Source organism: Anoxynatronum buryatiense (genome assembly GCF_900182905.1).
GTDB lineage: Bacteria > Bacillota > Clostridia > Peptostreptococcales > Tindalliaceae > Anoxynatronum > Anoxynatronum buryatiense.
Map to the genome: position 1 here is coordinate 1 of NZ_FXUF01000008.1, position 57,671 is coordinate 57,671.

The following is a 57,671-nucleotide window of genomic DNA, read 5'->3' on the forward strand; positions in this document are numbered from 1 at the left end:
CAGGAATTGATGATCAGAGGGTACTTGCTCCCCCAGATGGCTTCAAATTCATTGAGTGCTTCCAGTCCCGCATCTTCGCTGGCCGCCTGGTAAATTGGCTTTAAATCGGCGGTCACTTTACGCAGATCTTTGTAGTTTACATACCGTACACTGTTTCGTATCTGGTGAACGATACACTTCTGGATTTCCGCTTGGGGATAGCAGGCGGCGATGGCTTCGTTGAAGCCTTTCAGATTGTCTACGCTTACAATAAGAATATCCTCCACACCCCGGTTTTTCAGCTCATTAAGAACCACCAGCCAGAACTTGGAGGTTTCATTCTCGCCAATCCACATACCCAGGACGTCCTTTTGTCCATCCATATCAATGCCAATGACCATGTAGGCTGCTTTGTTGACAATCATTCCGTCCTGCTTGACTTTATAGTGAATGGCATCCAGGAAGACCATGGCGTAGGTTCTTATCAATGGTCGGTTCTGCCATTCTTTGATGGTTGGCATGATTTTGTTGGTAATATTTGAAATGAGGGTAGGGGATACCTCGATTCCATACAACTGCTCCAGATGAGCCTGTATGTCTCTTGTACTGACCCCTTTGGCGTACAGGGCAATGACTTGATCTTCAATGCCGGTCACATTTCTTTGGCCTTTCTTGACGATCACTGGTTCAAAGTCGCTTTCACGGTCACGTGGAATTTCCAAACCCACTTCGCCGTAATCGCTGCGAACGGTTTTAGCACTATGACCGTTCCGACGGTTGGCTGTTTCTTTCTTGGCATCTTCGTGTTTCTGGTAGCCGAGATGGGTGTCCATTTCCCCTTCCAGCATTCCTTGAAGCGTTTCTGCGAACATGCCTTTGAGGACATTCTGAATATCCTCCACGGATTGAATCTCATTGTCTTTGATAAACTGCTTGATCTGCTCCTGGGTCATGATTCTTGGTTTTTTGCTCTTAGCCATTTCCATCCTCTCCCTACTGTTATTATAGTTGGATTAGCTAAAAGCACAATTTATTTTACACTCCCGATTTCCGCTTGGGGATAGCAGGCGGCGATGGCTTCGTTGAAGCCTTTCAGATTGTCTACGCTTACAATAAGAATATCCTCCACACCCCGGTTTTTCAGCTCATTAAGAACCACCAGCCAGAACTTGGAGGTTTCATTCTCGCCAATCCACATACCCAGGACGTCCTTTTGTCCATCCATATCAATGCCAATGACCATGTAGGCTGCTTTGTTGACAATCATTCCGTCCTGCTTGACTTTATAGTGAATGGCATCCAGGAAGACCATGGCGTAGGTTCCTATCAACGGTCGGTTCTGCCATTCTTTGATGGTTGGCATGATTTTGTTGGTGATATTTGAAATGAGGGTAGGGGATACCTCGATTCCATATAACTGCTCCAGATGAGCCTGTATGTCTCTTGTACTGACCCCTTTAGCGTACAGGGCAATGACTTGATCTTCAATGCCGGTCACGTTTATTTGGCCTTTCTTGACGATCACTGGTTCAAAATCGCTTTCACGGTCACGTGGGATTTCCAAACCCACTTCGCCGTAATCGCTGCGAACGGTTTTAGCACTATGGCCGTTTCGACGGTTGGCAGTTTCTTTCTTGGCATCTTCGTGTTTCTGGTAGCCGAGATGGGTGTCCATTTCCCCTTCCAGCATTCCTTGAAGCGTTTCTGCGAATATGCCTTTAAGGACATTCTGAATATCCTCCACGGATTGAATCTCATTGTCTTTGATAAACTGCTTGACCTGCTCCTGGGTCATGATTCTTGGTTTTCTGCTCTTAGCCATTTCCATCCTCTCCCTATTGTTATTATAGTTGGATTAGCTAAAAGCACAATTTATTTTACACTCCCGAATATAACATAAAAATATCTGTGGTTTACGTCAGATAACCATGCATTGCCGGCTCCGCTGCGCTCCGACCCAAACCTTTTCGCTGGGAGACAAGCTCCCCCAAGCGGTATTCCTTTGGGGTCCAGCTCAAAGGCTTCGGCAATGCAAAACGTTGGCTGAAAGATTACACCGCAAGAAAAAGAGTGTGCGCATGAAAAAAGCAGGGAGGAATGAAATGGGGACCATGAAAGCAATAATATGCCCGAAGTACGGACCGGCGGATGTACTGCAAATCAGACAAATCAATAAGCCGATTCATAGACAGGATGAAGTTCTGATAAAAATTTATGCAACTTCTGTTACCAATAGCGACCTCTTTATCAGAAGTTCTAACATACCTTCTAAAATGATGCGTATACCATTTCGCTTAATGATGGGGTTGAGAGGTCCACGCAATCCAATTATAGGAGAAGTTTTTTCCGGTAGAATTGAAGCTGTTGGCTTCGACATTAAACGATTTAAACCGGGTGATAAAGTTTATGGCTTAACAGGATTTTCTCTCGGAGGATATGCTGATTACAAGTGCATGAAAGAAGTGGATTCCAAACAAGGGTGTTTGGCAATTATGCCAGACAATATAAGTTATGAGGAAGCAACCTCTGCAGCATATGGCGGACTATTGGCGATTCAATACATGGAAAAGGGAAATATCAAGAAAGATAATAAAGTACTCATCTATGGAGCATCCGGAACAACTGGTACATTTGCGGTGCAATATGCAAAACATCTTGGCGCTACGGTAACTGCTGTATGCGGAACTAAAAACCTGGAATTTATTAAATCTTTAGGGGCGGATAATGTTGTTGACTATACAAGACAAGACGCTATTTCGCAATTAGTGAAATATGACTTTGTTCTGGATGCCGTTGGAAAATCTAAAACTTCCGCTCTGAAAAAGGCATGTGTAAAAGCCCTGTCAAAAAATGGAAAATATGGATCTATAGATGAATCTCCATTGCTGCTAAAATCAGATAGGCTTAACCAAATAACAAAAATGGTCGAAGCCGGTGCTGTTAACCCAGTCAATGATAGAGTTTATTCCTTTGAACAAATTATCGAAGCTCACAAATACGTGGAGACTGGGCATAAAAGGGGAAATGTTGCTGTTACCGTTAACTTTGACCAATAGATAAGCTGGAACATCGACAACAAATGAAGTGAATAGGAAAGAAGGGGCGTACAAAATGAAATGAGGAGAATTACATCGGCTAACAGCAACTATGCAGTTCGGGCAACTTCGCATAGCTGCAAAACGTTAAGTAGATTTACTCCCAAAAACAGTTGCAAGTTAAAAGGAGAATTTAAATGACGGAATTAGAGTTACTAATCGATTTCCACGTGGATGCTGAAAGACAAGGCCCGGGAAGTGGTGAAGATACTTTAAAGGCATTAAGTATGATTGATATTAACCCTGAAGCATCTTTGAAAATTGCAGATGTTGGCTGTGGTTTAGGCGCTCAAACACTGACGCTCGCTCAGAACTTAAATGGCTGCATTACTGCGGTAGATTTATTTGCTGATTTCTTAACGAAACTGAATGACCGAGCCAAAAAGTTGAATTTGGAAAACAAAATTACGACTCTGGAAAAGTCCATGGATGCACTTCCATTTGATAATGAAGAGTATGATATATTGTGGTCAGAAGGTGCCATATATAATATCGGATTTGAGTCAGGATTGAAGAATTGGAAGCGATTTTTAAAGACAAATGGTTATATTGCTGTAAGTGAAATGACATGGAAAACAAAAAACAGACCGAAAGAAATTGAAGAACACTGGAATAACGAATATCCAGAAATTGATACTGCATCAGGGAAAATAAAAATACTCGAAGAAAATGGTTTTTCGCTGGTAGGATTCTTTTTCTTGTCTGAAAAAAGTTGGCTTGACAATTACTATAGTCCCATGGAAAAGCGGTTTGATGCTTTTCTCCAAAAGCATGAAAATTCTGATGCAGCAAAAGCTATTGTAGAAGGAGAAAGACAGGAAATTGCCTTATATAGGAAGTACAAAGATTATCTAAGCTATGGGTTTTATATTGCTAAGAAATTACCTTCTTAGCGATTCGGGCTATTGATCATGCGAAATTCTGCGGCGGCGTTCTAAGATCTCTTTAAGATTTTTGTCAAAAGACACGCACCAGGTGAATGCAACTTATTAAACGTAAGGGGATTGTGATGGATATCAAAATCATTAAAGAAAACAAAAAAAGGTTTTTGGATCTATTACTTTTGGCAGATGAACAAGAGAGCATGATTGATAAATATATAGAGCGAGGCGAACTGTTTGCTCTTTATGATGGGGATTTAAAATGTATCTGCGTGATCACAAGGGAAGATAAAGATACATGTGAATTGAAAAACATAGCAACATATGAAAAGTATCAGGGGAAAGGGTATGGAAGTCGCCTGATTAAGTATATATGTGAGCATTACGAAGACAAGTGTAAAAGCATCATAGTTGGGACAGGGGACAGCCCGTGGATCATTTCGTTTTATGAACGGTGTGGGTTTGTGCTTTCGCATCGGGTGAAGGACTTTTTTATTGATAACTATGAGCACCCAATGTTTGATAATGGGATTCAGTTGGTGGATATGGTCTATTTAAAGAAAGATTTCGAAGCACATGATGGGTAAAATGTACCTGAAGAGATGGTGTCACTTTCGGGAAGGATGTATGACTCGTGAGAATCGAGCATGTGGCTATGTGGACCCAAAACATAGAAATAATGAAGACGTTTTATATAGATTACTTTGGTGGAATTGCTGGCGACAAATACAATAATCCCAGGAAATCCTTTGAATCATACTTTATTACGTTTGATTCAGGCGCAAGGCTGGAGCTTATGCAGATGCCGGCAGTGTTGTTGGCATCAGGCGATACCAATCACCAGTATATCGGACTAGCCCATATCGCCATTTCTGTGGGAAGTATTGAAAAGGTTAAAGGCCTTACGGATGAATTAATGAAAGCGGGCTACACAGTCATCAGTGAGCCACGGTACACAGGAGATGGCTACTATGAAAGCTGCGTATTAGACCCTGATGGAAACAGGCTGGAGTTAACGGTATAAATACGCAGATACATGAAGGGGAGGATGCCTGTGAACTGGGAGCCGTGGACGGGTTGCTACAAAGCAAGCGATGGCTGCGCAAATTGCTATTTTTATGGGCCGCATGCGAAGCGCTATGGTCAAAGCACCATACAAAAAACAGACAAATTCGATTGGCCCATCAAAACAAATGCAAAAGGCGAATACAACATCAAAGGAAACAAGATTCTTGCCACCTGTTTTGCAACCGACTTTTTTCTTCCGGAAGCGGATGAATGGCGCAAAGAGGTGTGGTCGATCATCAAAGAAAGAACCGATATCGATTTTTTAATTTTGACCAAGCGAATTGATCGTTTCCTGGTATCTCTCCCATCAGATTGGGGAACAGGATATGACAACGTAAACATGGGATGTACCGTCGAAAATCAGCAAGCAGCCGATGACAGGCTGCCATTGTTTTTATCCTATCCCATCAAGCGGCGGTTTATCGCCTGCGCCCCACTTTTAGAAGCGATCGATTTAACGCCGTATCTTCATGGCGTAGACCATGTGACAGTCGGCGGCGAAACAGGGCGAGAAGCCCGTGAATGTGATTATGATTGGGTGCTTAATATCCGTGAACAATGCGTAAAAGCAAATATAACTTTTTGGTTTAAAAATACCGGCTCGCTTTTCAAACGTGACAGCGTCGTGGAAAGAATAAACCCATTTAAGCAGACCGGGATGGCGAAAGAGCTTGGTATCAATATTTCAGATGGAAAAAGACTGTTCTGACAGAAGGATTCATTTAGTTTCCCTCATTAGCAAGTTGAATCGACCAGTTTGGCATTAAAAATACTGAAGAATTTTGAAGATAAAGTCGGTGAAGGCCATGGAATGGACGAAAGCATTAAAAGAATCAATTGAATACATAGAGCAGAACATACTTTCGGATGTATCTTTAGAAAGTCTTTCAAAGCATGTTCATATTTCCCCGTTTTATTTTCAAAAGGCATTTAATATCATGACTGGCTATACCATAGGGGAATACATTAGAAACAGACGATTGTATTTGGCGGCACTTGATCTCATTGAAAAAGATGATAAAGTCATAGAGGTGGCTTACCGGTATGGTTATGAAACACCAGAAAGCTTCTCAAAGGCCTTTAGTCGTTTTCATGGTTTGTCACCCATGAAATTAAGAAAGCAACCCTACAAAATAAAACCGTTTCATCCGATGGATATCAGTGTCTCTGTAAGAGGTGGAACTCAGTTGGATTATATCGTTGAGGCGATGGCATCCTTTAAAGTCATTGGAATCGGCAAGCGATTTTCTTATGAAAAGGCTTTTGATGAAATCCCTGAATTTTGGAGGGAATGGAAAGTAACATGTCCGGCCACCATTAGTGGACGAACAGCGTCTGACTTCAATATTGGAAAGTATGGCATTAGCATTGACACGATGAAAAAAAGTCATGAGTTTGATTATTATATTGCAGGTGATTTTGATAAGGCTCAAGTCAATAAAGACTATGAAGTTCTCGAAATTCCAGCACTGAACTGGGCTAAATTCCACTGCACGGGGCCACTGCCCACATCATTACAAGCGGTGAATACCAGAATCTTCAATGAGTGGTTACCAGAGAATAAAGCATACGAGATAAGCGTGGGTTACAATATTGAGGTATACCATCTGGGTGATATGAATGATCAAAATTACAAGTGTGAGATTTGGATACCAGTTAAAAAGATAAACTAAAAGCGACAAATAAAAGCAAAGAATGACAGGATAAGATGTGGTTTTCTCTGTAGAATGGGCTTAGAAAAGGAGGCGTATTCGATGGAAACGAAAAACATATCTTATTTTACATTAGAGGGAAGTTATGAGGAAATTGGTCGAAAAATGGCATTAATGCCGAACTTAACATCAGGTGTTTTAAAAGCTCCCAATACGTTCACAGACAATGAATTGAATGAGGCGATCAATCTATACAGGAAATATTGCCCGGGATTAGTGCGTGAACTGGAAGGCTATGCAGCGGCCAGCAATGTTTCAGTAAGTGACATTGCTTTTACGTGGATGACTTACCTGATTCCAAGATGCTCAGGTCTTATTGTAGAAGGCAGCTTGATGAATGATGGGGATACCCGGCTCGCAAGAAACTATGAATTTGATTTAGAACATGAAGACCTGGTCTTGTTTAAAACCAAACCAGAAGGAAAGTATGCGCATATTGGAGGCAGTGTTGTTCTTTTTGGTAGAAGCGAAGGCATCAATGAATGTGGACTTGCCGTTTCAATGTCATCTTGTGGCTTGCCGGTGAGTAATATGAGTGGGATGCGGCCGCCGAAAATCAAGGGTTTGCAGTTTTGGGCAGTGATAAGAAGTATTTTGGAAAACTGTAAAGATGTGGATGAAGCCCTGGCACTGGTGAAAGAAATGCCGATAGCGTATAACATCAATCTATTTTTAGCAGATGAGAACGGCAATGGCTGTCTTGTGGAGACGATGGATGGTGAACTCTCATTTGAAAGGATTTCACCCACAAGCAAGAAAAAGTATGTGTGTGGCACCAACCATATCGTGATTCCATCCTTTCAAAAATGGGAGCCCTATGCGATGAAAAACTCTGTCATACGATTACAAACGATAGAGAATTTCATGGAAGATAAAAAATCGCTGGCCGAAAATGACATAACCAGTCTTTTTCAAAAAACATATCCTGAGGGTTTGTCGTCACGTTATTATGACGACTTCTTCGGAACCATCAAAACAGTTGTGATGGTTCCAAAGAACCGAACGTTTAAAATTCACTGGCTTCTGGAAGAAGAAAACGGATGGGAAATCTATCAAATAGCAGATCAAAAAGAGGATCATGTCCTTGAAAAATATTACATGAAAGAAAAGGCCGACCCATCATTCTTTGAAGTTGTGAGGTTATAGCCTGATAAACCTCGACGACCCAATAGCCGTTTTGATCCGCCGGTGCCGGGTATCTCTTTAAATGGGGGTAGCATCCTGTTTCAGTCTTTCCAGCCCAATGAGTTTAACAGGTTTCAGGTACAGGCTTCTAAGGTGAGAATCAACACTTTATTCGCCAAGCTGGGTAAAATGGAGGCATAGCCATCCGGCCAACTATCCAACTATCCCAATACAGGGGAAGCGAGAAGGGCCTGATGATAGATGCTGGCGATCAACGTAATGACTTTTAGGACGGAGGGATCAGTCGAGGTGAAACCATATGCAAAGGATAAAGAACAGGTGATTAAAGGTATGAAAAAGAATCAAGACACCCACCAGATGCTGGGTGACCAACCCATTTTACTGCGGTTGGAGCTTCTGAACGAATGGTGCAGTGAGGAAGATATTGAAGTGCTGATGAAATACGCCCAGACCACTGAACGGGGTACAATTGTGAGAGATATTATTATTCCATCAGATATGCACCTGCACCATCTCCACTACGTAATTCAGCGGCTCTTTGGCTGGCAAAATTCTCATTTGCGTTCTTTCGAACTGGATGAAAAAGACAACCTTCGATTGACTGGCAATCGTGTAAGGGAATGGTCAGAACTTGCAGGTATTTTGTATCGTGGTGTACCCATTGATGAACATGACAAATTTTGGGATGATGAAGACTATACCGGTGGCAATTTTAAAATTTGGCTGAAGAAAAAATATACGGGACCCTATGAATATGGCGGTTATACGGAAGATTATGATGTGGCAAGGGAAGGCATTGAGATATTGATGAAAAACTGTCCGATGGTGGAAGTCAGAGAGTCTTTTTATGATTTTTATGAGAGAACAAAGAACTTGCCTCAGAGCAAAAAAGGCTCTGTTAAAACGCTTCGCAAAGCGCCAATTATGGATTTGACTTTGAAGGAACTCACAGACTCCATCAGTTTTGATTCAGATCTCTTTGAATTAATGGAAAAACTGGAAGTAAGACAAATTCTTGGCACATCGGGCAGCTCACTTGCAGCATATAAGGATCTTGTCAACGGTGAAGTGAACATACATTCTGGTGTGCTTCCAAATCCGGTTACCAACAAACTGGTTTATAAGTATGATTTCGGCGACAACTGGGTTGTTGAAATAACAAGACTCAGTGATATGAATACATTTGTTCGGCAAGGCGTGGTGGATCAAGAGTGGATGGACGAAGCTGTCGGCATCGTTGAGGAGAAGTATAAGCCGGTCTGCGTCCATAAAATGGGCGGGTATGTCATGGATGATGTGGGTGGAATGAGGGGCTATACTGATTTTTTGCGGGGAGTTTACCTTCACGGCGACAAAGAAGAAAAGGAAGCACTGAGAGAATGGGCCGGAAGCATGGGATGGAGCAGTAAAAAAGTGGCTTTGAAGAATATGCTTTAGGTTGCTGCTGCCCGCCTTGTGCCGGGCAGCAGTCTCTGATTTCCTTTTTCTTCATCTTTGCGCTCATGGAAAGTCGCCCTTAGATGTTAGAGCGCTCCTTTTGCCTGTAATCTGCCAATGACGGTATCATCGACGCCTTAAGCATAGCGTTTTAAAGCGAAGACCAGTCTTTGCGCAATTAATCACATGGATGACTCGGTGAAAAATGTAGCGGTAGAATCCGTGTTGCAGCTCGCCGGAAAAGATAAAAGCATCTACGCTTGGTGAGGGACGGTTTTGTTCTAAGCTGGAAAGGGTATCTAATGGAAATGATGATTGCTGCCGGCGTGCACCAGATGGAGGGATTTTTTGAAAAAGAACAATGCATCCATAATCATTTTGTTTATTCTTTTGGCGTTGCCGATTCCACCTTCGCTTCTTTCATGGATTGGAACAGTGATATCGGTTGCGAATATCGGGATGACGGATTGGTCGGCACCTGGCCAGCTGATGCTGGGGTTTGTTGCTTTGGCAACGATGTTGCTTGCAGGAACGTACTTGGTGTCATACGTGATTTCGTTGAGGGCAACACTGAAGAACAAAAGAATTTCGAAAATCAGTTTTTTGCCGATGGGGCACCTGTTGGTATTGGGTGCTTTTTTTCTTATATGGATGTGGCTTGAGTCATTCTGATCTGCTTCAGATGGATGACCTGAATTGATCTTCCTGTCTATCAAAAGTTTGCTCGAAGGTGAATCAGTTGGTCTGCAGATGATACTCCAGGAGTGTTTTTCAATTTCGGTTGTTGATGCCGGTGATGACCACAAAATGGGATTTTTCCGCCGACGAAATTCAGCAATAGTGTCAGTTTGTGACGAATTGAAAAAAATCAATACAATGTCAAAAAAGCGTTGCAATGTCAAAAAAAGAAGCGTATAATAAGTAGAAAAACTAACGGTAGGTTGAGAGAGGTGTCAAAAGTGAGAGAACATGAATCTGCAGAACGCATTAAAAGAGTTTCCATGAAGCTTTTTAACGACAAGGGTTATGAAGCAACCACCATCCGGGACATCTGCAACGAGATTGGGATCACAGCTCCTTCGTTTTACTACTATTTCGACTCAAAAGAACTGCTTTACCTTCAAATGATCAAAGAATGCGAAGCATTGCATCAGGCTGTCATTACAGAGGCTATTGACAATTGTCCCAGCCAGATCGCCGAGGACCGTCTCAAGTACATTTTTGAAGCGTTGCTGAAGTTTTACCGGGACCATCCAGATCCGTACACTTTCCTGTTGCGCAACACCCTCTTCCCAGTGGCTTCCATGAAGGAGAAGATCAGGGAAATGTCCAACATCTGGAAAGTCCAGTTTTCAGAGCAAATTGCAGGATTTGTGGAATCCAGTCAAAAACGCCGCATGCCGAAGCTGGAAGCGGCCGGTCTCATCAAGTCCTATCATCGATTCATTGTGGGATATGTACTTCAATTGGTGAATGGACTGCTGGAACCAACAGACGATGCTGCAGAGGAAGCTTGGAATCTTTATTGGAACGGCATCAAATAAGTATCAATCAATCGACAAATAACCATCCGAATGCGAATCCCCCGGCAGATGCCGGGGGATTTTTGTCATTCGAATACATACAATAAAGCACTTACTGCCAGGGGATCGGTAAATTAAAAATCCATCCTATGCCAAACGGAGTGGTTCAAATGTGTCGGATGACTGGTTCGTTTAGATCGTCATAAACAAGATCTCAACAGAACCACAAAAATTCAGAACACGCATAAAAACAGAACAATTAAAGAAAAAAGCAAATAGTTTTTCTGGAATAGACGCACATTAATGCCGTATCGATCAAAAAGATTCTCTATTCTCTTTACTTTTTGATGTCTGTTTTGTTACACTTAAACCACGGACAAAACACAGATCAGCCATGAATGATGACGAAATGATATCAAAGAGTGGCAGCGGCACATGCCATAGGTGCATGAACACCTGCCGGTAAGTAAAGCAAGCAATAGAAAGAGCAAAGCCAAAAGAATCGATTGAAGAATGAGGAGGCGTTGGGTGTTGAATCAGGCAGAGATTGGTGTTGTCGGGGGTGGACAGCTGGGCAAAATGCTGCTCTTGGAAGGGCACCGGGCAGGGCTCACCTTTGCAGTGCTTGACCCGGCGGTTGACTGCCCTGCTGGAGTGATGAGCCACCAAACCATTCAGGCGGCTTTTACCGATGAAGCAGCACTGGAAGCCCTGGCAGCTGCCAGCCGCCGGTTGACCTATGAATTTGAACATATTGATGCCAGGACATTGATGCGCCTGGAATCTTCAGGATGCCAGGTAATGCCTTCGCCGGAAACACTGTACATGGTACAGGACAAGTTTCGGCAGAAGTCGTTTCTGGCATCTTGCTGTCTACCCGTACCCGATTTTATGCAGGTGAAGAATGAAGCCGACGCCCAAAAAGCTGGAGAAGCCTATGGCTATCCCTTTATGCTGAAAAGCTGCACAGGCGGTTACGACGGTAAGGGAAATGCCCTGGTGGAAACGCCGGCAGACTTAAACCAGGCCATGACCCGGTTGGGGGGAGGGGAAACCTCCCTCATGGCAGAAAAGTGCATTGATTTTCTCATGGAAATCTCCGTACTGGCTGCCCGGGACGAAGCAGGCAATCTGGCCATCTTTCCCGTGGGTCAGAACCAGCACCGGGACAGTATTCTCCACCGGACGCTGGTGCCGGCTCCTCTGCCGGTAAAAGTGCTGGAAGAAGCGGATCAGCTGGCCCGAAATACCCTGAAACAATTGAAGGGGGCGGGGATTTTTTGCATTGAAATGTTTGTGGACCGGGAACACCGGCTCACCATCAATGAAATTGCTCCCAGAACCCACAACTCCGGGCATCATACCATTGAAAGCTGTAATATTTCCCAGTTTGGCCAGCAGCTGCGGGCCCTTATGGGATGGCCCCTGCTGCCGCCCAGGCTGCTGCGGCCGGCGGTGATGATCAATTTACTGGGAGATCCCCGCCATGTCGGCAAACCCCGGTTGGCAGGTATAGAAGAAGCCTTGGCGCTGGGAGAAGTGCACCTGCACCTCTATGGAAAGACCGAAAGCCGCCCCGGCCGGAAGATGGGCCATGTGACGGTACTGGCCGACACCTTGGAAGAGGCCCTGATACTGGCCGACCGAGTGGAAGCCCTCTTACGCATTGAAGTGGTGGCGACTGCTTCGGCCACTGAAATCAAAAGGAGGAACAAGGATGACATCAATCACGCCAACCACCGCAGAGACAAAGCCTCAACAGCCCCTGGTGGGCATCATCATGGGCAGCGATTCTGATCTGCCGGTGATGCAGGAAGCTGCCGGGATTTTAAAGATATTGGAAGTGCCTTATGAAGTAACTATTGTGTCAGCTCACCGCACACCGGAGCGAATGGTGGCTTATGGTAGGGAAGCCCGTGAACGGGGCCTGAAGGTGATTATTGCCGGTGCCGGCGGTGCCGCCCACCTGCCGGGAATGGTGGCGTCGTTGACGCCCCTGCCGGTGATAGGGGTGCCGGTGAAAAGCCGGCAAATGAACGGGCTGGATTCCCTGCTGTCCATTGTGCAAATGCCCGGGGGCATTCCTGTGGCTACAGTGGCCATCAACGGAGCCCGAAATGCCGGGTTGCTGGCCGCCCGCATACTGGCCCTGGGAGATGAAGCCCTCATGGACCGGCTGGATCGTTGGATTCACCAGCAGACAGACCAGGTGCTTAAAAAAGCACAAGCATTGGAAACCATGGGCGTTGAAGCCTTTTTGGAAGGGAGACAGGAACAATGAGTGAAGTGAAACAAGAGAAGGGGACCAGCCTGAAAGATCTTGGCCTGAAAGAGCTTGACCTGCAAGACATTGAAATGGGTGACATGCTGTACGAGGGAAAAGCCAAAAAAATGTTCCGCACCAAGGATGAAAAACAGCTGGTGGTGGTGTATAAAGACGATGCCACTGCCTTCAACGGCGAAAAGAAAGGCACCATTATGGGGAAAGGACAAGTGAACTGTGAAATGTCGGCCCTGCTCTTCCGGTATCTGGAAGCTTCAGGCATTCCCACCCACCTGATCGCATCACTGACCCCCGGTCAAATGCTGGTGAAGGCAGTGACCATTCTACCGGTGGAAGTGATTGTGCGCAACATTGCTACCGGCTCTCTCAGTAAACGCCTGGGAGCAGAAGAAGGGAAAGTGCTGCCCCACCCCATACTGGAATTCTGTTATAAAAATGATGCTTTAGGCGACCCGCTGGTGAATGATGACCATATCACCGCTCTGGGGTGGGCCACGAAAGAACAGCTGGCTGTCATTCGCACCATGGCCCTGAGAGTCAATGAATTGCTGCAGCCGGTCATGCTGAAGGCAGGGCTGCGACTGGTGGACTTCAAGCTGGAGTTCGGACTGTACGGCGGGGAAGTGATTCTGGCTGATGAAATTTCGCCGGATACCTGTCGGTTGTGGGATACAACAACCGGCAAAAAACTGGATAAAGACCGTTTTCGTCAGGATTTGGGACAGGTGGAAGAGGCCTACGAAGAAGTGTTGAAGCGGCTTCGTCAGGCAGTTGTGGTGGAAAGGTGAGCGGTATGAAGAAACAAAACCCCTGGCAGGAGATGGATATGATGGATGAGATGGACCGGCTTCATGAGGAGTGTGGTGTGCTGGGGCTCTACCAGCCCACCGATGATCACACCGCCGAACTGTTGTATTACGGCCTCTATGCGTTGCAGCACCGGGGCCAGGAGAGTGCCGGCATTGCCGTTACCGACGGCAGCCGCACCCGCTGGCATAAAGAAATGGGGCTGGTATCTGAAGTTTTTGGAGAAGGAGAACTGAAAAAACTCACCGGCAACCGGGGCATTGGCCATGTGCGGTATTCCACCAGTGGTGAAAGTGATGTGGAAAATGCACAACCCCTGGTGGTGCGCTACCGGGGCGGCAGCATAGCCATGGCCCACAATGGCAACCTGGTGAATGCCGGGCTCTTGCGGGAACGGCTGGAAGACGCCGGGGTGGTGTTTCAGACCTCCATTGACTCAGAGGTGATTGTTAACCTCATTGCCCGTTACAGCAATGAAGGCATTCACCAGGCCATTCGCCGCACCATGGATCTGGTGAAGGGCGCCTATGCCCTAGTGATTATGAATGAAGAATGCCTCATCGGTGTTCGTGACCCCCTGGGGCTTCGCCCCCTGTGCCTGGGGAAAACGGAGACAGGCTACGTGCTGGCATCGGAAAGCTGCGCCTTTGATGTGATGGGAGCCCAGCTGGTGCGGGATATAGAGCCGGGAGAAATGGTCACCATTACAGAAAATGGAGTAACCTCAGAAATGTATGACACCCCGGGAAAACGGGCGTCATGTATCTTCGAGTACATTTACTTTGCCCGCCCCGACAGCGTCATCGACGGTGTGGGGGTTTACCAGGCCCGGCGAAATGCCGGCCGTCTTCTGGCGGCAGAATGGCCGGCAGAGGCAGATATGGTGATGGCGGTGCCGGATTCATCCATCCCGGTGGCGTTGGGGTATGCAGAAGCTTCCGGCATTCCCTACGGGGAAGGCCTCATGAAAAACCGGTATATCGGCCGTACCTTCATTCAGCCCACCCAGGCCATCCGGGAACTGGCGGTGAAGTTGAAGCTGAGCCCCATGGAACAGAACATTCGGGGCAAACGCCTGGTACTCATTGACGACTCCATTGTGCGGGGCACCACCAGCAAACGCATTGTGGAAACCCTGAAACAGGCAGGGGCGAAGGAAGTGCATGTGCGGGTCAGTTCGCCCCCGGTGGCCTACAGCTGCTTCTTTGGCATCGATACGCCAGACCGGAACCAGCTCATCGGCGCAGTGAAAACCATCGATCAGATTCGCCGGGTGATAGGGGCCGATTCATTGGGGTACCTGAGTCCGGAAGGCCTGGTGGATTCCATTGGAAAGCCACGTAACCAGTTTTGTCTGGCCTGTTTTGACGGCCGTTATCCCACCGAAGTGCCGGTGCAGACCGGCGGGCAGGCAGAAAACCGTTTTCAACGGCTGGAGGAGGATCATCATGAGTAAAATCACTTATCAGGATGCGGGGGTCAACGTGGCAGAGGGGCAGCGCACGGTGGAACTAATGAAAGAAGCCGTTGCCCGCACCTTCACCCCGGGGGTGCTCACCGGCATTGGCTCTTTTGGCGCCCTGTTTCAGCCCGATCTCACCGGTATGACAGAACCGGTGCTGGTTTCAGGCACCGACGGTGTGGGCACCAAGTTGAAGCTGGCCTTTCTCATGGACCGCCACGACACCATTGGGCGGGATTGCGTGGCCATGTGCGTTAATGATATTCTCTGCCATGGGGCTCAACCCCTCTTTTTTCTCGATTATCTGGCCACCGGCCGTTTGCAGGGAGAAAAAGCCGCTGCCATTGTGGCAGGAGTAGCCGCTGGCTGTCAGGAGGCAGGCTGCGCTCTGGTGGGGGGTGAAACCGCTGAAATGCCAGGGTTTTACCCTGAAGGGGAGTATGACCTGGCCGGCTTTGCGGTTGGGTTGGCAGACCGGAAAAAACTGGTCACCGGCGAAAACATTCAACCGGGAGATCTTCTCATCGGGCTGGCTTCCTCCGGGATTCACAGCAACGGTTTTTCGCTGGTACGCCGGCTGCTGCTGGAAGAAAAAGCCTATTCCCTGGATGCGGTGCTGCCGGAACTGGCGAAACCCCTGGGAGAAGTGCTCCTCACCCCCACCCGCATATACGTGAAGCCGGTACTTTCAGTCATGAAGCATCACCATCTGAAAGGCATGGCCCATATCACCGGCGGTGGTTTTCATGAGAACATTCCCCGCATGCTGCCGGCGGGCTGTCAGGCAACCATCCACCGGGGAAGCTGGCCGGTGCCCCCGGTCTTCAAACTGCTGGCAGAAGCCGGCAATCTGGAAGAAGAAGACCTCTACACCACCTTCAACATGGGCATTGGGCTGGTGATTGCCGTTGCTGAAAAAGAGGCGGAACAGCTTCGGCGATCTTTGGTGGAACAGGGGGAACAGGCATGGATCATCGGCGAAGTGACAGCCGGCGAAAAGCAGGTGACCTTATGCAACCCCTGAACATCAGCGTGTTGATTTCCGGCGGCGGCACCAATCTGGAAGCCCTGCTTCAGGCCATTGAAGCACAGCAAATTCCTGCCCGTGTGGTGCAGGTGATCGCCAGTCAGCCCGATGCCTATGGCCTTACCCGTGCCGGAAACTGGGACATTCCCACAAAGATTCTTCCGGTGAATGAACCGGAAAAAGCCGACAAACTGTTGTTGGAATGGCTGGAAGAAGCGGACACCCAGCTGGTGGTGCTGGCGGGATATGTGAAGAAAGTGCCCCCGACGGTGGTGGCCGCCTACCCCAACCGAATGATGAACATCCACCCCTCCCTGATTCCTGCTTTTGCCGGCCCTGGCTGGTACGGCATAAAGGTGCATGAAGGCGTCTGGCAGCGGGGGGTGAAGCTCACCGGTGCCACGGTGCATTTTGTCAACGGTGAGATGGATGGCGGCCCCATTATTCTCCAGGAGGCAGTGGCCCTTTCTCACGAAGATGACCCTGCTGCCATTCAGCAAAAGGTACTGGCGGTGGAACACCGGCTGCTTCCCCGCGCAGTCAGTTTATTTGCAGCCCAAAAACTCCAGGTGGCAGGACACCGGGTGATTCTAAAGGATGAGGTGAGTGAACAATGATCAAACGTGCTTTAATCAGTGTTTCCGATAAAACAGGCATTGTGGAACTGGCAGAAGCCCTGCATCGCCACGGTGTGCAGCTGATTTCCACGGGAGGTACCGCCAGATTGCTGGCAGAAGCAGGGCTTCCGGTGAAAGAAGTGGCAGAAGTCACCGGATTTCCCGAATGTCTGGACGGCCGGGTCAAAACCCTGCATCCGGTGATACATGGGGGGCTGCTGGCCAGACGGCCTGACCCTGCCCACATGAACACCCTGGCAGAAATGCACATCGACACCATTGACCTGCTGGTGATCAACCTGTACCCCTTCAAAGAAACCATGCTGCGTCCTGGTGCAACCTTTGAAGAGGTCATCGAACAGATTGACATCGGCGGCCCTGCCATGCTGCGTTCTGCCGCCAAAAACCACGAGTCTGTCACGGTGCTCACCGACCCGGCAGATTATCCCCGGGTGCTGCAGGAGCTGGCTGAAACCGGTGACACCACCCCGGCCACCCGGCGCGATCTGGCGGCCAAGGTGTTTCAGCTCACCAGCCACTATGACAGTCTCATTGCCGGATACCTCACCCGGGCAACGGAACCGGCGGCAGAAGAACTTCACTGGCCGGCAACCATGACCCTCACCTTCGAAAAAGCCCAGGACCTGCGCTACGGGGAAAACCCCCATCAGCAGGCAGCTTTTTACCGGGAGCCGGTGACCCTGCCGGGCACCCTGGCTGCTGCCCGCCAGCTTCAGGGCAAAGAACTTTCCTTTAATAACATCAATGATGCCGCCGGCACCCTGTCGCTGCTCCAGGAATTCACAGCCCCCACTGCGGTAGCGGTGAAGCACACCAATCCCTGTGGCGTGGCTTCGGGAGAAACCATTGAAGAAGCCTGGGAAAAAGCCTACGGGGCAGATCCCCTCTCCATCTTTGGCGGCATTGTGGCCTTTAACCGTCCGGTGACAGAAACCGTGGCCAAAGGCATGCTGCCCATTTTTCTGGAAGTGGTGATGGCGCCCGCCTTCACCCCGGAAGCCCTGCAGGTACTTGCAGCCAAACCCAATATCCGGCTGCTGGAAATTCCGGAAATTGAAAAGGCTCCCCGGGAAATGCTGGACTTAAAGCGAGTGCCCGGCGGCCTGCTGGTACAGCAGGCAGATGACGCCCTTACCCAGGGCCTTGACCTGAAAACCACCGCAGGCCTTGCCCCTGAGCTGGAAGAAGATTTGCGCTTTGCCTGGAAAATCGTGAAACACGTGAAATCCAACGCCATTGTCATTGCCAAAAATCAGCAGACACTGGCAGTGGGACCGGGACAGACCAGCCGCATCTGGGCACTGGAGAACGCCCTTCGGAACACCACCCACGACACCCAGGGTGCTGTGATGGCTTCTGATGCCTTCTTCCCCTTCAGCGACTGTGTGGAAGTGGCGGCCCAGGCGGGCATCACTGCCATCATTCAACCCGGGGGTTCCCAGAAAGACCAGGAATCCATTGACGCCTGCAATCGCCTTGGCATTGCCATGGTGTTCACAGGTATGCGCCATTTCAAGCATTAGTTCTTTAGCATTTAGTTCTTTAGCATTAGTTCGTTAGTATGAAAATGCTCATTGGATAAATAGATGATACGAGGAGTGTTCCGCATGAAAATACTGGTCATCGGCAGCGGGGGCAGAGAACATACCCTGGTCTGGAAACTGAAACAGTGTGCCACCGTCAGCCGTCTTTACTGCGCCCCGGGAAATCCGGGAATAGCAGCGCTGGGTGAATGTGTCCCCATCCAGGTGGATCAGATCAAAGCCCTTCGGGACTTTGCCCTGGAAAAGCAGGTGGACCTCACGGTGGTGGGGCCGGAGGTGCCTTTGACACTGGGCATCGTGGATGAATTTCGTCAGGTGGGGCTGCAAATCATCGGCCCTGATGCAAAGGCCGCCCAGTTGGAAGGCAGCAAGTCCTACGCCAAGGATTTTATGGTGAAATACGGCATTCCCACCGGCCGTTACGAAAAAGCCCATACCATGGAAGAAGCCCTGTACCTGTTGCAGGATTTCTCTCTGCCCGTGGTGATCAAAGCCGACGGACTGGCTGCCGGCAAAGGGGTGCTCATCTGCCAGACGCCGGATGAAGCCCGCCAGGCAGTGGTGGACATTCTGGTGAACCAGGTCTTCGGAGAGGCCGGCAGTCACCTGGTGATTGAAGAGTTTCTGGAAGGCATTGAGACCTCAGTGCTTTGCTTTGTGGATGGCGAAACCATTCTTCCCATGGCCAGTTCTCAGGACCATAAGCGCATTGGCGACGGCGATACGGGCCCCAACACCGGCGGTATGGGAACCTACTCCCCCAACCGGGTGTATACCAATGCCATGGCCCGGCAGGTGAAGGAAAAAATTCTGATTCCCACCCTTCGGGGGATTCAGCAGGAAAAAATGGACTTTCGGGGCATTCTTTTTGTGGGGCTCATGATCACCCATGAGGGGCCCAAGGTGCTGGAATACAACGTTCGCTTTGGCGATCCTGAAACCCAGGTGGTGATGCCCCGGCTGAAGACAGATCTGTGCAAGGTCTTCAGCCAGATGCTGAACCGGAACCTGTCGCGTCTTCAACTGGAATGGAAACCGGAAGTCGCAGTGTGTGCGGTGCTGGCCTCCGGCGGTTACCCGGGTGACTATGCAACAGGAATTCCCATTTCAGGCCTGGAAGAAGTGGCAGAGGACATACTTGTTTTTCATGCCGGAACCGGAATGAAGGAAGAACAGTTGGTCACCGCAGGGGGGCGGGTGCTGAACGTAACCGCCCTGGCCCCCACAGTTGACGAGGCCCGGGAAAAAGTTTACAATGCAGTGGAGCGTATCACCTTTGAAGGAAAAACCTACCGCCGGGATATTGGACTGACTTAACAAAATGCCAGGAACTGGGGCGGTGCCTGTTACCGCCTGAAACCATGGGCATGATCCGGGAGCGACGGTATTTCCTCAAAAGAGAGGAGATCATCCATGCATGCTGTACAACAGAAAAAAAGCGGCCATGTCAGCTGCCGGAAACCGGGGCTGAAACATCGGCTGATCATACTGCTGGGTCTATTGCTGTTGCTGTTTTCGGTATCGGGCTGTAACCAGTCCTCCCAACCGAAGGGAGGCGAAAATGCGTCGGAACCGCCGGCAGTGACAGAGGCTCCGGCCCAGGGGCCTTCAGAGATGAAACCACCGGTGGAAGTGCCTGTTTCACAGCAACAGAGCCAGGAAGGCATCACCGTGAACCTGGAACACCTCCAGCTGCTGAGTCAGGTCGATTTTGGAGACGGTCGCCACAGTGACGCTGTCAAGCTGACAGTGACAGTGGAACAGGAATCAGACATTTCACTGAGGGTTTATCCCGATGGGGGCCGGCTGTTGCTGAACACCGGTGAAGAAATATCCACGGCGAAGGGGGAATTTCACGAAACCTATGCCGATGGCACGCTGAAAAAGGGAGATTTATACTTTCCCCTGACCCTTACCCGTCCCGAAGAAATCAATCACGTCCGGTTTGTGATGGAAGGCCCGGCCAATCAATATTTCACTGTGGTGGGAGAAGATTTTGTTTTTAAAGTGCCGGTGAACCATCCCGATCATCAACCGGTGGAGCGGCAGGAACTCATTGAAAGGGCCTATGCACATGCAGAAAAGCTGACCGCCGCCCCCGGCGTGACAGAATCCAGGCGAATGGCCCTGGTGGAAAACCTGGGGGAAATCACCCTTCATGTGATCGATGTGGTGCTTTATGAAGCTATGGAACACCCCTTTGCGGCATTTTTAAAGGTGGACGAACCGGTGAATTTCATCGCCCTCACCCTGGCCATTGAAAATACCGGTGACAACGAAGTGACCTTTTCAAGTGCCCGCAGCCGGCTGCGGTTAAATGGCGGCGAAGCCCTGGCGGCAGACCATCTCATGAGCCAGTATCTGAGCCCTGACTACGCGCCGGGAGGCATCAAAACCGGTGCTGTGTTTTATCTGATTCCAGAAGCGCTTCCCGCAGAACTGGAGACTCTGGAGCTGTTGACAGAGCTGGTACTGCCGGGGGAAAACCCTGAACCGGTGACGCTGCAGTTACCCATCCGGTAAGAACAGGCTTCTGCCGGTACGGCTAAGAATGACATCAAGAAAGATTTTGGCAGTGATGCTGAAATCTTTTTTTCTTTTTTGGCTCACAACAATGGTTAAGAACAACACGAGAAAAGATACATTGATCTGAATCAATATAATAGTCGGACAATTACAAAAAAACTCAAAAAAAGGAAGATTCTGTGATTGAAGCCAGGAAGATTTTGTGTTAAAATGTGAAAAAGCGTTTTGCAATGCAAAATACATAGAGGCCATCAATAGATCTGAAGACCATTCCACAGAGCGGGGAGAGGGTGATAATCACATTACAGAGAATGTCCGAAAATAAGATCCGAGCCATCGGGAAGATCGGATCAGAGGGGTGATCCATCCAACATGACGCAACGGGACTATGTTGTCAAATCGGTTGTGAAAGCACTGGATATTCTGGAAATGCTGGATCAGGAAAAAGAACTGGGAATCAGTGAACTGGCAGAAAAACTGCAGTTGGATAAAAGCACGGTGCATCGCCTGGTGACCACATTGAAGCTTCAGGGGTATGTGACACAAAACCAGACCAATCAAAAATATGCCAACAGTATCAAGCTTTTTGAGATGGGCAACCGGATGATTGAGGGGATGGGGTTCCGGCGGCAGTGCCAACCCTATCTGGAAGAACTGGCCATGCGCACCCACGAAACTGTGAACCTGGCCATTCAGGATGGTCATGAAATCATCTACATTGATAAAATTGAAAGCCGGGCCACCATTAAGGTGGATCTGGGCATCGGGAAGCGATTGCCCATGTATTGCACCGGTCTGGGAAAAGCCATGCTGGCCTGGCTGCCGGAAGAAGAACTGGACCAACTCTATGGTGAAACTGTTTTCAAACCCTATACACCCAAAACCCTGACAACCCTTCAGGATTTGAAGGAATCGCTGGCGGTCATACGTCAGCAGGGGTACAGCCTGGACGATGAAGAATATGTCGTTGGGTTAATGTGCGTGGCAGCACCCATCTGGAATCATCAGGGGCGGCCCATTGCAGCCATTAGTGTGGCAGTGCCTGAATACCGCTTTCAGGAAGGGCTGGTAACGACAGACTATGGGGAGGTGGTGAAAGAAATCAGCGAAAAAATTTCAAGAGAATTGGGATGTCGGCAGGAAAACAATTAAACGTACAGGTGCAGGGGAAAGGAGCGAGAAACGTGAACTTATCCATCCGAAAAATTGTTATGTCGGGTATTTTAGGTGCTGTCTCCATTTTGTTAGGCGTGACGGGTCTGGGATTCATTCCGGTGCCCACACCGGCAGGTCATGCCACCATCATGCATGTACCGGCGATTCTGGGAGGCGTACTGGAGGGACCCATTGTCGGTATGCTGTCAGGAGCCATCTTCGGGATCTTCAGCTTTTTGAGGGCCACCAGCCCCATGTTTACAGATCCTCTCATTGCCATCTTCCCCCGCCTGTTCATTGGCGTTACTGCCTATTATGCCTATGTGGCAACCAAGCGGATTAACCCCATTCTGGCCTACGTGCTGGCAGGGGCTGTGGGTACTGCCACCAATACCATTCTGGTGCTGGGCATGGCATCCATTCGCGGATTCTTCCCTGCCAGTGTGGCCCTCTCCATCGGGGTGCTTCACGGGGTGCCGGAAGTCATCGTGGCAGCCATTCTGGTGGTTGTTTTGGGCAAAGGCCTTGAACGGGTTCGTGGTGCTCAGGGTGATGTCATTGAAACAGACGACGACTTGTAAAGACTGAATCGAACCAACCGGGGAAAACAACAGTCGGCAGGCCTTACGGATTGCCGGCTGTTGCTTCGGAACAGGAGTGATAACCTTGGATAAGCTGATTGAAGTCAAAGACCTGACTTTTGTCTATGGCCGGGGAACAAAGCAGCCGGTGAAGGCACTAAAAAATGTGAATCTGGATATTATGCGGGGTGAGTTCCTTACGATTCTGGGTCACAACGGCTCAGGCAAATCCACCCTGGCACGCCACTTCAATGGGCTGTTGACACCTTCAAAAGGGGAAGTGCTGGTGGATGGCATTTCTGTCAAGGATAGAAGCAAGCTATGGGAAATTCGCAAACGTGTGGGCATGGTGTTTCAGAATCCGGATAATCAGATTGTCAGCACCGTGGTGGAAGAGGATGTGGCATTTGGACCCGAGAACCTGGGCATACCGGCAGATGAAATTCGGCAGCGGGTGGACTGGGCACTGGAAACACTGAATATGACTGAGTATCGCCGGGAAGAGCCTCACCAGCTGTCAGGCGGTCAGAAACAGCGGGTGGCCATTGCCGGTGTGCTGGCAACGCGCCCCGAATGTATCGTGCTGGATGAACCGACAGCTTTATTGGACCCCATTGGCCGGAATGAAGTGATTGAGGCGGCTAAAAAGTTGAACCGGGATGAAGGGATCACCGTGGTGCTTATTACCCACTTTATGAACGAAGCCATTGAATCAGACCGCATCGTGGTCATGGACAGAGGGGAAATCACGCTTTCGGGGACACCCCGGGACATTTTTGATCAGGTGGAACTGATTCGTGAATTGGGCCTGGATATCCCCATGGCCACTCAAATAGCCCTTGGCCTGCGCCAGCGGGGCATTCAGGTGGCAGACCATATTCTGGCGGCAGAGGAGTTGGTGAACAGCCTATGTCCATCATCGTAGAAAACCTTAACCATCGCTACAAAGCAGGCACACCATTTGAAAAACAGGTGCTGTTCGGTATCAATCTGGCCATCGGCGACGGCGAATTCGTGGGTCTCATCGGCCCCACCCAGTCGGGAAAAACCACGCTGGCACAACATTTCAACGGACTGTTCATTGCCAAAGATGGAAAAGTGCTGGTGGACGGAAAAAATCTGGCAGACAAAGAAACCGATATCGTGGCCGTGCGCCACCAGGTGGGGTATGTGTTTCAAAGCCCGGAACACCAGCTGTTTAAGGAAACTGTGGGGGAAGACATTGCCTTTGGGCCGGTGAACCAGAAATGCAGCAAAGATGAAGTGGATCACCGGGTGCGGGAGTCAATGGCACTGGTGGGGCTGGATTACGACATCTTCTACAAACGGGATATTTTTGCCCTCAGCGGCGGCCAAAAGCGAAGGGCAGCCATTGCCGGTGTATTGGCAGGGCATCCCCGGGTGCTGGTGCTGGACGATCCCACTGCCGGGCTTGATCCCCGGGGGCGGGAAGAAATTCTGGAGGTCATTGGGCGTCTTCATGAAGAACGGGATATGACCATTGTCTTCATTTCCAATACCATGGAAGACGTGGCCCGAATGGCCAAGCGCATCATCGTCATGAATGAGGGCACCATTTTTGCAGAAGGAGCCACCCGGGAAATTTTCTCTGAATGGGAGAAACTCCGGGAAATCGGCCTAGGAGTTCCGGAAACTATTGTGATTATGCAGCAACTGGCGGGAAGAGGCATGAAAGTGCCTGTGGATACCCTGACAGTGGATGAAACCGTTGAAGCCATCGTCAAAGAAATGACTGGTGAAAGGGGGCAAGCCCAGTGGAGCTGACAAAAGATATTACCCTGGGGGTCTATATTCCCCGGAAGACCACCGTACATCAGGCAGACCCCCGCAGCAAGATTTTACTGACCATCCTGCTGATTACACTCTTGTTTTTCATTAAAACCTACACGGCGTATGGGGTCTATGCCCTTTTTGCCCTTTTCCTGGTATGGATATCGCAAATACCCCTGGGGTATGCCGTGAAAGGATTAAAACCCATGATTCCGGTGCTGATCATCATGTGGATCTTTCAGCTGTTCTTACAGAAACCGGACCATGCCCAGGTGATCTTCTCCCTTGGATTTCTGGAAGCCACCGATGTGGGGCTGCGCATGGGAACCCTCATGTCCATTCGTGTATTGCTGCTGTTTCTCATCACCACCATACTCACCATGGCCACCTCCATGGTGGAGCTGACAGATGGCATTGAAGCACTGCTGAAACTCTTCCGCAAAATCGGGGTGCCATCCCATGAACTGGCAATGACCATGGTGATTGCGCTTCGTTTTGTGCCCACCCTGGCAGAAGAGATGGAAAAAATTGTGAAAGCACAGATGGCCCGGGGAGTTGATTTTGACCGGGGGAATTTTATCCAGAAAACCGCCAAGGTGTTTCCCATCTTTTTGCCCCTTTTCCTCAACGCTTTCAAGCGGGCGGAAGATTTAATCATCGCCATGGAAGCCCGTAATTACACTGGTGGCGGCGGGCGCACCAAGATGCGGCAGCTGCGCATGGGGCCGGCAGATACCAAAGCCTTTGCGGCGGTGCTGCTCTTTACCCTGATACTGGTGGCGGTGATTCGTCTGTTCCCACCACCGATTCAGATTTAGGCGGCAGCCCCTCGATAATCGGGGTGACGGCTGCTGAAGCGCAACAATAAGCATGACCGGGTCATTATGTTGAAGCTTTTGTAATGAACGGCAGTGTGTATGCAGTATGTATAATGAATGGCGGTGTGAATAAGCACTATGAATAAGCAGTATGAGTAAGCACTATGAATAAGCAGTATGAGTAAGCAGTGAGAATTAAGTGTAGGGGAGGGACGGGGATGAACGGGACACTGACAGATATCCAGGGCATCAAAGTTGGTCACGCCCAGAATGAAGCGGCGCTTACCGGTTGTACTGTCATCTTATGTGAATCCGGCGGTGTTGCCGGGGTGGATGTCAGGGGGGCGGCTCCGGGAACCAGGGAAACCGATCTGCTTCACCCGGTGAAAATGATGGATCAGGTTCACGGCATTCTGCTCTCCGGCGGCAGTGCCTTTGGGTTGGACGCCGCCGGTGGTGTTATGCGTTACCTGGAAGAAAGAGGTGTCGGTTTTGATGTGGGAGTGGCCCGGGTACCCATAGTGCCGGGAGCGGTTCTCTTTGATCTGATGATTGGTGACCCGGCAGTGCGGCCTGATGCTGCCATGGGTTATGAAGCCTGTCGACAGGCCACAACAGATCCAGTGCCCCAGGGGTGCGTGGGAGCCGGCACCGGAGCCACCGTGGGCAAACTCTTTGGCCCCAAATATGCGACAAAATCAGGGATTGGCAGTGCCTCGATGAAAATAGGCGGGGGTGTGCGGGTGGCGGCGCTGGTGGCAGTCAATGCCTTTGGTGATGTGGTGGACCCGGAGAGCCAGGCCATTTTAGCCGGGGCGCGCACACCGGTCACGGGAGGGTATGCCAACTCAGCCAAGTTGCTGATGGGCGATTTGAACCGCATTATTGCAGGGTTTCACACCAATACCACCATTGGAGTTGTGGCCACCGATGCCGCCCTGACCAAGGCAGAAGCCTCAAAAGTGGCCCAGATGGCCCACAACGGCTACGCCAGGGCCATTCGGCCGGTACACACCCAATATGACGGCGATACCATTTTTGCCCTGTCCCACGGGACGAAAAAAGGGGATGTAAATGCCATCGGGTTTGTCGCATCACTGGTGATGGAGGCGGCTATTCTCAATGCGGTAAAGCATGCCGTTCCTGCGGGGGGATTACCGGCCGGGTCGCGGCAGTGAGCGCCGTTTTCTGAAAATCACCAACCATCATTATGGATCAGGACTACTGAACAGGACCATTGAACAGGAGGCATTGAACATGGCAGCAGTCACCATACCTGCATTACAGAAAATGAAAGCAGAAGGCATCAAAATCAGCATGACCACCGCTTACGACTATCCCACCGCCTGCCTGGTGGAAAAAGCAGGCATTGAAATTATTCTGGTGGGCGATTCCCTGGCCATGACAGTGTTGGGAATGGACTCCACCGTACCGGTGACCATGGATGAAATGATTCATCATATCAAACCTGTGGTGAAGGGCGCTCCCACGCCCCTGATTGTGGGAGACATGCCCTTTGGGTCATATCAGGTCTCTCCGGAGGAAGCCGTGGCCAATGCCATCCGTTTGATGAAAGAGGGAGGCTGTGACACGGTGAAGCTGGAAGGCGGCAGCGACATGGCGCCCATTGTGAAACGAATTGTGAAGGCGGGGGTTCCGGTGATGGGGCATATCGGCCTGACACCTCAGACGGTCTCCATGTTGGGGGGGTTCAAGGTGCAGGGCAAGGGAGAAGCGGCGGCAAAAGTGCTGCTTCAGGATGCCCTGGATCTGCAGGAAGCCGGGGCCTGGGGATTGATTATTGAAGCCGTGCCGGAGAATGTGGCCAGGCTCATCACCGAAAAAGTCACCATTCCCACCATTGGTATTGGCGGTGGTCGATACTGTGATGGTCAGGTGTTGGTGTTTCATGATATGTTCGGCCTGTTCGACAAGTTTCTTCCCAAGTTTGTCAAGCAGTATGCCCAACTGGGAGAACAGATTGTGGCTGGCCTGGAAACCTTTAAGGAAGATGTGCGGGAGACCCGTTTTCCCGAAGAAAAACATGTTTTTGGCGGCGTGACGGAAGAAGAGCTGAAGCGGTTATACTAAGGAGTGACACCATGAAACCTCTGGAAAAAGTGGTTGACTATGTGGATCAGGAAGCACTGGTGGCGCTGACACAGCAGCTGATTCGGGTTAAAAGCGTGTATGACCCGGAGGTGCCCGGGGCCAATGAAGAAGCTGTCGCCGGCCTGGTGGCCGACACGCTGAGAACCATGGGCCTGAAAGTCACCATGGAAGAAGTGGTACCGGGAAGACCCAATGTGGTGGGGATTCTGGAAGGCGGCTCACCCGGCAAGACCCTGCTGATGGAAGGGCACACCGATGTGGTGACTGCCGGAGATCTGGATGAATGGACAGAAGATCCTTTTGGCGGTGACATCAAAGGAGAACGCATTTATGGCCGGGGTGCCTGCGATACCAAGGGAAACCTGGCAGCAGCCATCATGGCGGTAAAAGCCATCCAGGATGCCGGCATTCCCTTCAAAGGGCGCATTCTGTTGTGCATACCCGTGGATGAAGAAGGGCTCATGCTGGGAATCAAAGACTTCATTAAACGGGGATGGGCGGATGCAGTGGACGCCGCCATCATCTGTGAACCGGAAGAAAATCACCTGTGCATTACTCAGAAGGGTGCCCTGCGCATTGCCCTGCGGGTTTTCGGAAAAATGGCCCATGGGGCCATGCCCCTGGCGGGCATTAACCCCAACTGGGGGATGGCAGCGGTGATCACCGGGCTTGAAAAGCTGGAACAGGCTGAAATTCAGCGGCTGGGAAAAGACCCCCTTCTGGGATACCCCAGCATCACCCCCACCATTCTGAAAGCCCCTTACAAAGGAGAGGCCCAGATCAATGTGATCCCCAAGGAATGTTACATGACATTGGACATCCGCACCATTCCGGGACAGGAACACAGCGTGCTCATTGGTCAGATTCAGGACATACTGGACAGGATTTCCGGTGAAAGGCCGGATTTCAAAGCAGAAATGGAAGTGCTGGAAGAACGGCCCTGGACGGCAACAGACAAAGAACACCCGGTGGTGAAGGCCATGGACAGGGCTTACCGGCAGGTGACGGGGAAGGAACCCACCTATAACGGCGTGCCCGGGGCAACAGACGGCACCTTCCTTCACGCCTGGAAAAACATCCCCATCATCACCACGGGAGCCGGTGACCGGCTGATTCCCCATCAGGCAGATGAGTACGTGGATATTCCCCAACTGGTGGAGGCGTGCCGCCTTTTTGCCCTGGCAGCCCTTTACTATCTCAATGAATAAGGTGATCTGCGAAGCATCTGATTGACATTGGTGTTATTGACATTGGTGTTAATGAAATAATTGCTTTAAGCTGGGCGACTGAAAATTTCGGTCGCCTTTTTGCAGTGGTGACCTGAAGGCGAAATTCGTCGGTAAGGGTGGGAAAAACTGGTCAGACCCTCGGTCTAATGGTATAATGAAGCCAATATATCAAGCAACGATTTTGAGGAGGCTGACGCATGAATCAGGAAATGGACCAGTTGGCAGTTAATACCCTGCGGGTACTGTCTGCTGAAGCAGTTGAAAAGGCAAACTCCGGTCATCCCGGGCTCCCCATGGGTTCTGCGCCCATGGCGTATACCCTGTGGTCAAGGCACATGAATCATAACCCCAAGAACCCGGCATGGAAGAACCGGGACCGTTTTATACTTTCTGCAGGGCATGGCTCCATGCTGCTGTATTCCCTGTTACATCTTTTTGGATATGACTTGAATATGGAAGAGCTGAAATCCTTTCGCCAGTGGGACAGCCGCACCCCCGGTCATCCTGAGTTTGGGCACACCTCCGGGGTTGAAACCACCACGGGCCCCCTGGGACAGGGGTTTGCCAATGGAGTGGGCATGGCCATGGCTGAAGCCCGCCTTGCAGCCCAGTTCAACAGAGAAGGTTACCCGGTGGTTGACCATTACACTTACGTACTGGCCGGCGACGGCTGCATGATGGAAGGCATCAGCAGCGAGGCTGCCTCACTGGCCGGCACTCTGGGTCTGGGCAAACTTATCGTGCTGTATGATTCCAACCGCATCTCCATTGAAGGCGATACTGATCTGGCGTTTCGGGAAGATGTGAAAAAGCGCTTTGAAGCCTATGGCTGGCAGGTGCTGCAGGTGAAAGACGGCAATGATCTGGAGGCCATCAATGCGGCACTGGTGGAGGCGAAAAACGACAAAACCCGCCCCGCCATGATTGAAGTGGTGACAGAAATTGGGTACGGCTGCCCGGCAAAACAGGGAAAAGCGTCAGCCCATGGAGAGCCCCTGGGTGCGGAAAACCTGAAGGCCATGAAAGAAAACCTGAATTGGCAGGAAGAACCCTTTAAAGTGCCTGCATCAGTCTCCCGGCAAATGGAATCAGAAATGGAAAAGGGCATGAAGGCAGAAGCGGCCTGGGAGCTGATGCTCAGTGACTACTTCACTGCCTATCCGGAAATGGAGACGGCCTGGGACCAGTGGTTCGGAAATGCCTGGATGCAGGATGTCATGGAAGACGAAAGTCTGTGGCAGTATGACAAGCCCAATGCCACCCGGTCTGCTTCAGGAGACATCATTAACCGTCTGGCAGAGAAGGTGCCCAACCTGATTGGAGGTTCTGCCGATCTGGCGCCTTCCACCAAAACACTCATGAAGGCTCACAGTGACTTTCAGAAAGAAAACCACGCCGGCTCGAACCTGCGATTCGGAGTGCGTGAACATGCCATGGCGGCCATCATCAACGGCATGGCCCTTCACGGCGGGCTCCGGGTATTTGGTGCCACTTTCTTCGTCTTTACCGACTACATGAAAGGGGCTATGCGCCTGTCATCCATTATGGGAGTTCCGGTGACCTATGTGCTTACCCACGACAGCATTGGAGTGGGTGAAGACGGCCCCACCCACCAGCCCATTGAACATCTCATGGCATTGCGCAGTGTTCCCAACATGATTGTGTTCCGCCCCGCCGACGGTAAAGAAACCGCCATGGGTTGGAAGGCGGCTCTCAGCAGCACCAACACACCGGTGTCGCTGGTACTGACCCGGCAAAATCTGCCCCTGTATGCAGAAACCGGGGCTGATGCTCTCAAGGGCGGCTATGTGCTGAAAGATGCCGGCGACGGAGAACCCCAGGTGCTTCTCATGGCCTCCGGCTCTGAAGTGGCCACCATTATGGCGGCGGCAGATGCACTGGCGGCCAAGGGAATTACCAGCCGGGTGGTCAGCATGCCTTCCTGGGAACTGTTTGAAAAACAACCCGAAAGTTACCGTCACCAGGTGCTGCCACCGGCCCTGCGCAAGCGGATTGCCGTGGAAGCCGGCAGCGGTTTGGGCTGGTATAAATACACCGGGCTTGATGGCCGGGTGATTTCCCTTGATCACTTTGGTGCATCGGCACCGGGTGAATTACTCTTTGAAAAATTTGGCCTGACACCCGAAGCGGTGGTGGAAGCGGCAGAAGCGCTGGTGGGCCAGTAAGTCATACCAGTAAGCCATAATAGCACCAATAAGAAATCACCGGGAGAAAGTTCCCGGTGATTTTTGCGTGGCTGGTATTTTCTGCTATAATAAAACAACGGAGATTGACTGTTAAAGATTGACTGTTTAAGTTGAAATATGCTTTCGCACATTCCTGCAAGTCATGCTGCCTAATTGTTGGGGATGCGCAGTACCTGCCCGGCCCTGAGGCTGGAAGCATCGGTGATGTTATTGTAGCTCATGATTTCAGGGTAGCGGCTTCCGTCGCCATAGAAACGAAGACTGATGGCATAGAGGGTGTCCCCTGACTGAACGGTGTAGTTGGTGTGAGGTTCGGTGGATGTCGGCGGCGGGGTGGCCGGCGGGGTGGTTTCGTTACTGGGCGAATCCTCGCCCGGATCTTCGGTTACCGGTGTTTCACCAGGTTCTTCCGGCTCATCTCCGCCGGGAGCTTCCTGGTCAGTGGGATCACTTGCCGGAACTTCAGGGGTTTCCATTCCCGGAGGTGTTTCAGCCACTTCGTCGCCAGGTTCCCGGTTCAACAGGCGGTTGATACCCATGATTCCCAGAAATAAAATCAGGAGGGCGGCCAGTGCCACCAACAGGGTTTGGCGTCGGCGGGCCCGTTTGCTCCGGCGTCCCACCCGGCGTTCCCGGGTGAGTAAAAAGGGTCGTTCTGGTGCGTCTGGATGGTCTGGCATCATTATAATGTCTCCTTCCTCGTTGTTGGATGCAGTCCGGGTTCTTGTACTGCGAGGCTCAATCGGTGACGGCGGTCGGTGATCCTGACTGAGGCGCGTTTTGAAAAAAATGGGGTTGAAATCTTTTTGTACAGCCTGCACGTCCGGGTACTCTCCCAGATAACAGCGCTGAATAATGCCGGCCACTTCCGGGTGAGATCCTTCCTGCACTTCGTCCAGGCGGGCATAGAGAGAATTGCCGTACACACAGAGCAGAAAGTCGCCGATACGCTGCAGGTAACTTGGCCATGAGGCAGTGAGGTCTTCGGGAGAGAAAAAGAGAATATTGTTCAGGCATACAATTTTCCTGTCGACCACCGAGATGTTCCCGAAAGAAGAAAGGACATATCTCACCACCAAGGGCAAAGGTTCCATCACCAGCAGTTTATTCAGGTAGTTGCTGACAATCTGTCCCTTTTCGTAAGGGTTCAAAATGGTATTGGTGACGAAAGAAGGGAATGGTTTGCCGGGACACTGTTTTGAAACCGTGTAGAAAACATCTTCCACCAGAAAAAAGTCATCAAAAAACTGTTTCATTTCCCGATCAAAATGCTGAAAAGCCTCCATCACAGGTTCGCCGGCCTCCAGATCCCGGAAAGCTGTGACGTACACTGGTGTTTTAGATTCGGAAAACAGATCCTGCGCCAGATAAATCCGTTGGAAGGCGTCCTGGTGAAGCACCTCTTCCACTTGATACTGGTTGTTGATGAGAATATCCCGGTTCATGCTGAATCCCTCCCCGTGGCTTCCGGTCAATGACGGACTGCCCCTTCTAAAGTATATTCGATGGAAAGCCTGAAATTCCTCTTTTATTTCATGAATTTTTTTGAAGTGCCATCAAATTCGGTTTCTGGAACCACAGATGGCGTATCTTTGTTCGTTGATTCAATACCCTTCATCGGAGGGTCTTACACCGGCAAATGTCAGGAGAATATCCATGAGGCGAACAGAAGAAAAAAAACAAACAAGCCTGTCGCACATTGCTGCGGCTCTCAAAAAGCGGTGCAACTCCCCCAGGTTCACGCGCTGTCTGCTGGCACTCGTCATACCAATGCTGGTGGTGCCACTGGTGATGGTGCAGAGCGTCCCGGTGGAAGCGGCGCTGGATAACCCCTATCTTCAAAGGCAGCATCTGGTGTTGCGGGTGGCCTTTGATCCCCGGCTGGCACCGCTGCAGTATGAGACGCCGGAGGGTTACCAGGGGTTCAGCATTGATCTTTTGGAAATCATGGGGAGCCGAAATGATTTTCGGGTTCAATGGATGCCCATGACCATGACACAGGCGCAGAAGAGCCTTCAGGAAGGCACGGTTGACGTGATCATGGGGATTGACTACCAGGCCCGGCTGGCGCCGGAGATGGAGTTCACCGAGCCCTTTTTTTCCTCAACAGTGGGGCTCATGGTGCCGGCGGGTGCCACCGAAATCGAATCCATTGCTGATTTGTCTGAAAAACTGGTGGCCATTCAGCGGCATTCCCTGGAGCACGATTTTCTTCAGAATGTGTGGCGTATCAATTTCAATACCACTGAAAATCTGGTGGACGGTCTGGCCCTCATGGAAATGAACCGGGCAGAAGCGCTGGTGGGAGACCGGCTGGTTTTGCAGCATGCCCTGTCGGAACTGCAGCTGGAGGATGCGTATCAGTTTGTCAGCAGCTATGTGATCCCCCTGGAGTATGCCATGGCGGTTAAAAAAGAGAACTTTGGTCTGTTGAACCTGCTGAACCGGGGGTTGCAACAGGCGAAGGGCCAGGGAATCCACCATGAATTACAGGAAAAATGGTTTGGCAGCAATCTTCTTCAGGCCCGGCTTGAACAGACCCTGAAAGCACTGGGGTTTATTCTGGCCCTGATTTTTGGCGTCTTTCTCATCAGCTTGTGGTGGAACCGCATGCTGCAAAAGGAGGTGCAACGAAAAACCGGCGAATTGAAGGCGGCCAACCGGGATCTGGAATACCAGATTCTGGAAACCCGCAATATGAGTGGTTTAATGGAGCAAATCATGCGTAACAGCCCCCGGGGGTTGGTAACGGTGGATCGAAAAGGCCTGGTGACAGCCCTGAACCCCCGGGCCCAGGAACTCACCGGAGAAGCCGAATCTCTGAAAGATAAGCATTATACAGCATCACCCCTGTTGGAAACCCTGCTGGAAACGCGTCTGAAGCATGTACTGGAAGAAGGGGTTCAGTATGTGGGAGGGGAACTGCGCTGGCAGCCGGAAGAGAAGGGCAGCCGGGTGGATATTCGCTACACCCTTTACCCTGCCAGGGATGTGGAAAAACAGATTACCGGCATGATTCTCACGCTGGAAGATATAACAGAGGAGCGAAAGCAGCGGGAGCAGGGCTTTGAGCGGGAAAAAAGCCGGGCACTGCATCAGGTGGTGGCAGGAATTGCTCATGAAATCCGAAATCCTCTCACATCCATCAAAACCTTTGTGGAACTGATCCCGGCAAAGATTCTCAATCCCCAGTTTCAGGAGAACATCGTGCGGCATGTTCCCCGGGAGGTGGAACGGGTGAGTCAGCTCATTGAAAGTCTCATCGACTATGCCCGGCCACGGCCGCCCAACCGGGAAGTATTTGATGCGGCTGAATTATTGAGGTCCTGCACGGCATTGTTTGAACCCGTCTTCAACAGCAAGGGCTTTCAGCTGAAAAGCCGGCTGGAGCCGGACTGTGTGATTCAGGCGGACCGGGATCAAATTAAACAGGTGTTGGTCAACTTTCTGTTGAATGGACTGGAAGCCATGGAAATGCGTGTCAATGGGGAGGAAATGACGATGCCGCCATCCATGACCACCAGCTGCCGTTTAGATGGAGCCCATGTTTGGATTGATTTGAAAGATGAAGGGGTGGGCATGAGCCCGGAAGAGCTGAAGAACATCCTGGAACCATTTTATTCCACCAAAAAAGATGGGACCGGTTTGGGACTGCCCCTGTCCAAACGATATCTGGAGGATAATGGGGCTGTGCTCAGTTTTGAAAGTGAAAAAGGACAGGGTACCATTGTCCACCTGCAATTTGAGAGGATGACAGACCGTGGATAAAATTCTGATTGTGGATGACGAAATTTCCATTTGTTCTTCCCTGACATTTGCCCTGGAAGATCGCTTTGATGTGCAGGCAGTCACTGACGCAGGTCAGGCCATGCAGCTGGCCCGACAGGAAATCTTCCATCTCTGCCTGCTGGACCTGAAGATCGGACAGGTGAACGGCATTGATGTGCTGGAGCAGATGAAAGCCATTCAGCCGGAGATGGTGGTGATTATGATGACTGCCTATGCCTCCATCTCTTCATCGGTGGAAGCCATCAAAAAAGGGGCGTATACCTACCTCACCAAGCCCCTGCACATGGAAGCCATGCTGTCGGTGATTGAACAGGCATTGGCGTACCAGCGACTGAACCGGCAGCTGGAGTATCTCAGCAGCGAACTGGCTGAAAAATACACCGACAAGGGCATTATCGGAAACAGCCCCCCCATGAAAGTGGTGTTCAGCAAAATTGAAAAACTGAAAGACTTGGACACCAGTGTGTTGGTGGTGGGTGAAAGCGGCACCGGCAAAGAACTGGTGGCCCGGGCCCTCCATTTTTCAGGCCAGCGGCGAAAGCATCGTTTTGTGGCATTAAACTGTGCTGCAATACCGGAAAACCTGCTGGAGAGTGAACTGTTCGGGCATCGCAAAGGGGCTTTTTCCGGTGCCAATGCCGATAAACCCGGTAAGTTTGAATATGCCAATCAGGGAACTCTTTTTCTGGATGAAATTGGCGATATGCCGCTGGGGCTGCAGGCCAAGCTTCTAAGAGTGTTGCAGCAGAAAGAAGTGACACCTCTGGGGGCCAACCGTCCCATCCCCCTGGATGTACGGGTGATCGCCGCCACCAACCAGGACTTAAATGAAAGCGTGCGGCAGGGAACCTTTCGCCAGGATTTGTACTATCGACTGAATGTGGTGACGGTGAGTATGCCAGCCCTGCGCACCATGCGTGAAGATCTGCCCCTTTTGTTCCGCCATTTCTTAAAAAGTTTTCAAAAGCCGGGAGAACCGGTGAGAAAGCTGTCTGAGGAAGCAGCTCAGGGGCTGATGCACTATGACTATCCCGGCAACATCCGGGAGTTGGGAAATATTCTGGAGGGTGCCTGCATCATGGCAGAGGGAGAGATGATTCAGTGGCATGATTTGCCGGAAGAGGTGCGTAAGACCACCCGTATTCCTGACAAGACTGATAATAATGGAGAAATGGGGAAGGATGTCTTTTCCAGCCTGGTGGGTATGACCCTGGAAGAGATTGAAAGAAAAGTGATTGAAGCAACCCTGGTCAGCCATGAAGGACACCGGCAAAAGACGGCAGAGGTTTTGGGAATCAGCGAACGGGGGCTCAGAAATAAAATCAACCGGTACGCTTTGGGAACTTCTGACCCTGTCAGCCGGTAGATTTCATCCCGGATCATTTCATCATACCGGCAAAAAATGCCGGAACGGCATAAATTGCCGCAGCATCGAAACGAGCCGTGGGTTTGATAATTTTATATCAATATCAGTGGAATCATCGGGGAATTGCCTGTTGTGAGGCCTGTAAAAAGGGTGTTGGCAAGACTGCCGGTGATTTTGATGTTACGGCAAAAAATGCCGGTGATGGCGGGTGAACCGTAAACTAGCCAGTAGTGTTGACAGAGAAAAAACCGGCGGGCCGCGAAAAAACATCGCCGGGGGAGAAAATTTCTCCCGGCTAATTTGCAGGCATCAAGCGGCCCCCCCCTTACTGCCAGAAAATATGATATAAGTTCAATGCGTTGAAATCAGATAAATAGGAAAGACGAAACGGCAAACGTTTACCAGGTTCACCTTGCCGGCAGTGGGGAAGATGCAGGTGTGGAGAAGTGTTTTTTTGCACAACCGGTGATCACTGGCACGATCTTTGCAATTTAACAGAGCAGTGTGTCAGATCGTTTTGACATCAAAAGAAACCAATAAGCAAAGGGGAGAAAAAAATGAAGAAGATCTTAGCAATCCTGTTACTGATGACCATGGTATTGGCAGCCTGTGGCGGCGGTGCATCAGCACCGGCAGCACCGGCACCGGCAGAATCGGGTGAGGCACCGGCTGAAACACCGGCAGAGGCGCCTGCTGCGAGCCGTGACCTGTTTGTTACGGTAGCCACCGGACCCACCAGTGGTGTTTATTATCCCATCGGCGGTGCTTTTTCCAGCATCATTCAAAATGACCTGGGCTTCCGATCCTCTGCCCAGTCCACCGGTGCTTCTGTTGAAAACATCAACCTGATCCTCAACAGTCAGGCTGAACTGGCCATCACCATGGCAGATGCTGTCACACAGGCTTACCTTGGCTTTGGTGCCTTTGAGGGAGAAGCCCCCAAAGAAGAACTTCGGGGTCTGATGAGCCTTTACCCCAACTACGTGCAGCTGGTCACCATGGAATCCACCGGAATTGAAAGCTTCTACGATCTGGAAGGCAAGCGTGTGGGTGTCGGGGCCCCCAACTCCGGCGTTGAACTGAATGCCCGGCTCATGTTTGAAGCCCATGGCATGACCTATGATGATATTCGCCCTGACTATCTGAACTACGGCGAAGCTGTTGATCAAATGCGCAACGGCATGATAGACGCCGCTTTTGTTACATCCGGTATTCCCAACGCCACCGTGATGGATCTGGGAACCACCAATGCCATTCGCATCATCCCCATCGAAGGGGAAGGCATGGCTTATCTGAATGAACACTACCCCTTCTTCACAGCCAACATTATTCCGGCTGGTACTTATGATAATGAAGAAGATGTTAACACTGCCACCATTATGAATCTGCTGCTGGTACACCATGACTTGCCGGAAGATGCCGTGTATGAGATCACCAAAGGCTTCTTTGATCATCTGGACACCATTCACAGCGCTCACAATGCGGCCAAAGAGAATATCAATCTTGACAGCGTGATGGAGGGAATGGTGGTTCCCCTGCATCCTGGAGCAGAGCGTTACTTCCAGGAAGTGGGAGCCATTGACTAACGGTGAAGACTGAAGCGGGAACCAAGTGGAGGGGGGGAACCTCCTCCTTTCTGCCATTCGCAGGTTTACGAAAGCTGAAATCAAGGCAGCAGGTACTGATACTGGCGGCACTCTGCCTGAGTCTCCTGTGGGGCCTTGTTCGATGGCTGCCGGCAGCGCCTGGCAGCATGCTGGTGATCCGCACTGCCAATGACATGGAAGTGCAGTGGCACACAGCTGTTGAAACAGGTGATGTGCTGGTGTTTCACTGGATACATTCTGTGGAGCACATTCCCTGGCAGGAAACCTTTGAAGTGACGGCAGAAAATACACTTATGCTGACAGAATCCCGGTTCGCCGGATTTGGTGCCGGCATTCCCCATGAAAATCAGGGAGGAGTGCGGGTGGAAGACGGCTGGGTGATTCTGGATAACATCCAACGGGAGATAAAGCAATACGACTGGATTCATTCCCACACAGCTTTACCTGAAATCTGGCTCAACGGAAAGGTCATGCTGCAGGGAGCTGATCTGCCGCATCATCAACCCCTGACCCTGACCATTGAAGAGAGGTGATTCATTTGAACAGTGAACATGAAAAAAACCGGCAGGAACCGGGGGTTCAGCCGGAAGAAACCATCGAAAAAAGTATTAAGGAACTGGAAATGGAAGCTATGGATGAGAAAAAGCAGCAGGAGCTGCTGGAGAAATTTGACAATGAATCCCGGGTGCGCACTTTCACCAACCGGGGCATGGCGCTTTTTGTGAAGGCGTTTGCCATTGCCGTATCCCTCTACCATTTATACACGGCTTATTTCGGAACACTGGTAACCCTGAAGCACCGTTCCCTCCATGTGGCCATGATTCTGGCCCTGGCCTTTGTGCTTTATCCTGCCTTCAAAAAATCCAGCAGAAACCGGCTGGCCTGGTATGATGCAATTTGTTCGGTGCTGGCCCTGTCAGTCACCGCCTATATTTTTTCGGACTATCTGGGAATTGTTCACCGGGCGGGTGTGCCCAATCAACTTGACCTCTTTTTCGGTGTGGTTCTCATTTTTCTGGTGCTTGAGTCAGCCCGGAGGGTTACCGGCTGGGCGCTGCCTCTCATGGGCGTTATTTTTATTTTGTATGCACTCTTTGGGCGCAACATGCCCGGTTTCTTTGGCCACCGGGGCTACAGCTGGACACAGATCGCCAACCATTTGTTTGTTTCCACCGATGGGGTGTACGGTACCGCTGTGGGGGTGGCCTCCACTTATATTTTCCTCTTCATCTTGTTTGGGGCCTTTATGAACAAGTCGGGAATGGGACAGTTTTTCAATGATATCGCACTGGCCTTTGCCGGTCACACCAAAGGCGGGCCGGCAAAAGTGGCGGTCATCGCCAGTGGTTTTCTGGGGAGTATTAACGGGGCGGCTGTTGCCAATGTGGTGACCACCGGCGCCTTTACCATTCCCCTGATGAAACGTACCGGTTACAGTGCAGATTTCTCTGGTGCGGTGGAAGCTTCCGCCTCTGTGGGCGGGCAGCTGCTGCCTCCCATTATGGGTGCGGCAGCGTTTATCATGGCAGAAGTGCTGGGTGTTCAGTATCGGGTCATTGTGATGGCAGCCATTCTGCCGGCCCTGCTGTACTATCTGGGTATTATGGTGCAGGTGCAGATGAGGGCTTCCAAAAACGGACTGGAAGGCTTGCCAAAAGACCAGCTTCCCACCATTGGTGAAGTCATGAGAGAACGGGGACATTTGCTGCTCCCATTGATTTTTCTCATTTACATGCTCTTTTTCAGTGGTCGGACCATCATCTACTCAGCCTTTCTCACCATCGTGGTGACCATTCTTGTGAGCATGCTGCGTCCTGCCACGCGCATGAACTTTCAGGATTTCCTCGACGCCCTTGATGCCGGTGCCCGTTCTTCGGTACCCGTAGCCCTCGCCTGTGCGGCGGTGGGTCCCATTGTGGGGGTTGCCAGCATCACCGGGTTTGGACTGAGCATGGCCTATACCATTGTGTCTCTTGGGGGCACCAGCCTTCTCTTTACCCTGATGTTCACCATGCTGACCTGTATTATTCTGGGAATGGGACTGCCCAGTATTCCGGCGTACCTGATTACCGCCACCATGGCGGCGCCGGCACTGGTGCAACTGGGAATTGAACCCATCGTGGCTCACTTGTTTGTGTTCTATTTCGCCATGTTTGCCAACATCACTCCGCCTGTGGCCCTGGCTTCCTTTGCAGCGGCGGGAATTTCCGGCGGTAATGCCATGCGCACGGGCTTTGAATCCATGAAGCTTTCCATGGCCGGGTTCATTGTCCCCTATATGTTTGTGTACAACAAAGCCCTTCTCTTGCAGGGAACCAGCCTGGCAGAGGGGATTATGGTCACCATCACCGCCATCATCGGCGTGGTGATGCTGGGAAGTGCCGCAGAAGGATACTTCTTTGCCCGCATGCCCCTTCCGCTGCGCGTCGTCCTCTTTGCCGCGGCGCTCATGCTGATCAGTGCCAATATGCTGCAGGATGTGGTGGGGCTGGCGGTGATTGCGGTGGTACTGATGCTGCAATGGACAAAAGCCAAAAAGGAAAAGCAGCAGGAACCGCTGTCGGCGTGAAGAAGACACGTTGCAAAAAAAGTTCCAGCTGTCCTTCGCCAGACCCGCTGTCTTCATCCTATTTTGTCTACCGTCTGAACCGACCTTTTGGTAAGGTCGGTTTTTTTATGCCATCAACAAAAAAGAACTTCCTCTTATTGCTCAAGAAGAAGTTCCTTTGAGATTGCAGATAAAATCGATCACACGCTACTCGGCCACAATCACTTCCAGCTTCTGGGTTTTGCCCAGGGTATTGCCGTTGTTGGCCATCAATTCCTTGTCCACACGAATTTCGTAAGCAGCGCCAGAAGACAGTATCTCTTCAGGGGTGACGTATACATTGTTCCGCTCTTCGTAGGATTCAATGCGGCTCACTTCAGCCTCCACAGCTTCACCGGATTCAACCAGGGTCATCGAGAACAATGACTGGTTGGCCTCCCAGTTGTCCCCTGTCACATTTCGGTCAAAATTCAGTTGGAAAACGGCGTTGACAGGCACGGCAGTACCTTCTTCCCAAGCAAAAGGTTCTTCGCCATCCACCAGCACTGTCACGCCCAACAAATTCAGTGGGTTGTTGCCGCTTTCATGTGTTTCACCGGCTTCAACGGTTTCGAAGGCAGTCAGGGCTCTTCTCAGCAGTACCACTGCCTCAGCTCGGCTGATTTCACCTGTGGCAGTGTAGTCCAGGCCTTCCACAGGGCGAATCACACGTTGGTTCATCATAGAAGCCAGTGCATCCCGATTCTGGGCCTGCACCTGGTCCGGATCTGCCAACTCAGCAAGTACAGCCAAGGAAACATCTGATTCCACTGGTACGAAGGCACTCACCATCACGGCAGCGTCTTCCCGGGTAACGTTGCCCTGGGGATCAACCATGTTGGCCTCATCGGCTTCAAGGTATTTGGCCTTGGTGGCAATTTTAAAGGCCTCCAGGTACCAGGCGTTTTCTGCCACATCATCAAAGGTCTTGCTGTTGGTTTCTGTTAAATGAAAGGCTTTGTTCATCATCACAGCAAACTCTGCACGGGTGATTGGTTGGTCAGGGCGGAAGGTGCCATCGCCATAACCTCTGATCAGTCCCATCTCCTGCCATTCAGTCAACTGTTTTTCTGCCCAGTGACCTGCGATGTCGGTGATGGCGGCGTAGGTTGTCAGGGTTGACAGCACCACCAGCACCAGGGTCAGCAGGAGCATCATACATCTGCCTTTGAATACGTTGTTCTTCATTGTTGAATCCTCCTTTTGTAATAAAAAGATGCAAAAAGAATAGATATTTCTAAGAAGACTTGTTGCTTCGCTGCCAATTCGGATAATAATGGGATAGGTTTTTATATGCATAACGATAGGCAAAACGTTTCCCTCGATATCCGCAGGCGTGGAGCAGTTCAATTGTCTCTGTTATTGTATGTGAGAGGGTGATATAAGTCAATAGTCTATCAGCTGACATTGACTTTGATAGGTTAAGATGGGCATTTTACTACAATGACATTGGTTCGATGTGTTGACTTCGACATAATGATGCCATAAAATAATTAGCAATGATAACGTCTGTCTCTCAGCAGGTGGTTTTTTCTCTCCATGGAAAGATGAAAACTTCCGGTTGGAAATTTGACAGGCTTTTTATGGACCAAGGAGGGAAACGATAACAATGACAGAGAAAAGCGTTTGCGCAAAAAGTCAACATCCGAAGCATGGAGTGTCAGATACCTTGATCCTCATACCCAGCACAGGATTTCGCTGGAAAAAACCCATGGCCATGCTGATGCTGGTCATACTGCTGGTTAGCCTGCTTTCCCTGGCCACTTACGCCGAAGGCGACGGGGACGGTGAAGGGGGCGGTATTGATCCGGTAAGACTGGAGTTTTCTGTGCCCGCCAGTGGTGCTGTCAATGTGTCCCCGGAACTGGAAACCATCTTGCTGGTGTTCAACAAAAACGTGGTGTACATGACCATTCGTGATGCCAACATGGCGGCCATCTCCCTGGCAGCAGTCGACGGCACCCCGGTGGCCATCACCATTGAAATGGGTGACGACCAACTGTACCGGGAGCTTCGACGGGATGTGAAGGTGCATTTAGGCGAAACATTGAAGCCGGATACGGAATACATACTGGCCATTGATCCCACCTTCCAGGCGAAAAATGGCACCACCTTGGACAGTAGAGTGACAGTGGCCTTCACCACTGCTCCGGCAGCGGCTTCACAGGAACAGCAAGAAACGGTGGAAGCACCTGCCAGCCCACCCCAGGAAGGGCAGGCAGCAGAAGGTGCTGCCAACCGGGCGGAAGAAACGGCTGCCACAGACCAATCAGAGGGAAACGATACCGACGCTCAGACGGAAGCAGCCCTGGCGGCAGATCAGGCCAATGACGATGAAGAAGAAACCTCTGAAGCAGTTCAGGCAATACAGGAGGCGGAGGATTCGGTCCAGGAGGTGGAAACGACCGCAGAAACACCCCGAGAAAATGTGGAAACCGCCGACCAACCTGTTCCGGCAGAAGCTGCCACTTTGCCTTATGGACCCCTGTTGGCAGGGGCGGGTCTGTTCACAGCAGTGATCTTGTTCCTGCGAAGGAAATCCTCATGAAACCCCTCATGACACTGCCCATCATGGTACGTCGTTTGCTGCTGGTGACCTTTCCACTTGCAGCCCTGCTCCTGTCCGTTTTTATTGGCAGGTACCCATTATCCATTTACCAGGTGCTGGAAATATTGTCCCTGCCATTTTTCGGCAGGGGGGAAGAACTCCCTGCCATGCACCAGACGGTGATCTGGCAAATCCGCTTGCCCCGGGCCCTGTTAGGAGCCATGGTGGGAGCCAGCCTTTCTGCCAGCGGTGCCACCTTCCAGGGCATCTTTAAAAACCCCCTGGTAAGTTCAAACATCCTGGGGGTCAGCTCTGGGGCTGGCTTTGGCGCTACCCTGGCCATCATTCTATTCGGACAGGGCACCATGATTTATATTTTTGCTTTCCTGTTTGGCACCCTGGCTGTGGTGTTCAGCTATCTGGTGGCCCGGCATTACCGCACCACCCCCACCATCATGCTGGTGCTGGGAGGCGTGGTAGTGTCCTCCATTTTCTCTTCCCTGATCTCTTTGGCAAAATACGTGGCCGATCCTTACACTGATTTACCCGCCATTGTGTTCTGGCTCATGGGCAGCCTGGCAACTGCCAGATGGGAAGACATCACCACCGCCGGGTTGCCCATGCTTCTGGGAGTGGCGGGCCTCATGGCCCTGCGTTGGCGCATCAACGTGCTTTCCATGGGAGATAAGGAAGCTCAGTCCCTTGGAATCAACACCACCCTCACCAAGGGCTTTCTCATTGGGTCCGCTTCCCTGGCCACCACCGGGGCTGTCTGTGTCAGCGGCATCATCGGCTGGGTAGGCCTCATTATTCCCCACATTGCCCGTATTTTGGTGGGGAACGACCACAAGGCACTGATCCCTGCTTCCATGCTCTTGGGGGCCGGTTATCTGGTGCTGGTGGACATCATTGCCCGCACCCTCACAGGGGCAGAAATTCCCCTGGGCATTCTCACCGCCCTCATTGGCGGCCCCTTCTTCATCTACCTGCTGAAAAAAACAAAGGGAGGCGGTTGGTAACCATGATTCTCAACGTACATCAAGCCACCTTCAGTTATCATAAAACTCCGGTGTTTCAACACCTGAACCTGACCATGGACACCCAGGGCATCTTTTGCCTCTTCGGCCCCAATGGCTGCGGTAAGTCAACTCTGCTGGAATGTTTACTGGGCTACCTGACCCTGGATGCCGGCGACATTCACTGGGGTCAGAAATCCCTGAAAAAAATGAAACCCCAGGAAGTAGCCCGCCACACCGCCTACACTCCCCAAAACCACGTGAAATCCTTCCCTTACACTGTGTTACAGGTGGTGCTCATGGGACGGGCCGCCTACCAAGGTCTGTTTCAGTCCCCCTCACAAGAAGACGAAGCCATGGCCTGGGAAGCACTAAAGGCGGTGAACATGACCCATTACGCCCATACCCCCTACACCCAGCTTTCCGGGGGAGAGTCGCAACTGGTGATGATTGCCCGGGCTTTGGTGCAGGACACACCAGTCATCATCATGGATGAACCCACTGCCCACCTGGATTTCCGTCATGAGCTCATCGTTTTGGAAACCATTGTGAAGCTGGTGAAAGAACAGGGCCGTTCCATCATCATGTCCACCCACTTTCCCAACCATGCCTTCTACTTTGAAAACGCGGGCGTCCCCATTCAGGTAGCTCTCATGGAGAAGGGTGACTTCACCGCTCAGGGAAGCCCCCGGGAGGTGCTGAACGAAACCAACATGAGGGATACCTTCGGCGTAAGGGCACACATGGTTCACTATGGCGAAGACACGGATAACACTTACACCCAGCTCATCCCCCTCAGCCTGCTGCCCAGGCCCTCGACTGACGGGGGAGATCAAGGCGAAAGGATGATCACATGATGCACACCAATAACAAGTCCTTATCAAAGGTCACCCGATGGATGGCATGGCTGTTAATCCTGCTGATACTCACCGGCTGCGCTTCAACCCAGCCTGCCCCGGCGGACAGCACGCAGCCAGAGACTCCTATGGCCCAGGAAGACCCTTTGGAAGAAGTAGCTGAACCACAGATTGATGCTGGGAAATGGATCACCGACGCCGTTGGAAGGGAAGTGCTGGTACCGGACAAGATTCAACGGGTTGCCTGCCTCTACGCCTTCTCCGGTTATGCCGTCACTCTGCTGGGAGATGGCGACAAAATCGTGGCCACCCCCGGCGGGTTGAAGCGTGACCGCCTGCTGGCCATGGTCAACCCCGCTATCGAAGAGGTTTCCGTCCCAAGAGCAGGGGGCACCATTAATGTGGAAGAACTGTTAAACTTAAAACCAGACCTGGTTTTTGTCAGCATCGAAACCGCTGCTGACGACCGGGAAATGGACAAAATGGACAAGACCGGCATTCCTTTTTTGGTGGTGGATTTCACCAGCATTGAAGACCAAATGGCAAACATTGCCTTTATTGGCGAAGCCATGGGCAGAATCCAGGAGGCTCAGGCTTTTAACGCCTACTACCAATCAGTGATTGACAGGGTGGAAGGTGTGCTGGCCCAAGTGCCCATGGGGGATCGGGTCACCGTGTACCACTCCATCAACGAAGCCACTCGCACCGACATCAAAGGCTCCCTGTCTGCCCAATGGACCAACATTGCCGGAGCCAACAATGTGGCTATGAACCAGGACCTGCGTTTTGTGGACAACAAATATTTCGCCGCCCTGGAGCAAATCCTGCTGTGGGACCCGGAAGTAATGATTGTCAATGAACCGGACGTGGTGAAATACATCCTCACCAATCCCCAATGGGCAACATTGCAGGCCGTAAAACAGCAAAAAGTATACCAACTGCCTCAGGGAATCTCCCGCTGGGGCCACCCCGGGGCCGTAGAAACTCCCCTGGCCATCCTCTGGACAGCCAAAACCCTGTACCCGGAACTCTTTGAAGACATGGACCTGAAAGAAGAAATACAGCACTTTTACCGTACCTTTCTGGCCTTTGACCTGGAAGATGACCTGACTGAGCAGATTTTACAGGGAGGACTAAGGGATCCAAAGTAACACTTCATCACATTTCAATGGAAGAAAGGAACCTTCCCATGACCACTAACCGTTTTGAAAAGCTGTTTATTTCACTGGACGACACCGACAATCTGGAAAGCCTCGGCACTGGTCACCTGGCCGCTGCCTTTGCTCGCTGCATCGAAAAATACGGATGGGGCACAACCACCTTCATCTCACGCCATCAGCTCTATGTTCATGACGACATACCCTACACCTCTCACAACAGTGCCATGTGCTTCACTGCAGAACTGAACCTGGCTCACCACCAGGCACTGGTGGAAGCTGGTGCAGATTTTCTCCTAAAAGAAAGTGCCCCAGGCTCTGACCCAGGCTTTTGCGTTGCCCCCCTGTCAAAAATTGACGGGTCACACCAGTTGCTGCGATACAGCCGTCGGGCAAAGGAAGAAGTATTGACAAAATCGGAAGCTTACGCCCTGGCCGCTTCCCTGGGCATCCACCTGTCGGAACACGGCGGCACCGGACAGGGTGTAGTGGGTGCTCTGGCCGCAGTGGGATTGCGCCTGGGAGGCAATGACGGCCGCATCAAGGGAAAGCACCTGGAAGGCATGGCAGGAAAATGTCTCACTGTGGATGAAATCTGCCAACGCAGCGCCGTTGATGCCGTATGGACCATGGATTACCGTCCACTGAAGGAAAACGAAAAAGTGCTTCTTGGGGAAAAAGTTAAAAGTGTGTTGTTGCAGCACCAATCCGTACTATTGGTGGTGCCCGGAGAAGACTTTGACATGACAGGTGCCAGGATTGACACTCCCTGGGTGACCTGTCCAAGACACCTGCTTCAAAAATATTAGTGTAAAAGCCACATTTTGATAAACGCTTGAGAGCGTAACCGGCCTTGTGTCAAGGTCGGTTTTTTTAGCCCTAAAATCTCTGGTATGAGTGGGTTTAGGAATTTGGTGCTTTCGATTGCAAAAAAGCAAATTCATTTAAGTGGTGATCGTGATGCATATTCAACGATGAATTGGGTAACATGAATAATTAGAAATATAAAAGCCTGATAGGTGGAAATATAAAAGCCTTAGGATAAAGAAACGTGACGGGAGTGGCAGATCATGGAGATTAAAAACAACCATCAGCAAGACCGGATTGTGGCGCTGCTCAGGCAGGGTGAGACGGCGGCGGCTGATCTTCGCATTGGTATGGAAATGGAACATGTGGTGGTGGATGCACAAACCCTGGAATCGGTGAACTACTACCAGGAAAAGGGAATTGAAGCCATTCTGAAGCAACTGATTCCCAAGGGCTATGACCCCATTTATGAAGATGAGCATGTGGTGGGACTGCGCCACCCGGAGTATGTGATTACCCTGGAACCGGGAGGACAGCTGGAAATCAGCATTGATCCCAGCGACGAGCTGGAGGTGATCTACCGGCGGTATTGGACCTTCCTCCACCACCTTATACCGGTGCTGGAAACCCAGGGTCAGTGGCTCCTGGCCGTGGGCTATCACCCCCGCACCTCCATCCACGATATTCCCTTCAATCCCAAAAAAAGATACCGGTACATGTCGGAGTATTTTCAGCAAACCGGCCGGTATGCCCATTACATGATGAAAGGAACCGCTTCCCTTCAGGTGATTGTGGACTACATAGATCAGACAGATTTTATCGAGAAGTTCCGGGTGGCTCATTTTCTCATGCCCTTTCTGGCGCTGTTGACAGATAATGCGCCCTACTTTGAAGGAGAGCCTGCTCAACAGGTCAGCATGCGGACTGCCATCTGGGATGAAACAGACCCGGCCAGGTGTGGGCTGATTCCGGGAGTGATGGATACAGAGTTCGGCTACCAGGCCTATGCTGATTATATTCTGCGGACGCCTCCCATTCTGGTTCAGCAGGGCCACACATACAGGGGCACCGGTGACATGCCCGCGGCAGCGCTGGAAGGGCTGGAGAATTTCACTGATGAAGAGGCAGACCACCTGCTTTCCATGGTTTTTCCAGATGTACGGGTGCGCCGGTACATCGAGATTCGCATGGCAGACTCGTTGCCCCTTCCCCTCAGCTTTGGATTTGCTGCCCTGGTGAAGAATCTCTTCTACCGGGAAGCTTCCCTCCACTATTTGTACCACCTTTCCCAGGGGATGAGTGACGCTCGCTTGAATCAGCTGCGCCACGACATGCAGCACCAGGGCTATCAGGCCCGCTTTGGAGGCACCACCTGCCAGCAGATGCTGCTGACACTGCTGGATCTGGCCAAACAGGAAGCCACCGCCCGGGAGCTGGCATGGCTGGGGCATCTGGAAAATCTGGTGGTGAACCAGGAAACTCCGGCAGCCTACAGCCGGCGCAGGGTGGCAGAAGATGGTTGGCAGGGGCTTGAATGGTGCGCCGCTCACCAATGGACAGAGGAGGAAACCATGTGAAAGAAACGCTGAGCCCCTATTGGGATCAATACCGACAGTGGGTTTTGGCCCATCCCCGTGAAATGCAGGCTTCCCATGAAGGGTTGATGGCGGCGGTGGCAGATTCGCCGGCAAAATACAAAGGCAAACCGGTGGAATTCCTTCACCATCCCTTTTTTATGACGTCTTCCCAATGGCAGCATCTTGACCGCATCACCCAGACGATGATGAACCTCATCAAGCGGGTAACCAGTGAGTATGTGGAGAACCCGGCTTTTCGAAAGCATTTTCCTTTCTCGCCCCTGACAGAATCCCTGATTCTGAAGGATCCGGGCTATGATTATCCCGTGCCCGTCACCCGCATTGATCTTTTTTATCAGCTGGAAACCGGTGCTTTTCAGTTTTGTGAAATCAACACCGATGGTTCTTCCGGCATGGTGGAAGCCCGTGAACTGCAGCAGATCATAGGCAGTTCGCCTACGGTGAATGCGTTGAATTTACCGGCCGATGCCCTGCGGGGCGGTGAATTTTTCAACAGCTGGGTCGATGCACTGCAGAGGAACTACCGTCATTGGCGGGTGTCCCGGAATAAAGGGCCTGACTTTCCTGAAAATCCCCGGGTGGCCATTGTTGACCTCTTTTCAAGTGAGCCGCCTTCGGAGTTCATGGAGTTTCAAAAAGCCTTTGAGAAAGCGGGCTGTCCCTGTGTGGTGGCAGACGCCCGGGAGCTGGTGCTGAAAGATGGCCGGCTGATGGCGGGAGAACAGGTGATTGATGTGATCTATCGACGGCTGGTCACCTGGGAACTGGTGGAAAACTGGCAGCAACTGACACCCCTGGCAGAGGCCATTGAAGCAGATCATGTGTGCCTGGTGGGGGCAGTCAGATCTCAGATTCCACATCACAAACGTTTTTTTGCCATTCTTCATGATGAAGAAGCCACCGGATTTCTGGATGAATCCCAACGCCGCTTTATTCGGGAGCATGTGCCCTACACCGCCCAGTTACAGCGGAACAATGAAGCCGACTGGCAACACTGGCTGAAGGAAAAAGACCGGTACATCATCAAGCCTGAAGACCGGTATGCCTCCTATGGCGTATATGCGGGAAGGGACTGGTCTTCGGAAGAATGGGAGAAAAAGCTTCAAAGGGCCGCAGCAGAAGATTATCTCATTCAGGAGTTCTGTCAGGTGCCTCAATTGCCCATGGCTGTGGTGGAAGAACATCGGGTGGATTTCGAACCTTTTTATTACCTCACCGGCTGCTTTGTCTATAACGAGATTTTTCAGGGCCCTTACATCAGGGCGGGGCGTCACAGCATCATCGGCAGTGTGGTGGAATGCTTCACCGTGCCGGCTTTTCAGGTGGCTGACCAGTGAAAGAGATTGTTACTTTTTGATTACGAAACCCACAATTCATCAGGTAAATCATAGCGCCCGGCTGTTGAATCAGTTATAATGAACTGAGAGAGAACAGACCGGGCATTTTAACGGATTTCTGCAGGGGGGGCTGGCCATTGCGAATCAAATGGGATCGTCAGTATCTGAAATATACATTTTATGCGGCACTGACCATCATCATTGCCATTGCTTTTTTTCACATGGTCGATAACCTGTCCCTTTTCGTCAGTTCCATCCGAACCGCCTTCAGATGGACCAGACGACTCATCAGCCCTTTCATCGTCGCAGCCTTCATTGCCTACCTGATGAATCCGGGCGTGCGGTGGTTTGAGCACCGGGTTTATGGGCGCATTCCATCCTTAAACAACCGCCGGCGAATCAAACGGAATGCCAGTATCGCCACGGTTTTTCTGATTTTAGCAAGTGCCATCATTGGGCTGGTGATGGTGGTGGCACCGCAAATTGCCGCTAACATACGTGAGATTGCCAAACGAGCCCCTGAGTATGCTGTTTTTATTGAAAATCTGGTGCAGAATTGGTCGGAAGAGATCAGCTCCATGCGCTTCTATAACATGAATGTGTACGAGTATCTGGAGCCGATGGAGAAGAAAATTATCAGTTACTTCGATCAGGCAGGAGAACTGCTGGACACGATGGTGACCATGGTGGTGAACCGGGCGCTGATCATTACTTCGGGATTTCTGAATTTCCTGCTGGGACTGGTCATCTCCTTCTACGCATTGGCTGATAAAGAATCCTTTAAAAAGGGAATTGAACGTTTTCTTAGAGCCTTTATCTCCAGTGAACGGGTGGAAGGGATCAAACAGTTTGGCAGGGATGCAGACCTGCTGTTTTCCAGGTTTATTGTGGGTAAAACCCTTGACTCGGTGATCATTGGTATTCTATGCTACATTGGCATGAGTTTCTTGAATGTTCGTTACGCTCTGTTGCTGAGTGTGGTGGTGGGAGTAACCAATATGATTCCCTATTTTGGCCCGTTCATTGGCATGGTACCGGCTGGTTTTTTGACCCTCTTCGAAGGACCAATGAAAGCGCTTTGGGTGGTGCTGTTTATTCTGGCGTTGCAGCAGTTCGACGGGCTTTACCTGGGTCCCAAAATTCTGGGGAACAGCGTGGGGATTCCCCCGTTCTGGGTGATCTTCTCCATCGTGGTGGGTGGCAAGCTCTTTGGCGTCATGGGTATGTTTCTGGGGGTGCCGGTCTTTGGTGTCATCCGGCTCTTTGTTTTTCGAATTCTGGATCAGCTGGTGGCTCAAAAGGAAGCTTTGGTGCCGCTGATTATGGAAGAAGATCAACAGGATACCTCGTGAACCATTTACACAAGCCAATCAATTGATAAACAGTAAGCCATACAAAAGCCCCGCCGGCAGCCGGTGGGGCTTTTGTATGGCTTATAATCCCGTTGACTATGATCTCCCGTGGTAAGCATACCGGAGAACTAAAACTCAAAAGTATCACCCGGGGCAAGTATTTTGGTCTGGGAAGCGTTGTTTCCGGCGGCAAAGGTTTTGGGATCAGCCTCAATCACCGGAAAGGTGTTAAAGTGCATGGGAATGGCCACGGCCGGGCGAATCATCTCCACAGCCCGCAGGGCATCCGTCACATCCATGGTGAAATTGCCGCCGATGGGCAGCAGCGCCACGTCGATGGATTCCACTTCCAGCAGCTGCATATCCATGGTGAGCCCGGTGTCACCGGCGTGGTATAGCTTTTTCCCTTCCACTTCAATCACAAAGCCGCCGGGATTTCCCCCGTACACCATGCCTTCCGGGGTTTCAATACCTGAACCGTGGAGCGCGGGGGTCATCTTTACCACGCCGAAATCCATGGTGGTGCGTCCGCCGATATGCATGGCGTGACAGGCAACCCCCTGTTGGCCCAGATAGTGGCAGATTTCATAGTTGGCAATCACCGTGGCTCCTGACGCTTTTGCCAGGGCGACGGCATCTCCCAGATGATCGCCATGACCATGGGTCAGAAAGAGATGGGTGAGCTGTGTCTCATCGTATGCCTTTGTCACATCTCCGGGAATAAAAGGGTCGATCATGGCTTTCAGTTTACCGGCTTCCACATAAAAAGCAGAATGGCCCAAATACTGGATTTTCATCATTATCCACCTTTCTGTCATTTGTCTGAATCAACTGACGAATTCTCTGAGTTCATTATATCACAGCCCCGATTTCATTCAAAGGCTTCCCTTCAGACGGTATCCATCAGTCAGCTGCTGTGGCCAAATCCTTTTATTTCAACATAAAAGCCTCCCGGATGACCGGGAGGCTCTGTCGTATAACGCAAACCGAACAGGTGAAAGCTCTAGGCTTTTGCGTTGACTTTTGTGCCATCTTCATTGAACACACCAAAGCCCATGAATCCTGCAATGATTTCCACCACCGGCATGGCCAGGTTAAAGTAGGCATAGGGCAGGTAGGTGAAGGGGTGAACGCCCAGGGTTGTCCACATAAAGGCACCGCAGGTATTCCAGGGGATCAAGGCTGAGGTGACGGTACCGCCGCCTTCCAGAGCGCGGGAAAGCACCTTGGGGTGAATGCCCTTTTCTTTGTAGGCATCCTTGTACATACGACCGGGAATGACCAGAGCAATGTACTGCTCTCCTGCCAGCAGATTGACGGCAAAACAGGTGAGAACAGTGGCTGCAATGAGAGAACCGGTGTTGTGGGCCATCTTCAGAATGGCGCTGCCAACGGCATGAAGCATGCCGGTTTTTTCCATCACGCCGCCAAAGCACAGGGCAATGAGAATCAGTGAGACAGTCCACATCATACCGTCAAGACCGCCTCGGCTCAGCAGATTGTCGATGATTTCGTTACCGCTTTCCAGTTCGAAGCCGTAATGGGCGGCATCAATGAATGCACCCAGATCGGCGCCCTGGAACAGCATGGCAAAAAGACCGCCCAGCAGAACGCCGGCCATCAGACCGGGAAGTGCCGGCACTTTCATCACAACAATGATGATAACCACAAGGGGAGGGATCAACAGCAGGGGTGAAATATTGAAGTTTTCAGCCATTGCCGCCAGCATCGAGTTGATTTCGCCAACATTCAGTTCCTGACCAGCGTAGCGGGTTCCCATGATGCCGTAAAGCACGGCGGCGATGAGAACAGCCGGAACAGTGGTATAAAACATGCTCTTGATATGTTCGAAAAGAGTGGTGCCAGCCATGGCGGGGGCCAGGTTGGTGGTATCGGAAAGGGGTGACATCTTATCACCAAAATAGGCACCCGAAACGATGGCGCCTGCCACCATTCCCTCAGGAATGCCAAGGCCGATGCCTACGCCCATGAGAGCAATCCCCACGGTGCCGGCGGTGGTCCAGGAACTTCCGGTGGAAACAGAGACGATCATGCAGATAACCAAAGTGGCCAGCAGGAAAATACCGGGTGACAGAATTTGAAGGCCGTAGTAAATCATGGTGGGAACAGTACCGCTGAGGATCCAGGTACCAATGATGGAACCAATGACCATCAGAATCAAGGCTGCCTGCATGGCCATGCTAATGGTGGCAATCATGGCCTCTTCAAGATCTGACCAGGCATAGCCCAGTACGAAAACACCAATGAGAGCGGCTACGATGGTTGCCAGAATAATAGGAATGTGCGGGTCGGCCCCCATGTACTGGATAGCAACAAAAAGAACGACGACGAGGAATATAATAACTAATAATGCATGCATGAATGTTGCTTGTTTCGGTTGTTTCTTCTCTTCCATTCAAACGCCTCCCTGGTTATAAAGATATGTATTGCCGGAAAGAAGAGTCGTGTACCGGTGAATCACCTCCCAGAGGGACCTTTGCCGAAAAAAATCAACAGGACATTCAGGCCATCTAAATAGTTAGCAATTTTCACGCATATCATAACATAAAAACAACTGTTCAGCAACTGGAGTATTTATGTCGGTTTAAGCATAAATATGTGCAGCTGTATTTCCGTCAGAGGTGATGATTTCTGTGTAAAAATGTATTCCCGTGGTATGAATGAAAGGAACGAAAAGATCATGGAGGTGTGTGGCCAATGAAGAGCCAGATTATCATGGAAAAACCCGCCGCGATTGCTGCGGATCTCCTGGTGCTGGGATTTTTTCAGGGAACCAGTGCGCTGGACACAGAAGGGCAGACCCTTGACCGTCAACTGAAGGGTCAATTGACAGAACTGATGTCAGAAGGGATTTTTAAAGGAAAAGCAGGGGAGCATTTTATGATTCACACCCGGGAATACTTGGCAGCCAAACGCATGCTGCTGATTGGTTTAGGCAAGAAAGAAGCGTTTGATGGTGAAGGGCTGCGAAAAATGGCTGCGGTGGCATTGCGACAGGCAGAAAAGGTGCGTGCCAACTCAATGGCGCTGATCTTGCCGGACACCGGCCAGATGGCTGCAGAAATGGTGGGCCAATGCCTGCAGGAAGGCCTGGATTTGGCGGCCTATCGATTTGAACGATACAAAAAGCAGGAGGAAACAGAGCAACCACTGGTGACAGTGAGTGACGTACTGCTTAATCGCAGAAAAGGCATGAAAGTGAAAGAGCTGGAAAAAGGGATCGAAACAGGACGCATTCTGTCGAAGGGTGTGAATATCGCCAGAGACTTGGTCAATGAGCCTCCAAATGTGATGGATCCGACAGCCATGGCAGAAGAAGCCATTGCCATTGCCAGAGAAACGGGTATGGCCGTGACGGTGCTGGAACAGGAAGACATGGAGAAGCTGGGGATGGGTTGTTTTCTGGGGGTGACGGCAGGAAGCCGGCGCCCGCCCAAGCTGGTGGTGCTGACTTACAAAGGCGCAGGTGACGCATCGAAAGAAGTGATCGGTCTGGTGGGAAAAGGGCTGACCTTCGACTCGGGAGGCATCTCTCTGAAACCGGGGGCCGGAATGGACGAAATGAAGGGTGATATGGCCGGCGCGGCGGCGGTACTGGGAGCCATGGCAGCCATTGGGCGTCTGAAACCGACGGTGAATGTGACAGCAGTGGTGGGGCTGTGTGAAAACATGCCCTCGGGAAGTGCTTACCGTCCCGGAGATATTCTCACTGCCATGAACGGAAAGACCGTTGAAATTCTCAATACAGACGCAGAAGGTCGCCTGGTGCTGGCAGACTGCCTGGCCTATGCCCGGCACCTGGGAGTTACCCGGGTGGTGGATGTGGCCACCCTCACCGGAGCCTGCGTCATCGCTTTGGGGAATCATGCCTCCGGGCTGATCAGCAATGATGATGGCTGGCAGCAGGCGGTGGTGGATGCCGGAAAGGCAGTGGGAGAGGCTTGCTGGCCGCTGCCTGCCTTTGATGCCTATGGGGAACAGATTAAAAGCGACGTGGCTGATCTGAAAAACGTTGGCGGCAGGGAAGCAGGCGCCATTACTGCCGGTTTATTTTTAAAAGCCTTTGCAAATGAAATTCCCTGGGTTCACATGGATATTGCCGGTACCAGTTACACAAAGAAACCCCTGGCCTACCAGCAAAAGGGCGGTACCGGGGTGGCGGTGAGAATCCTGGCGCAGCTGGTGAGTCATTGGAAACCGTGAAGATGACCCATGAAGAATCACCCTGGGGACGATTGTTGACAAAAAGGTAAATGGGCGCTATAATGAGGCTAAGAAGATACCCCTGCACCCCGGGGGTGAGGGAGGTAACAATATGAAAATTACCATCACAGAAGCAGCAAAAGAGGCGTTGCTGGAGCAGAATGAATCCGGCAAAAAAGTGAGGGTCTATGTGTCTGGTATTGGCTGAGCAGGCCCGCGATTTGCATTGTCTCTGGATGAGGCAAAAGAAACAGATGTTATGAGTGAAGTGGATGGGATCAGTTTTGTTGTGGATGAAGACACCGACCGCCAGTTTGGAACCGTGATTGTTGACTTCAGTTCCGGGTTTCTGGGAAAACGGTTCATGGTGAATTATGCCGGTGGAGGGTCGTTCAGAGGCAGCTGCTCATAAAACAACTGAATTTCAAATGTCGATCTAAATTTCAAATGTCGATCTAAATGAAAAACAAGACAAAAGACAGCCCTCATCCGGCTGTCTTTTTGAGGTCTTTCCGTGGTATAATAGAAAAAAGTCAGAAAAAAATGAAAAAGGAGGCGGCGCCATGTTAGCCAAAAAAGTAGTCATCGCCGTTGACTTCTCCCCCGCTTCATCCAATTTGCTCAACTGCATTGATGAGCTGGTGGATAAAGGGCTGGAGGAAGTCATTCTTGTCCATGTGATTGACCTGCGAATTGGAGAAGAACGTTCCATTGTTGCGGTACAACAGGAAACCGAGACCCGGCTTCAGGAAATGGCTGAAAAACTGAAAAAGGAAGGCATCAAAGCCCGGGTGAACGTATTGGGCGGGTTTGCCGCCTCTGAAATTGCCCATGTGGCTGAAAAGGAACAGGCGTCCTTAATCCTCATCGGCTCCATTGGGAAGAGCATCTTAAAGGAGATATTTCTGGGAAGCACCACCTTCGATTTGATTCGCATGACCACCACGCCCGTGCTCATCGAAAAATACCGAAAAGACGAGGCGGATCATCTTCGGAATGTCTGCATCAGCAAATTTGAAAAAATAGTGGTACCCATCGATTTTTCCCGCTGCTCCCAGTTGGTACTGGATGAAATTCGCCAAATGAAAAACATACGGGAAATGATTTTGCTGTCAGTGGCCGAACACGGCGAAACCCGGGAGGAAGTGGAGCGGATACTGGAGGATTACCGGACCCGGCTGGAAGCCATTGCCGACGAGTTCAGGGAAAAAGGCATTGAAGTCTCTGTGAAAACCGGTGTTGGTCTGCCTTCTAAAATCATCACCACCACCGCGGAAGAGGAACAAGCCACGTTGATTGTGATGGCCACCCGGGGAGCGGGTCTTCTGAAATCACTGCTGCTGGGAAGCACCTCAGACGCTGTTTCCAGACATTCCAAGCGGCCGGTGCTGTTGATTCCCTGCGGAAAATAAGAGGATCTTTTACAAAATCAGCGACATTGCGAAAAAAGCAGGGGTATTATCAAAAATAATATTTGACAACAGTGGGTTTGCAGTTATATAATGAATAATTTGCGTTTGACAATACTGCCAAATTATGATACACTTAACACGATGGAATGTGTGAAAGAGGTGATGGTTTGGCTGATAAAAACACGTTGGGCGAAATCAGGAAGATCATCGAAGGGTATCTGGGACAGAAAGTAACCTTAAAGGCCAACAAAGGCCGAAAGCGCATTGTGGTAAGGGAAGGCATCCTGGAGGATACCTATCCCAGCATATTTGTTGTGAAGGTCTATGGCGACTTTGACAGTGTGCGTCGCGTTTCCTACAGTTACTGTGATATACTGACGGAAACTGTCGAAATTACTGTTTGCGAAGATAACCGGCAAATTAAAGTCAGTTAAGAGCCACCTGCGGGTGGCTTTTTGCCATTTAGTTTCATTGTATGAACCCGACAGCCTTGACCTTCAACAGGAAAAGGCTGTTTTTTTTACATGAAAATGAATGGAAGGGTTGAATAAATATAATATATAATGTATAATTATAAAAATTCGACCGCCAATGACGGTACAGTCAGTGGAATCGGCAGAACAGGGAGGAAATCAGGATGACTCATACAGTGACAACCATTCATCGAAAAAGAAACGGCAGCCAGACTGTTCGAAGACAGTTGAAAGCCTTGAGAGAAACCGCATCCTGGCGGGGTAAAAGCCTGCTGACATTGAAAGATTATTCACCTGAAGAAATACTGTCACTGCTGAACCTGGCTGCAGCACTGAAAGAGAAGAAACAGCAGGGCATTCGCGGGAAACTGCTGACAGGAAAGAACGTTGTTCTTCTTTTTGAAAAAACATCCACCCGAACCCGTTGCGCCTTCGAGGTGGCGGTGATGGATGAGGGTGGGCATGCCACTTTTCTGGGTATGAAAGATTCCCAGATCGGTAAAAAAGAATCCATTGAAG

Annotated in this window: 51 protein-coding genes and 1 pseudogene (1 of these 52 running past the window's edge); 46 read left to right on the top strand and 6 right to left on the bottom strand. The window is 50.9% G+C overall.

Annotated features, from left to right (window positions below; translation table 11 throughout):
* Positions 1–959 (bottom strand): IS256 family transposase (locus QOL74_RS10810; protein WP_283409494.1); only part of this gene is annotated, 959 nt, incomplete at its 3' end.
* A gap of 65 nt (positions 960–1,024) precedes the next feature.
* Positions 1,025–1,801 (bottom strand): annotated as a pseudogene (locus QOL74_RS10815) (IS256 family transposase); the annotation flags it as partial.
* Positions 1,802–2,057: 256 nt separating this feature from the next.
* Between QOL74_RS10815 and QOL74_RS10820 the strand changes: the two are divergent.
* From QOL74_RS10820 to tkt, 28 genes are all read left to right on the top strand, one after another.
* On the top strand, positions 2,058–3,035 hold the full coding sequence (locus QOL74_RS10820; protein ID WP_283409496.1) for an NAD(P)-dependent alcohol dehydrogenase: 978 nt from the start codon (positions 2,058–2,060) through the stop codon (positions 3,033–3,035).
* Positions 3,036–3,211: 176 nt separating this feature from the next.
* Positions 3,212–3,967, top strand: a complete 756-nt coding sequence (locus QOL74_RS10825; protein ID WP_283409497.1) for a class I SAM-dependent methyltransferase — start codon at positions 3,212–3,214, stop codon at positions 3,965–3,967.
* A 116-nt stretch (positions 3,968–4,083) separates the two neighbouring features.
* Entirely contained in the window at positions 4,084–4,542 is a 459-nt protein-coding gene (locus tag QOL74_RS10830; RefSeq protein ID WP_283409498.1) for a GNAT family N-acetyltransferase, read from the top strand.
* Between the two features lie 47 nt (positions 4,543–4,589).
* Positions 4,590–4,979 (top strand): VOC family protein, encoded by a 390-nt coding sequence (locus QOL74_RS10835; RefSeq protein ID WP_283409499.1) that lies wholly within the window; start codon positions 4,590–4,592, stop codon positions 4,977–4,979.
* A 30-nt stretch (positions 4,980–5,009) separates the two neighbouring features.
* Entirely contained in the window at positions 5,010–5,732 is a 723-nt protein-coding gene (locus QOL74_RS10840; RefSeq protein ID WP_283409500.1) for a DUF5131 family protein, read from the top strand.
* Positions 5,733–5,829: 97 nt separating this feature from the next.
* Complete coding sequence (locus tag QOL74_RS10845; RefSeq protein ID WP_283409501.1) at positions 5,830–6,696, top strand: AraC family transcriptional regulator; 867 nt, start codon at positions 5,830–5,832, stop codon at positions 6,694–6,696.
* 81 nt (positions 6,697–6,777) lie between these two features.
* Complete coding sequence (locus QOL74_RS10850; protein ID WP_283409502.1) at positions 6,778–7,881, top strand: C45 family autoproteolytic acyltransferase/hydrolase; 1,104 nt, start codon at positions 6,778–6,780, stop codon at positions 7,879–7,881.
* Between the two features lie 330 nt (positions 7,882–8,211).
* Positions 8,212–9,318, top strand: coding sequence for an IS1096 element passenger TnpR family protein (locus QOL74_RS10855; RefSeq protein WP_283409503.1), 1,107 nt, complete (start codon positions 8,212–8,214; stop codon positions 9,316–9,318).
* Between the two features lie 302 nt (positions 9,319–9,620).
* Positions 9,621–9,980 carry a hypothetical protein gene (locus tag QOL74_RS10860; protein ID WP_283409504.1) on the top strand — a complete coding sequence of 120 codons (360 nt, stop codon included), beginning with the start codon at positions 9,621–9,623 and terminating at the stop codon, positions 9,978–9,980.
* Between the two features lie 297 nt (positions 9,981–10,277).
* Positions 10,278–10,862, top strand: a complete 585-nt coding sequence (locus QOL74_RS10865) for a TetR/AcrR family transcriptional regulator (protein ID WP_283409505.1) — start codon at positions 10,278–10,280, stop codon at positions 10,860–10,862.
* 507 nt (positions 10,863–11,369) lie between these two features.
* Positions 11,370–12,638 carry a 5-(carboxyamino)imidazole ribonucleotide synthase gene (locus tag QOL74_RS10870; RefSeq protein ID WP_283409506.1) on the top strand — a complete coding sequence of 423 codons (1,269 nt, stop codon included), beginning with the start codon at positions 11,370–11,372 and terminating at the stop codon, positions 12,636–12,638.
* The gene (purE, locus tag QOL74_RS10875; protein WP_283409507.1) at positions 12,559–13,122 is read left to right on the top strand and encodes a 5-(carboxyamino)imidazole ribonucleotide mutase; all 564 of its coding nucleotides are present in this window, start codon (positions 12,559–12,561) and stop codon (positions 13,120–13,122) included. The genes QOL74_RS10870 and purE overlap by 80 nt, the downstream gene beginning before the upstream one ends.
* Positions 13,119–13,913 (top strand): phosphoribosylaminoimidazolesuccinocarboxamide synthase, encoded by a 795-nt coding sequence (gene purC / locus QOL74_RS10880; RefSeq protein ID WP_346771745.1) that lies wholly within the window; start codon positions 13,119–13,121, stop codon positions 13,911–13,913. The genes purE and purC overlap by 4 nt, the downstream gene beginning before the upstream one ends.
* Positions 13,914–13,918: 5 nt before the next feature.
* Positions 13,919–15,388, top strand: a complete 1,470-nt coding sequence (gene purF, locus QOL74_RS10885; protein WP_283409508.1) for an amidophosphoribosyltransferase — start codon at positions 13,919–13,921, stop codon at positions 15,386–15,388.
* Entirely contained in the window at positions 15,381–16,418 is a 1,038-nt protein-coding gene (gene purM, locus QOL74_RS10890) for a phosphoribosylformylglycinamidine cyclo-ligase (protein ID WP_283409509.1), read from the top strand. The genes purF and purM overlap by 8 nt, the downstream gene beginning before the upstream one ends.
* Positions 16,361–17,038, top strand: a complete 678-nt coding sequence (purN, locus tag QOL74_RS10895; protein ID WP_283409510.1) for a phosphoribosylglycinamide formyltransferase — start codon at positions 16,361–16,363, stop codon at positions 17,036–17,038. Before purM ends, purN begins: the two co-directional genes overlap by 58 nt.
* Positions 17,035–18,582 carry a bifunctional phosphoribosylaminoimidazolecarboxamide formyltransferase/IMP cyclohydrolase gene (purH, locus tag QOL74_RS10900; protein ID WP_283409511.1) on the top strand — a complete coding sequence of 516 codons (1,548 nt, stop codon included), beginning with the start codon at positions 17,035–17,037 and terminating at the stop codon, positions 18,580–18,582. The genes purN and purH overlap by 4 nt, the downstream gene beginning before the upstream one ends.
* An 84-nt stretch (positions 18,583–18,666) precedes the next feature.
* Positions 18,667–19,920, top strand: coding sequence for a phosphoribosylamine--glycine ligase (gene purD / locus QOL74_RS10905; RefSeq protein ID WP_283409512.1), 1,254 nt, complete (start codon positions 18,667–18,669; stop codon positions 19,918–19,920).
* A gap of 96 nt (positions 19,921–20,016) precedes the next feature.
* The gene (locus QOL74_RS10910) at positions 20,017–21,126 is read left to right on the top strand and encodes a DUF4352 domain-containing protein (RefSeq protein ID WP_283409513.1); all 1,110 of its coding nucleotides are present in this window, start codon (positions 20,017–20,019) and stop codon (positions 21,124–21,126) included.
* Positions 21,127–21,501: 375 nt separating this feature from the next.
* Positions 21,502–22,281 carry an IclR family transcriptional regulator gene (locus QOL74_RS10915; RefSeq protein ID WP_283409514.1) on the top strand — a complete coding sequence of 260 codons (780 nt, stop codon included), beginning with the start codon at positions 21,502–21,504 and terminating at the stop codon, positions 22,279–22,281.
* Positions 22,282–22,313: 32 nt separating this feature from the next.
* Complete coding sequence (locus tag QOL74_RS10920; RefSeq protein ID WP_283409515.1) at positions 22,314–22,865, top strand: ECF transporter S component; 552 nt, start codon at positions 22,314–22,316, stop codon at positions 22,863–22,865.
* 85 nt (positions 22,866–22,950) lie between these two features.
* Positions 22,951–23,790 (top strand): energy-coupling factor transporter ATPase, encoded by an 840-nt coding sequence (locus QOL74_RS10925; protein WP_430383869.1) that lies wholly within the window; start codon positions 22,951–22,953, stop codon positions 23,788–23,790.
* Positions 23,775–24,650, top strand: coding sequence for an energy-coupling factor transporter ATPase (locus tag QOL74_RS10930; RefSeq protein ID WP_283409516.1), 876 nt, complete (start codon positions 23,775–23,777; stop codon positions 24,648–24,650). The genes QOL74_RS10925 and QOL74_RS10930 overlap by 16 nt, the downstream gene beginning before the upstream one ends.
* Positions 24,641–25,474 carry an energy-coupling factor transporter transmembrane component T family protein gene (locus tag QOL74_RS10935; RefSeq protein ID WP_283409517.1) on the top strand — a complete coding sequence of 278 codons (834 nt, stop codon included), beginning with the start codon at positions 24,641–24,643 and terminating at the stop codon, positions 25,472–25,474. The genes QOL74_RS10930 and QOL74_RS10935 overlap by 10 nt, the downstream gene beginning before the upstream one ends.
* A gap of 218 nt (positions 25,475–25,692) precedes the next feature.
* On the top strand, positions 25,693–26,652 hold the full coding sequence (locus tag QOL74_RS10940) for a P1 family peptidase (RefSeq protein ID WP_283409518.1): 960 nt from the start codon (positions 25,693–25,695) through the stop codon (positions 26,650–26,652).
* A 79-nt stretch (positions 26,653–26,731) separates the two neighbouring features.
* A complete protein-coding gene (gene panB, locus QOL74_RS10945; RefSeq protein WP_283409519.1) occupies positions 26,732–27,565 on the top strand; it encodes a 3-methyl-2-oxobutanoate hydroxymethyltransferase in 834 nt (277 codons plus the stop codon).
* Positions 27,566–27,576: 11 nt separating this feature from the next.
* Positions 27,577–28,794, top strand: coding sequence for a M20 family metallopeptidase (locus QOL74_RS10950; protein ID WP_283409520.1), 1,218 nt, complete (start codon positions 27,577–27,579; stop codon positions 28,792–28,794).
* 218 nt (positions 28,795–29,012) lie between these two features.
* Positions 29,013–31,001 (top strand): transketolase, encoded by a 1,989-nt coding sequence (gene tkt, locus QOL74_RS10955; RefSeq protein ID WP_283409521.1) that lies wholly within the window; start codon positions 29,013–29,015, stop codon positions 30,999–31,001.
* Between the two features lie 170 nt (positions 31,002–31,171).
* Here the strand turns inward: tkt and QOL74_RS10960 are convergent, their stop codons facing one another.
* Positions 31,172–32,467, bottom strand: coding sequence for a LysM peptidoglycan-binding domain-containing protein (locus QOL74_RS10960; protein ID WP_283409522.1), 1,296 nt, complete (start codon positions 32,465–32,467; stop codon positions 31,172–31,174).
* Positions 32,468–32,678: 211 nt separating this feature from the next.
* Here QOL74_RS10960 and QOL74_RS10965 point away from each other — a divergent pair, with 211 nt between their 5' ends.
* The 5 genes from QOL74_RS10965 (at position 32,679) to QOL74_RS10985 (ending at position 40,353) form a co-directional block, all read left to right on the top strand.
* On the top strand, positions 32,679–34,790 hold the full coding sequence (locus QOL74_RS10965; protein WP_283409523.1) for a transporter substrate-binding domain-containing protein: 2,112 nt from the start codon (positions 32,679–32,681) through the stop codon (positions 34,788–34,790).
* Entirely contained in the window at positions 34,783–36,177 is a 1,395-nt protein-coding gene (locus tag QOL74_RS10970) for a sigma-54-dependent transcriptional regulator (RefSeq protein ID WP_283409524.1), read from the top strand. The genes QOL74_RS10965 and QOL74_RS10970 overlap by 8 nt, the downstream gene beginning before the upstream one ends.
* 557 nt (positions 36,178–36,734) lie before the next feature.
* A complete protein-coding gene (locus QOL74_RS10975) occupies positions 36,735–37,763 on the top strand; it encodes a TAXI family TRAP transporter solute-binding subunit (RefSeq protein WP_283409525.1) in 1,029 nt (342 codons plus the stop codon).
* A gap of 2 nt (positions 37,764–37,765) precedes the next feature.
* Entirely contained in the window at positions 37,766–38,317 is a 552-nt protein-coding gene (locus QOL74_RS10980) for a DUF1850 domain-containing protein (protein ID WP_283409526.1), read from the top strand.
* Between the two features lie 5 nt (positions 38,318–38,322).
* Complete coding sequence (locus QOL74_RS10985) at positions 38,323–40,353, top strand: TRAP transporter permease (protein ID WP_283409527.1); 2,031 nt, start codon at positions 38,323–38,325, stop codon at positions 40,351–40,353.
* A gap of 186 nt (positions 40,354–40,539) precedes the next feature.
* Here the strand turns inward: QOL74_RS10985 and QOL74_RS10990 are convergent, their stop codons facing one another.
* The gene (locus tag QOL74_RS10990; RefSeq protein ID WP_283409528.1) at positions 40,540–41,559 is read right to left on the bottom strand and encodes an S-layer homology domain-containing protein; all 1,020 of its coding nucleotides are present in this window, start codon (positions 41,557–41,559) and stop codon (positions 40,540–40,542) included.
* A 421-nt stretch (positions 41,560–41,980) separates the two neighbouring features.
* On the opposite strand from QOL74_RS10990, the gene QOL74_RS10995 reads away from it, so the two are divergent.
* The 8 genes from QOL74_RS10995 (at position 41,981) to QOL74_RS11030 (ending at position 51,043) form a co-directional block, all read left to right on the top strand.
* Positions 41,981–42,919 carry an Ig-like domain-containing domain gene (locus QOL74_RS10995; RefSeq protein ID WP_283409529.1) on the top strand — a complete coding sequence of 313 codons (939 nt, stop codon included), beginning with the start codon at positions 41,981–41,983 and terminating at the stop codon, positions 42,917–42,919.
* A complete protein-coding gene (locus tag QOL74_RS11000) occupies positions 42,916–43,938 on the top strand; it encodes a FecCD family ABC transporter permease (RefSeq protein ID WP_283409530.1) in 1,023 nt (340 codons plus the stop codon). Before QOL74_RS10995 ends, QOL74_RS11000 begins: the two co-directional genes overlap by 4 nt.
* Positions 43,939–43,940: 2 nt before the next feature.
* A complete protein-coding gene (locus tag QOL74_RS11005) occupies positions 43,941–44,792 on the top strand; it encodes an ABC transporter ATP-binding protein (RefSeq protein WP_283409531.1) in 852 nt (283 codons plus the stop codon).
* The gene (locus tag QOL74_RS11010; RefSeq protein WP_283409532.1) at positions 44,792–45,943 is read left to right on the top strand and encodes an ABC transporter substrate-binding protein; all 1,152 of its coding nucleotides are present in this window, start codon (positions 44,792–44,794) and stop codon (positions 45,941–45,943) included. Before QOL74_RS11005 ends, QOL74_RS11010 begins: the two co-directional genes overlap by 1 nt.
* A 38-nt stretch (positions 45,944–45,981) precedes the next feature.
* The gene (locus QOL74_RS11015) at positions 45,982–46,758 is read left to right on the top strand and encodes a hypothetical protein (protein WP_283409533.1); all 777 of its coding nucleotides are present in this window, start codon (positions 45,982–45,984) and stop codon (positions 46,756–46,758) included.
* Positions 46,759–47,019: 261 nt separating this feature from the next.
* Complete coding sequence (locus tag QOL74_RS11020; protein WP_283409534.1) at positions 47,020–48,333, top strand: glutamate--cysteine ligase; 1,314 nt, start codon at positions 47,020–47,022, stop codon at positions 48,331–48,333.
* Positions 48,330–49,691, top strand: coding sequence for a circularly permuted type 2 ATP-grasp protein (locus QOL74_RS11025; RefSeq protein WP_283409535.1), 1,362 nt, complete (start codon positions 48,330–48,332; stop codon positions 49,689–49,691). Before QOL74_RS11020 ends, QOL74_RS11025 begins: the two co-directional genes overlap by 4 nt.
* A gap of 137 nt (positions 49,692–49,828) precedes the next feature.
* Complete coding sequence (locus QOL74_RS11030) at positions 49,829–51,043, top strand: AI-2E family transporter (RefSeq protein WP_283409536.1); 1,215 nt, start codon at positions 49,829–49,831, stop codon at positions 51,041–51,043.
* Positions 51,044–51,171: 128 nt separating this feature from the next.
* Here QOL74_RS11030 and QOL74_RS11035 read toward each other — a convergent pair whose 3' ends face one another.
* Together QOL74_RS11035 and nhaC are read right to left on the bottom strand one after the other, a co-directional pair.
* On the bottom strand, positions 51,172–51,840 hold the full coding sequence (locus QOL74_RS11035; protein ID WP_283409537.1) for a metal-dependent hydrolase: 669 nt from the start codon (positions 51,838–51,840) through the stop codon (positions 51,172–51,174).
* Positions 51,841–52,046: 206 nt separating this feature from the next.
* Complete coding sequence (gene nhaC, locus QOL74_RS11040) at positions 52,047–53,459, bottom strand: Na+/H+ antiporter NhaC (protein ID WP_283409538.1); 1,413 nt, start codon at positions 53,457–53,459, stop codon at positions 52,047–52,049.
* A gap of 302 nt (positions 53,460–53,761) precedes the next feature.
* Here nhaC and QOL74_RS11045 point away from each other — a divergent pair, with 302 nt between their 5' ends.
* The 5 genes from QOL74_RS11045 to argF all read left to right on the top strand — a co-directional run.
* Complete coding sequence (locus tag QOL74_RS11045; RefSeq protein WP_283409539.1) at positions 53,762–55,267, top strand: leucyl aminopeptidase; 1,506 nt, start codon at positions 53,762–53,764, stop codon at positions 55,265–55,267.
* Between the two features lie 259 nt (positions 55,268–55,526).
* Complete coding sequence (locus QOL74_RS11050) at positions 55,527–55,679, top strand: hypothetical protein (protein WP_283409540.1); 153 nt, start codon at positions 55,527–55,529, stop codon at positions 55,677–55,679.
* A 151-nt stretch (positions 55,680–55,830) separates the two neighbouring features.
* Positions 55,831–56,679, top strand: a complete 849-nt coding sequence (locus QOL74_RS11055) for a universal stress protein (RefSeq protein ID WP_283409541.1) — start codon at positions 55,831–55,833, stop codon at positions 56,677–56,679.
* A gap of 167 nt (positions 56,680–56,846) precedes the next feature.
* Positions 56,847–57,113, top strand: a complete 267-nt coding sequence (locus QOL74_RS11060) for a Veg family protein (protein ID WP_283409542.1) — start codon at positions 56,847–56,849, stop codon at positions 57,111–57,113.
* Between the two features lie 203 nt (positions 57,114–57,316).
* Positions 57,317–57,671, top strand: the 5' portion of a protein-coding gene (argF, locus tag QOL74_RS11065; protein ID WP_283409543.1) for an ornithine carbamoyltransferase. 734 nt of this gene lie beyond the right edge of the window; 355 of the gene's 1,089 nt are visible here — the first part of the coding sequence; its start codon is at positions 57,317–57,319; its stop codon lies off the right edge, out of view.

What these genes read in the sequence shown, in the direction of transcription:
- QOL74_RS10820 (WP_283409496.1), top strand. Translation starts at nt 2,058, where the DNA reads ATGAAAAAAGCAGGGAGGAATGAAATGGGGACCATGAAAGCAATAATA.
- QOL74_RS10825 (WP_283409497.1), top strand. Translation starts at nt 3,212, where the DNA reads ATGACGGAATTAGAGTTACTAATCGATTTCCACGTGGATGCTGAAAGA.
- QOL74_RS10830 (WP_283409498.1), top strand. Translation starts at nt 4,084, where the DNA reads ATGGATATCAAAATCATTAAAGAAAACAAAAAAAGGTTTTTGGATCTA.
- QOL74_RS10845 (WP_283409501.1), top strand. Translation starts at nt 5,830, where the DNA reads ATGGAATGGACGAAAGCATTAAAAGAATCAATTGAATACATAGAGCAG.
- QOL74_RS10850 (WP_283409502.1), top strand. Translation starts at nt 6,778, where the DNA reads ATGGAAACGAAAAACATATCTTATTTTACATTAGAGGGAAGTTATGAG.
- QOL74_RS10855 (WP_283409503.1), top strand. Translation starts at nt 8,212, where the DNA reads ATGAAAAAGAATCAAGACACCCACCAGATGCTGGGTGACCAACCCATT.
- QOL74_RS10860 (WP_283409504.1), top strand. Translation starts at nt 9,621, where the DNA reads ATGGAAATGATGATTGCTGCCGGCGTGCACCAGATGGAGGGATTTTTT.
- purE (WP_283409507.1), top strand. Translation starts at nt 12,559, where the DNA reads ATGACATCAATCACGCCAACCACCGCAGAGACAAAGCCTCAACAGCCC.
- purC (WP_346771745.1), top strand. Translation starts at nt 13,119, where the DNA reads ATGAGTGAAGTGAAACAAGAGAAGGGGACCAGCCTGAAAGATCTTGGC.
- purF (WP_283409508.1), top strand. Translation starts at nt 13,919, where the DNA reads ATGAAGAAACAAAACCCCTGGCAGGAGATGGATATGATGGATGAGATG.
- purM (WP_283409509.1), top strand. Translation starts at nt 15,381, where the DNA reads ATGAGTAAAATCACTTATCAGGATGCGGGGGTCAACGTGGCAGAGGGG.
- purN (WP_283409510.1), top strand. Translation starts at nt 16,361, where the DNA reads ATGGATCATCGGCGAAGTGACAGCCGGCGAAAAGCAGGTGACCTTATG.
- purH (WP_283409511.1), top strand. Translation starts at nt 17,035, where the DNA reads ATGATCAAACGTGCTTTAATCAGTGTTTCCGATAAAACAGGCATTGTG.
- purD (WP_283409512.1), top strand. Translation starts at nt 18,667, where the DNA reads ATGAAAATACTGGTCATCGGCAGCGGGGGCAGAGAACATACCCTGGTC.
- QOL74_RS10910 (WP_283409513.1), top strand. Translation starts at nt 20,017, where the DNA reads ATGCATGCTGTACAACAGAAAAAAAGCGGCCATGTCAGCTGCCGGAAA.
- QOL74_RS10915 (WP_283409514.1), top strand. Translation starts at nt 21,502, where the DNA reads ATGACGCAACGGGACTATGTTGTCAAATCGGTTGTGAAAGCACTGGAT.
- QOL74_RS10930 (WP_283409516.1), top strand. Translation starts at nt 23,775, where the DNA reads ATGTCCATCATCGTAGAAAACCTTAACCATCGCTACAAAGCAGGCACA.
- QOL74_RS10940 (WP_283409518.1), top strand. Translation starts at nt 25,693, where the DNA reads ATGAACGGGACACTGACAGATATCCAGGGCATCAAAGTTGGTCACGCC.
- panB (WP_283409519.1), top strand. Translation starts at nt 26,732, where the DNA reads ATGGCAGCAGTCACCATACCTGCATTACAGAAAATGAAAGCAGAAGGC.
- QOL74_RS10950 (WP_283409520.1), top strand. Translation starts at nt 27,577, where the DNA reads ATGAAACCTCTGGAAAAAGTGGTTGACTATGTGGATCAGGAAGCACTG.
- tkt (WP_283409521.1), top strand. Translation starts at nt 29,013, where the DNA reads ATGAATCAGGAAATGGACCAGTTGGCAGTTAATACCCTGCGGGTACTG.
- QOL74_RS10960 (WP_283409522.1), bottom strand. Translation starts at nt 32,467, where the DNA reads ATGAACCGGGATATTCTCATCAACAACCAGTATCAAGTGGAAGAGGTG.
- QOL74_RS10965 (WP_283409523.1), top strand. Translation starts at nt 32,679, where the DNA reads ATGAGGCGAACAGAAGAAAAAAAACAAACAAGCCTGTCGCACATTGCT.
- QOL74_RS10975 (WP_283409525.1), top strand. Translation starts at nt 36,735, where the DNA reads ATGAAGAAGATCTTAGCAATCCTGTTACTGATGACCATGGTATTGGCA.
- QOL74_RS10990 (WP_283409528.1), bottom strand. Translation starts at nt 41,559, where the DNA reads ATGAAGAACAACGTATTCAAAGGCAGATGTATGATGCTCCTGCTGACC.
- QOL74_RS10995 (WP_283409529.1), top strand. Translation starts at nt 41,981, where the DNA reads ATGACAGAGAAAAGCGTTTGCGCAAAAAGTCAACATCCGAAGCATGGA.
- QOL74_RS11000 (WP_283409530.1), top strand. Translation starts at nt 42,916, where the DNA reads ATGAAACCCCTCATGACACTGCCCATCATGGTACGTCGTTTGCTGCTG.
- QOL74_RS11005 (WP_283409531.1), top strand. Translation starts at nt 43,941, where the DNA reads ATGATTCTCAACGTACATCAAGCCACCTTCAGTTATCATAAAACTCCG.
- QOL74_RS11010 (WP_283409532.1), top strand. Translation starts at nt 44,792, where the DNA reads ATGCACACCAATAACAAGTCCTTATCAAAGGTCACCCGATGGATGGCA.
- QOL74_RS11015 (WP_283409533.1), top strand. Translation starts at nt 45,982, where the DNA reads ATGACCACTAACCGTTTTGAAAAGCTGTTTATTTCACTGGACGACACC.
- QOL74_RS11020 (WP_283409534.1), top strand. Translation starts at nt 47,020, where the DNA reads ATGGAGATTAAAAACAACCATCAGCAAGACCGGATTGTGGCGCTGCTC.
- QOL74_RS11035 (WP_283409537.1), bottom strand. Translation starts at nt 51,840, where the DNA reads ATGAAAATCCAGTATTTGGGCCATTCTGCTTTTTATGTGGAAGCCGGT.
- nhaC (WP_283409538.1), bottom strand. Translation starts at nt 53,459, where the DNA reads ATGGAAGAGAAGAAACAACCGAAACAAGCAACATTCATGCATGCATTA.
- QOL74_RS11045 (WP_283409539.1), top strand. Translation starts at nt 53,762, where the DNA reads ATGAAGAGCCAGATTATCATGGAAAAACCCGCCGCGATTGCTGCGGAT.
- QOL74_RS11050 (WP_283409540.1), top strand. Translation starts at nt 55,527, where the DNA reads ATGAGTGAAGTGGATGGGATCAGTTTTGTTGTGGATGAAGACACCGAC.
- QOL74_RS11055 (WP_283409541.1), top strand. Translation starts at nt 55,831, where the DNA reads ATGTTAGCCAAAAAAGTAGTCATCGCCGTTGACTTCTCCCCCGCTTCA.